This is a genomic window from Lysinibacillus sp. FJAT-14222, assembly GCF_001278875.1.
Classification (GTDB): domain Bacteria; phylum Bacillota; class Bacilli; order Bacillales_A; family Planococcaceae; genus Lysinibacillus; species Lysinibacillus agricola.
This window is the reverse complement of sequence record NZ_LIYL01000059.1, coordinates 231,015-271,937: the sequence shown is the minus strand read 5'-3', so window position 1 is coordinate 271,937 and position 40,923 is coordinate 231,015. Positions and strand designations below refer to the sequence as shown.

The window sequence follows — 40,923 nt, the reverse complement described above, 5'->3', positions numbered from 1 at the left end:
ATGGAACAGAAGATAAATCAAAGATGTTGTACACAGGACATGGCAACACCATCTGTGGAGAGCTTTGTAACGCTTCTATTAAGTATATAAGAACCCAACTGTTTTAGCTGTGGGAGTAGTCAGTCTATAACACTTATTCTATCATTCCTAAAAATGGAACTTCAATCATTTATTCGCGCCAAATTTCGACGTCCACACCGCCACTTTATTGGTTACATTGTTCTCGAGATTGTTGATTGCTATGCATTGTTTACGATTGTTGACGCAGTGACTGACATTTTACTGGTGAGAATATTCATTTCCAGTTAGGCTTTGCAATTCGTTTAACAAAAGCAATCTAAACAACTAAAAATTTGTTGATTTTTCCTGTTTTTTGTTTTATATTTACAATATCCATGTGCTGTTTAACAGGTAACTGTTAGGCAGCTTTTTGTTTAATTCAAGAATCTGCCAGGCTATTCTTAACTAATTTGCTGTACAATCCCTCGTAAGATTAGGCCCTTTTTTATTGCCCACATGTAATAATTATTGGTACACCAATGCTATAATGATTAACCCACATATCACTTTATATTTTTGATCTCGGCCAACCTCTGGATCCACCTCTTATACCAATCATTGCCGATAACTTAAACTGTTGCAGGCCGTTAATAAACCCCATCCACCTCCATGTCATCAATTTTCTGACTAACATGCTTCTTAAACTACGAATCATGTCATATACTCGTTCAATCACTACATCATAATCTTCCATAATCCATTTAACTTCTACTGCACCGATAGCTGCTTGATTATTTTCATGAAATCCATCATAGAAAGTCTCCATTTCACTTCTCGGCAGCCGCTACTCGATGCGTATTTAGCGATCTAGCATATAGCCATACTCCTTTTTCTGTCTAGAGACATAATGCAGTTGCATATTTAGGCTTTCATCATTTTATCGTTTTGAATTGTTTGCCAGTTAGGTGAATAAAATGTTTACCCTTCAGCTTATTGATTTGTTGTGAATACAGTGGTTTTCATAGACGTTAATTTGTAAAAGGAGCTGTTATGAATGTCTTCAAAAAAAGTATCTATCGGTCTTACACAATTTACAGACTTTACTTTCAAAGGCGTTACTGGTAAAACCTCAATGGTAAGACAAATAAAATATCAAGATGAATACAACCCTGCTTTTGATTACTGGAAACCTTTACGAGATGGTATTCGAAAATTTCATGAGAAAGAATTTAGTAACGATTACCTGCTTGCTCTTGCTAACAAGGTTTCTGAAGCTAAACAAAGAAATTACCTTGAGGCAGTCAAAGCACATTTAAAATTTATTAAAAATAAAGAAATTGAATGGTTTGACCCAGGCAAATCCAATTGGAATAGCGACTATTTAACTGTACGTTCATCACCAGAACTTGGATTAAAGATTGATGGAGTTCCACACTTAATCAAGTTATATTTTAAAGGCAAGGACGAACGAATTGATAAAAATAAATGCCGCTCATCTTTGACACTATTAAATCAATCTGATTTCACCATTGAGCATTCTCCTGATATAAAACCTGCAATTTTAAATGTCCAAAAAGGACGATTAATTTCAGATGAACCCTCTACTGATGATCATCTAATTGCGCTTGAATCTGAAGCAGCGCAATTTATGGTCATCTGGAACAAAATTTAATGAAGATCATTTACTTTGGTTAATTTCTGGTACAGTACTAAGAAAAGAGAATATACTTTTTTAATAAAAAAGTTACTAGGGATATCATAAAAGAAGGCTACTCTTTAACGAGTGGCCATTTTTGTAAACTAGCTGTAGCGTCTATAACACATCGTCGTTTTTTATGTTATAATTTACATATATTACATATCGGGGTGATATTATGGAAAACAATAAATTAATTTGTAAGGCTTGTGGTAATGATTCATTTTCTGAGGGTAAACTCGATGGTTATGCCGCTTTAAAACCAGTTGACAAAGTTTTTTCTAATGGTTCTGCACTTATTTTTACTCTGTGTCAAAATTGTGGAGAAGTAGCTTCAATTAAAGCTGAAAAACCCCATAAGTTCACTAAATCCATCTAGTTTTGTTCAGGGTCACTAGACTGTAAGTGACCCTTTTTAATCGTTTCCTCCAAAAAATAAACAACCCTGCCATTAGCTCCGCTTCATGTAGTAGATCGCCTTGAGACAGATGTTAAAATTATCAAAAAAGCTTTATCTTCTTAAGCAACGTAGAATTCCATTACAAAATTAAATAGAGATCCCTACAATGAATTAAAAGCATGAACATCTAAATTCTGTAAACATTCATGCTTTTTTGCAAGGCTTCTTTCGTTGTATAGCATTATTCTGTACTATCCTTTAAAAATGAAATAGCAAAATCACGAAAACTGTTTACGACAAATGAACTTTTTCTCTTTTTATTCCAAGCAATTCCTACCGTTTGAAAGCAATCAGGATTTGAAATTTTTAATATCTTTACATTGTCTAAATACTGATCTAAAAATGAATATTTGAAAATAAAAGAGATGCCCTTTCCTTCGTTCACCAGTTGTAAAATAATCGATAAATCTTCACCTTCAAAAGCAATATTCGGCTTAAAACCTGCACTTTCAAATAATTGATTTTCTGTCGCACGGAAATTTTGCCCTGTTTCTGACAAAATAAACATTTCATCCTTTGTCTCAATCAATGAAATACTTTCTTTAGCAGCTAACGGATGATTTTTCGGGACTACTAAAAAGACTTCTTCTGTAAATAACGGAACCCACTCTATTCTTTCGTCTTTTATAGGATTGATGACAATCATTAAGTCAATTTCACCACAAATTAATTTTTGGAGCGCTAATTTATCTGGTAATAAATACTGTCGGATTTTAACATTCGGGCGCTTTTTATAAAAATCATAAAATAATTTTGGCAATAGTTTTGAATTCATTACATTAATCGCTACACTATCTTCTCTAATATTAGCCAGTTCTTGAATTTCTGTTTTCGCCTCTTGTAAATCATCTAAAGCCTTTCCCACCTTTTCATAAAAAATTCGTCCATATTCATTCAAACGAATAGATTTCCCTTTTCGATCAAAGAGTGGTACTCCTATATCATCCTCTAAACGGGCTATCGTTTTACTTAATGAAGATTGCGAAACCTCTAATTCCAATGCGGCCTGCGACATATGTTCCAAGCGCGCTACTACTATGAAATATTCTAATTGTGTTATTTGCATTATTACTCACCTTCTTATGCTTATTACTATAAAGGAATAAGTTAATGCATTCAAAAATATTGAATTCGTTTTTTAAGGAAAGCTATACTACACATGTAAAGAAGACTGACAAATATGGGGAGGCAATAATATGAATGGTAAAGATTTTGAAGGTCGAGTTGTCTTAATCACTGGAGCAGCAACAGGTATAGGTCGTGCTACAGCACTAGCGTTTGCACGTCGTGGTGCGAAAGTTGCTATTGGTGATGTGGATGACCGTGCACAAGAAACTGTAGCGCTCATTCAACAACAAGGCGGAGAAGCCGTATTCTTTCAAACAGATGTAACAAGCCCAGAGCAATTGAAATTACTTGTCAAACAAACTGTAGAAAAATTTGGTGGATTACATCATGCATTCAACAATGCAGGCGTTTTAAATAAACCAACAAAATTCGTAGATATTGAAGAAGACACATTTGATAAAGTAATGGCCGTTGACGTTAAAGGCGTATTCTTTGCAGTGAAACATGAACTGGAATACATGATTGCTAATGGTGGCGGTACAATTGTCAACACAGCTTCAGTAGCTGGTGTCATTGCTGATCCAAATATGGCACCATACGTAACAGCGAAACACGCCGTAACTGGTTTAACAAAAGCAGCTGCCATTGACCACGCTCAAGACGGTATTCGAGTAAATGCTGTGGCACCAGGCTTAACAGAAACACCAATGACTCAAATGTGGAAAGATAATCCTGAAGTTTGGAATGAAGTTGTGTCTAACGTTCCAATGGGTCGAGCTGCTAAACCAGAAGAAATTGCGGAAGTCGTTGTATTCCTTTCTTCAGACGCAGCAAGCTTCTGTAACGGCTACGTTTATGTAGCTGATGGCGGACAAGTTGCTCACTAATATTCAGAAATAATTTCCAAGTCAATTTTTAAAACATTTATCTCAAAACATTGGAAGAACGAACATAGACCAAGATTGAATATCTTGGTCTTATTTTTATTTCCTACGCTATTGCAAAATCGTAATGTACCTTACTACACGACATTTCTATGAATTATCATTGTGAAACCATTTTTAATTAGGGTTTTTAAAAATGCCAATCTCATCAGTAGAAAATGTTATTTTTATGTTAAAAGTATCTTTTTTATCAATAACATTACTTTCAGATTCTATAACTTCCTACCCACTATTTGCTATTATTAACCTGTAAAATCGCCATTCCAGATGCAGGGGGGCACAATGAAAAGCATTATCTATTTTCATTCTTTACTACAATACTTAAAATATCTCTTAATATACCAATAACAACGTCTGGTTTATCAAAATGTATCACATGTCCAGCATCTTCAACGATAATATGTTGATTATTAGTTGACAAGTTTGCAAGCTCTTCCTGAAGTCTCATCCAAGCAGCCATTGATTCCTTTGTATGAAAAGGCTGCAAACCTCCTGTCACGACAATCAATGGGGTATTTCCAAAAGATTTAGAAGTACGAACTTGCTCAAAACTTTCTTCAATCTCATCAAGAGATCCTTCTATAGTAAATTGATTATAATACGCTTCCTGAACTTCTTTTGTAAATAAGGGAGGCAATATTTTATTTTGATCCTCATGAGATGAATCTAAGAGAACTATTCCTGCGACTTCCTCTGGATACGTACTTGCAAATAATCTTACATTTATTCCCCCTAATGAGTGACCAACTAATACATACGGAGGCTTTACACCTGCTTTATTAAGTAATATACGTAAGTTATCGACATTTTGTCTACTATGTCGAGGTCTGTCATCCAATTCACTTTTCCCGATTCCTGCTCTATCATAAATGAACATTCTTGAGAACTTTGACACCTCATCTTTAATCGAATTCCAGTTTTCTAAAGTAGCTCCATACCCAGAATCGAAAACTAAAGTTGGACCTTCGTGATGCTCCCCTAACAATTCATAGTATAATTCAATGCCACCTATATCTAATTTTTTTCCTGCTTCATTTTCAATAAATTCACTCATATTTAATCCCCCATTTTTATCAAGATTTTATTATAAACACCATAGAGTTAATAAAACTTTTTAAAATAAATAGTTGGAATAAACTTCCTTGTTGCCAGATCACCAGTACTCCCAAATAAGACAATCAATTGCCTATTACTCTGTGTCATCATCTTTCATTTAAAATTTCTCTCCTCATTTAGAGGCAGCTTCTTCAAACATGAATTCAAGTTTTTGTGCTAATTTATCAATTTCTTGTTAAATCAGTTCGTATGTTACTTCAACAGGGTGAGTAAAAGCAAAAGATACTAATATTTATGTGAAAACAATTTCTATTATTAATCTTTTATTTCCATCATCATTCTCCTTTACTTTTTCTTGTTTATGTTAGTACCATATCATTTACTATGAAGATTTCAAAATCAGATTTTTCAATCAATTGTACAATTTTCGAAAAAACAGTTAAGTATCAAATAATGTACCGTTCAATGCTGCTATATATCGATTGGCCGATGCTGCAACTCTGTCCTTTGCTTCTGTTTTTATAACTCATATAAACTAGAAAATTAAAGGTTCTGGCGTGTTGATTAAGAAAATATAGGGCTGCCCGATAAAAGGATTTTTTACAAACTCAGTTTAATTTCACAAAAAAAACCAGGCTCAAATTTAATTGAGGACCCGGTCAGTATTATCGTTTAACTTTTAAACCTAGTAATTCAGCAAAGCCAATTGCTTGTTCACTGGAAATCACACAACCGCTTAAATTTTTTAATGTTACATTTAATCGTTCAAATGTACATGTGCTTATATCTACATTATTTAGAGGCGTATCGCTAAAATCAACTTCATCAATGTTACATTTTTCAAATTTCATTTTCTTAAATTGGCAGTCGTAATAGCTTGTACTACGTAATGACGACTGTTCAAAACAAACCTGTTTTAATCTTGTTTCTCCAAAGTTACATAAATTCATCACACAATCTTCAAAAGAAACGTTTCCTAAATTGGCCTCTGAAAAATCAACACCTACTAGTTTACAGTTTTTAAATGTAACTCGATGTATAATTCCCTCGTTAAATTTTGAGTTAGATAAGTCACAGTTTTCAAAGATTACATCGGTCATATCAATCTTGTTAAAGTTCGAGTTAATCAAAGATACTTTCTGAAACATAACTTTAGATAAAATCAAACGTTCAATACTATCATTTTCTCTACTTGTATTTGAAATTAGTTGATTTGATAAATAAGGTTCCTCATCATAAAAAACATCTTCAAAAGTTCCTTTAACCAAATCATTTGGAATAAGCGGGAGTTCAATTTTAAATTTTGTAGTCATTCGATTTGTCCTTTCTCATTTTTATTTCGCTACTTATTTTACCCCTCCCCATTCTTTATCTATAGTTTTACATATTTAAATATTAACTACAACTAACTACTCGACGTGTCATTTTATAAAGAAAATTCTCCTAACACTTGAAGCAATTAAGTCAAATATTTGAACGTATGTTCGCTTTCTATTATAATTGATTTTATCTTAAATAAAAAGGAGTTTTGTCTTTATGAGTCAAAGAGTTGCTTACTACGATGTTGCACCTGATGGAATGAAAATTATGATGGATATGGAGAAATACACGAAGACGTCGACAATTCATCGAACGATTAGGGAGCTTATTAAAATTAGAGTTTCTCAAATTAATGGGTGCGCCTACTGTATAAATTTGCATACAGCTGATGCTCGTAAGATGGGTGAAACTGAGCAGCGTATTTATTGTTTAAATGCTTGGAATGAATGCTCTTTTTATACACCAGAAGAGAAAGTTGCTCTAGAACTAAGCGAACATATTACGCTAATTCCTACTAAAAGAGTTCCTGAAGATCTCTATAAAAGAGTACGTGAACACTATGACGAGAAACAATATGTTGACCTTGTACTAATCATCAATCAAATTAACAGCTGGAATAGGATTTCGATTGCAATGGGAAATACAGTGACTGAATAGTAATTACTTATAAACGAACATTTTGAGGTGTTCGTTTTTCTCTTTTATTGCGGAATTATTTATAGTTTTCCCAATTTAAATTACCACAACCCGGAGATTGTGGTAGAAAATTTTATGCTTCTTCTCTTATTATTTATTACGTCTTGAGGAAGTGTTTTCGTTGTGTTGTTTTTCTTTAATTGAATTGTCCATTTGTTCTTTTGTAAGATCATTTTCTTCACGCACATCTAAATCATCAGGGCTTAAATCTGACCCAAATTCTACTTGATCTACTTCACTTTTATTTCGTTTTTCTTTTGTCATAATTATCACCTCCGATATATAAATTATCCATTTTGGCGTAATTTATACTTATAAGAATAGATGCTAAATCTTACACTATTTCCTCGGTAATAAGCTATTCTGATATCACTTTAAAGTAATTATTTAACAATGCGGAGTGTATCATTACAATTTATGAGTGACTTTTCATTATTCCACAACTATATTTATAAAGTACTTTGAATAAAAGGAGAAATAAGTTTATGGCTGAAAAGTATGTGCATCACATATGTATACAAACTAATACATATGCTGAATCTTTAAATTTTTACACGGAAGTATTGGGATTTGAACTAGTACAAGAGTCAACAAACTTCCACGAAAGACATTTTAATACTTGGTTAAAACTCGGAGCATTTTATATTGAACTCCAAACCGAGAAATTTAATAAAGAACTTGATGCATGCAATTCAAATGCTCAGGGGATTGTACATTTCTGTTTATGGGTTGACAATCTTAGCCAAGAGGTAGAACGATTAAAGGATATGAATGTTAATTTTATTTGCAAAAAGGATGAAATTATTTATAAAGTTGAAAATGGCCATCTCTGTAAGTTAAAAGCGCCTGAAGGAACCATTATAGAAATCCGTGATAATAAAGGAATATAAAACACGAAAATATGCCAGGTACTCATTATTAAGTGAAACTATAATCAGTGGTGGTTTTCTTCATCCCCCACTGATTAGCCCTCACCAATCGGGCTTTTACAGGCAGTTAATCTCCCACCTAACTTCTTTGCATTCGCTTCATTTCGAGGTGGGAGTCTTCCACTAGACGCTTCACTTTCGGTACATATAAATTACTGCCCGTTAATGCGGGATCAAAATGGTTAGATGTAGCTATCCTAAGTTTTTCTCTACTTATAATCCCCTCGTTTTTTGTCCAAGCTAAAACTAAACCACTTTACTCCTCAAAATTACACAAGAATTTCAAAAGTAGGGATCAAAAAATGAAGAAAAAAATTACGTTAATAGTTAGTTTAACAGCTGTACTATTGCTTTCTGGATGTTGGGATGTCTCTGAACCACAAAGAATGTACTATATTGACGGGATTGGTATCGATTATAAAGATGGTCAATATGAAATATATATGCAAATCATCAACTTTGCTAGTGTTGCTAAATCTGAAACGCCTAATCCTCAAGCGACACAGGCAGAGGTTGGATTTGCTAAAGGAAAAACGATGGAAGAGGCATTTTTTAAATTATACCGCTCCATTGACCAAAAAGTTTTCTGGGGACATATGACTTTTCTTCTTTTCTCAGAGGATGCCTTGAAACATGAGAATGCAATCCCCATTATTGACAGTTTTTTACGCCATCGGGAAACAAGATATCAAATATTGACTTATTCTACACAGGAACCTATTAAAGATATTCTTTTAGTCACACCGATATTAAATAAATCGTTAACAGCTTCAAAACTTAGCAATCCATTGCATACAAAAGATTTAGAAACATATGTAGAGCCCGTTGATTTACGAAAACTAGTTATCGACTTAAATGAGCCGAGTCATGAAGTTAATATTCCATTCGTTACAATCAACAAAAACTGGGAGACAACCAACGAGCCAACAGTGGAAACTGCCTTAACAGGTGTCGGAGTACTTTCAAAGGATGGATTTAAAGGCTTTATAAATAATGAGGCGGCAAGAGGTATCCAATGGATGACTCCCAAAAAAACTCGTGGAGAAGTAACCTTTAAATTAGACAGTAGTAAAGAAAGAGATTACTTAACAGTAGATTTAGAAAAATTAAGTTTAGACGTTAAACCCATTGTTAAAAACAATGAAGTAAAATTTGAAATTGATGTAAAATTTAATGCGATAATCAATGGTTTCAAAGGAAAAGTATCCTCTGACGAAATAAGAAAAGGTATTATTAAGTCAGTTAAAAAAGATATAAAATCAACATATGAAGAGGGCTTAAAGTTAGATGTTGATATTTACCGCTTATCAGAGCAGCTATATCGAAAAAACGTAAAGGTATGGAAAAAAATAGAGAAAGATGGTAAGGTTCCATTGACAGCAGATTCAATTAGTAAATTAGATGTTACCGTAAATAAAATTAATCCTGGTCGAAAATCATTTGCTGAAACAATTAAAGAATAGCTATTCAAAGAAAATCCCTCAATATTTACTATTTGAGGGATTTTAGCTTTATTCCTTTTTCTTATTGTATGATGAATTTTATTTTCTAGAGAAAATATCTTTTATAGCACCTATTAGCGCGTATGGAAGTAACGTAATGGCAAAGAATGCAGTGAACAAATTAAATTCGGGTGTGTTATATGGGGTAAACCATTCTATAAAGAGCTTGTGCCACCATTTTGTGTTGTCTTCATCTCATACAACTATCTTGTTTTCCGATTGTGTCAACTATCCAACGGTAATATTCATTTCACTAAAGTAAATCCTCAATAATAACTTTGATTTTCCCTACTATGTGTTATAATGCTTTTAATGGCTAAACCATTAAAAGGGCAAGACCAATTCTGAGCTGTAGCGTTGTCATACGCTGCAGCTTTTTATGTTATCATTTTTTCATAAATACTAGGATAAATTCCAATGAATGCATTTGTAATTGCTGCCTCAGCTGAATCTAAAATCAAAAAATTAGTAACACAAATCTGAGAACTTGAAAGAGACATAATACATAGAAAGAATGTTCCTGCTTTGATAAGAGTATTTGCTTGAATAAGAAAAAGACCACATTCAAAATGAATTGAAACCTGGCCATATAAGCTTTGTATATAAAATTCTTATCTCCATTGAATTTATTATTTTTACCATACCTTCTACTTGAAAAATTCTTTACTTTCTTGAATAGCTTTATTTACCTCAGTGTATTCCCCGTCCCCCAAAGAAAATGGAATTATGCTGAAATCAATATAAACTGTTCCCCCATCGTTAGTACAAATATTCTTTTTATATGTACTTTTGCATGCAAATTCCCTAAAATGGTAATGTAAAGGGAGTGAATAACATTAAACAGCTTAATCGGACGACGAACCACTATCACTGCAACTAGACGTATCATTATAACTAGAAGCACCATCTGAACAATTGTGTGAATCTTGTACGGAAGCAAATGTACCTGTTGAACTATAATCAGTAGTATGAGTACTCGCATGATTAGAACGATTTCTTGCTGAATCATCATTATTATGCGATTCCTTTTTCACGGAATTGATTACCACCATAAAAATGATTAATCCCATCATTACAATAAAGAACCCCATTCTTCCTCTCCCCCCTTCGGATACTAATTTAATTTTATCATTACGTACGTCAATTCACCATTTTTACCCACTTCCGTTAATTAGATGACGCTGATTTTCGTTGGGCGAGGTCGCTTAAATTCATTAAGTAGATTTACATTGGGATTTCCAGTAGCTATATTTAAAATTCGTTCGTCACAACTTTAAATCCTAATGTTTCAGCTTCTTGACGGTCAAAACCTTCATCTAAATGCATACACCAAAACTTTGAACGTAAATCTCGACTGACTAACTCACTAAGTTTTCGTAATGACAAATGCACATTGCCTTCATAATCCGCTTTACAAGTATCGACATAAACATAATCATAGACCTGACTCGATTCATTTGGATTTAGTAAAGATAATTTTAGGCTATTTGTATCTCCTGTATAATAAATAAGTTTGTCATCAATATATAATTCAATTGAATAAGAAGGGATCTCCTCAACATGACTAGATTTTTCAAATAGTACTTTACAGAAATTTAGATTGTACTGTGTATCTGATTGAAATTTTTTTGTTATGCAATGAAGTTCTGGGATAACACCATTGATAGCCAACAGTTCCTCTATTTTCACATCATGAACGGAATAAACAGAAACAGTAGGTTTTGCGAATTCTCCATGACAATAATAGCTATAAAAAATAAAATCAGCTAGGCTTCCTACATGGTCCGCATGAGTATGAGTTACCAATACATGGATGTGCTCAATACCTTCTAATATATTATTTTCTTTAATACGGTGAAAAATATTGCTACCACAATCAATAAGTAACATCTGATTACCTACTTTATAATATGCTGAATTATTACCTAATTTTGTATTAAATGCACTTCCTGAGCCAATAAATTTCAACATAAAGCAATCTCTCCATTTCCTTTATTTAGTAAACATCATTGTAGGTTAACTCCTTCTATCCCTACCCTTTGATTTATAATTTCATTCTGTTCATGAAACATTTTCTTGCTAAGAGAATTATTGACAACAATGCGTTTATGTAGTATTTTCTGTCTTTAATTTGGGATATTCACCAAATAAAAAATATTCTCTTAGATTTTCTTATACTATAAATATAAATTCGATTCAAATGGAAAGGATACTATAGTGTCAAATTATCTTATACTCTATGACGAAACAACTGGCTATGACTCCGCACTAAGAGCCTATATTCATTCACTTCATCAAAAGCATCCTGAAACTGGCTATTTCTATCTACCTAAAAAAAATGATGAGCTTGCTATTTTTATTCCGAGCATTTCGTAAATTGCACGATTTTAAATGCACCTGGCAATGCTAATATTTTATTGACACATTTATTATCAACTATTAAGCCAGTTCAAGATAATGAACATAATGATCAACAGCCAGATGTTTTTGTGCTATTTAGACCTGATACGATTCAAATGTATTTCCTAGAACATTTTTTGCAAGAAGCAGACTTTAACCTTCATTTATTTATGTTGGAATCTAACTATACGTCAAGTAGCTTAGCCATCAATCATCAAAGATTTATTTCAAACATGGATTTCCAAAAAGTGATATTATAACTACTTTAAACCTCAAGTATTGTAGTACATGCCTACTATACTTGAGGTTTTCTGCAAAAAGAGCCATGCCTTATTAGATGTGACAGAGAGATCTGCTCAAAACGATATGAGTTAGATCCCTATTACGCTTGAAAATCTAGCTCTGATTAAACTTCTCTTTAATATTGTTTGGTAACTCATCCACATTCATTACTTCGGGATCACCAGTGTATCCTTCTAAACTTCTTGGAACACGGATGATTGTCCCTTTTTCAAATGGTTTTTCTACAAAAAAAGTGATAACCTTTTCGTTTCCATCTTTATCATACCCATCTACTACATATACGTAATTACTATTGCCTTCTGGAGTTTGTGCTTCCTCGTTAATTTGAACATAGAAATCTTTTTCAATCAATGCACCCTTTTCACCACAACCAACTAACAAAATAGTGAATAACAAAGTTATCGTTATGAATTTCATTTTTTTCATTTCTATTACCTCCTCATTTTCTAACGAAATCGTATCGCTACAAAAAAAGTATAGATAAATTCTCCACTACTTTAAATTTCGGAACATGACAGTTAGCTGACAAAATTGTCATCTTGAAAAACTATGTCTGAACTGAGGTTAATATAATTCATCTCATACTCCCTGTCATTCCCCTGAATGTTTCCAAGATTTTTTGACGTTCAGCTGCAAAATCAATAGCTTGTCCAGCCTCTGTATCAATGTTGTCTTTTTGGCGGTGATGGAACCATTCTGGGACAACTTCTTGACGCGGTTTTTGACTGGACAGATTAGAATGTAGTTGTTGTTTTTGAGCTTTAAAGCGAAGTCGGTCCGCTTCTACCTCCTCAATTGTTTGAAACTTCTTGTGGATCCAATCGTGTAAAATCTTTTCAACGTAATTCCAACGAAGTACATTGTTTTCTACTGCTAGTTTCATAGCATGAATAACGAGCTCTTCTGAAAGATCATCAATCCAATTTCCGATTTTGTATGCTACATGAGAAGATAGAGAGCCAAAGCCATTTTGCTCGTAAAACTGGAATGCCGTTTGTGTTTTTGGAAAATTCTCTACTGAGGAATTGCTCTCATCATCATTATTATTTTTATTTAGTAAATTATTATTTAGTAACTTATTAATTAGTAGTGACGGGTTTTCCGTTAGCGGTTTCTCCGTTGATGGATTAACCGTTATCGGATTTTCAGTAAACGGTGCAGCTTGTGGTGTTTCGAACACTAAGAGTTCCATTTTGCCAAACTTTCCAAGGTTTGTTCTGCCCTGCTCCTTGTGAATAAAGCCTGCTTTCGTTAGTTCCTTAATAATGCTGGCAGTTGTATCACGACCACATTTGCTACGAGTGGCTAAATCAGAAATACAAAATGACCAATCATCTGGCAGTGACAACATGTAAGCAAGCAAACCTTTTGCTCTCCAGCTTAAACTAATGTCATTCAAAAATCCTTTGTCTAACACAACATAACTCGCCTTTTTTTGAACTCTAAATATTGCCATAATGCCCTCCTTTTTTAAGTTCTTTGAATTAAATGGACAATTGCAATCACATCCCATAGCAATTCTTCATTCATTAACTTATATACAGGTCTTGACAACAATAAGGGACAAAGTTTTCATATTTTGTTTGAAAAGCAAAAAAATTAGGACATGCTATAATGGCATGTCCTAAACTAGTGATTTACTTTGTCTTACAGCATTTTATAACTAATAGTTGTTCCTTTATTACGATCTCAACGTTTTATTTATATAACTCTTTATAAACGATTACTTTTAGTGCCATAATTTCATCGTCTGTTAATTTACCTTCCATTTCTTGAATGACCTGTTCCTTCGTCATTGAACCGTTTTGTACTTTTACTCTTATATTATTAAGCTCCGAGATACCAACTTTTTGAATTAATACTTTTGTAGCTTCCTCTTTTGTTGTAAACGGCAATTTGCTGCTGTCTGCTGTTTTAGCCTCTTCCACAAATGTTTTTAGTTCAGGGTCACTTTCAATCGTATTCTTTATCTCGTCTATTTGTCCACTGTCCTCTAATTCTGTTGATAACGTCTCAACGATCTTATCGGATGCAAACTTCGTACCATAATGATAAACCCCATAACCAATAGCACCGAGGATAATTACAAAGATTAGTAGGAATTTAATGAATCTCATATTCTCACACTCCTTAATTCTAAAGTTTATAATACTATATAGTGTGGATGGATGAGAAATGATAACCTTGCATACGGAAAATACGAAGTTACTGCTGGTAGAGTGGCAAAACTGTTGGATAAAATTTTAAATGGTACTCTCCCGGTTGAAATTTTTAACCGGGAGCTTTTTGTTTATTTTATATACTTCAAATACTTTTTCACAAAATCTACAATGTAATGCACTTCTTCTTCTGTAATATTGAATAAATTGCTAACTTTTTGTAATTTTCCTGGAGATTTTAATTGTTCCAGCACTTGATCGACCCTCATGTATTTACATTTACGAGGGTTTACACAATTTCTAATTTGCTTGTAGCGAAGATAGGCATAGCGAGCAAAAGCATTTAGCATCTCCCGCTCCTGCTCATCCCGTTGTAATTTTTTTGCGGCTTCATCAATCACTTCAGAATCAAATATCCTTGTACCATCTGTTAATTGCATAGTACCACCTCTCAGTTACATAAAGTTGATGTCAAACATAGCCTGGCATTAGACTTAAGACGGTCTCCATTGCATCTAGTCATAGCTATTAGATGCATAAGAAAAGGCCACACCTAGTTAGATGTGACTCTTTTTGTAATTTTCTTTTAAAAGCATATAATAAGCCTTTTCCAAACCTTATAGAATAATCAATAGCCATACACCCTCTGATTGATAAAAATACGTCGAATAATATTTTGTTTCAAAACGTTTAGCGAAATTTCATCTATACTTGCATCTTGCAATTAACTAAAATGGAAATACAATGATTTTCTTAATTAATAACAAAGGAGAAAGAAGCAGAGGAACAATCAATTTTATGTGAACTGGAGCGGTCATCATGTTAAACTGACTTGGCTACCAAAGAAAAAAATTGACGATTACAGCGAAGTAACAAGTGTACATGGAGTTTGTTTCTATAAAGGAAATGTTTTGTTGGTCCATGTAAATGGCAGAGGTTTTAATGAAGAGGCATTGCATAGAAAGGCATTTGAAGAAGGTTATGTAAAGGGACATATCAAGTATATCGGAGCAATTGAAGTCAATCATGAAGACAATCCTTTATTTAATGCTGGTGGTAAGTACCCTTTAATCGGTTATCAAATGTTTTATCGCATGGAAATTCAAGAGTGTCTCCCATTTCTTCGAGAGTATGAAACGATTTCACGCATTTGGGTTGAGCCGGAAGTAGTACCTTATATAATCAATGACCATGAGATTTCACAATTAGTATGACAAGAAGCTTTATGTAGCAAACCTTCTTACCCTATAGACTAGCAACTCATTTACATGTTCAGCTTTTATTTTCAGTTAGGAGGCAGATGCATGAGGTATTTAATAGGCATTCTCGGTGTTTTAATTATTTTATTTGGCAGTTTGTTGATGAGCATCACAAGTGATACCTTTTTAGAAAGAAATATTCTTTATAAACTTTTTGGAGCAATCATATTTTTTGTAGGACTTAGAGTTTTACAGAAGCAAATTCATCAAAATAAACACTAAAATAAGTAGGATATGCATGAAGTTATTTATTTAGCTAATGCTACAACAAAATAAAAATCCATTAAGATAGTTTTTGTATGAAGAGGTAAACTCCTGGTCGAAATTTTTGACCAGGAGCCATTTTTAACGTACTTCTAACATTTTTGTTAGAGCGGAAGAACTTCGCTCCTTTTAATCCCATCTATCAATCTTAATGACTCTAGTAGAATTATTTGTTGTTACTTTAACCGTTAGATTCCAATCATGATCTTTCGAATATCCCACACCACAAGCTGTTGCATTATTGGCACCTTCAATTGGTGTACTAGCAGTATAGGCTTCTAACGTTTTTCTGATTTGTCTTAATTCCGATTTAAGCGTTTCATTGAAGAATCCTCTGCCTTTCCCTTCCGAAGAGTCCTTTACTCCATCCAATATAAAGAAAATGTGACTTCCAGAATGAGGGACCGACTCTTCACCCCATAAATTTGGTGAAGTTGTAATACCATTTACCCTTACAAAATTATTTACTTGAACACTCCATGAATCATCACTAGCGTATGAATGGCTACTGATATTCGGCTGTTGCCCTTTAACATAATCAAATTCGAATACATCAGTTACAAAACCTTCCCCACCAGCAACTCCAACATATGAGAATGTTTTTCCGTTTACTTCTAGTTCCATTTTGAATGGCGTGCTTCCTTGTCCTCTTTCACAATAGTTATGAACATAAAATCTATAATGTCCGACTGGGGCATTTTCACTCCATCTGATATTTTCAACAGGGGAAGGGTTTCTATGCCTCCCTCCATTCATATCGATATCTAACCAGCCACCAAATCTGTCACTTTTATCTCCATAGTAGACGTGTTCCCCTTTTGGTGTTATACAATGTAAATCTAAGTCTGTGTAGCCTTCCCATATTAATGAAGCTCGTATTTCATTATTTTCATATCTTCCGCCCGCACTTTCTACTCTTCTTTTAATTTCGCCATCTATTCCTCCGTGATAATACCAACTAAAAGAATTGTTCCAATGTAAAATATTTGGCGCTGTTTCATCGGACGCAGTAACTAATGCCATTAAACGGCTAGGATTATCAATCAATACTTCAATATTTTCGGCTGTTGGTAGTGTTGTTCGTTGGAATTTATCCCATGTCATTACTGTACTCGGAAGAGATACTTTTGATGTGGCTTTTTTCTTAGGAATAATACTTGAAAATACGCCCTTTTTTTGTTCAACAACTTTAGGCTCAGAATGATTTTCCCACAAAAATGACGGAATCTCTTCAAAAGTAGCATATCTTCTTAGCAAAGAATTGGCGATTCCTAATTTTTCAACAATTTTTTCTGCTTCTACAATAGCATTTTGTGTTGGCGCAGCTTGTGAGCGCATGTAATTCGCTGGATTCATCTTCTCAGCAAAACGGCGAGCAACCGATTCAACTGACATACCTGAAGCTATGTCATCTAATAATGTACCGATCATAGAACTTCTTACATGACAGAATCCAGCTGGAGCTGTCGCAACAGCTAACCAAACAATATTTGTTTTCTGATTATTATTACCTACACTATTACGTTTTTCATGCAATGTTTTAAACCATTCTGCAACCCCTAATACTCTATCTGAGCGGTATAATGCTTCTGATTGTAATAGAACTACTGCTTGTTCAGCTGTCTCGATAGAATAATCAAGTAATGCATTGGTTAGCATCTTGAATTCTTCTAACTTCTCAGCCATCACTTGTCCCGCAGTTTGTAATCTAAAGCTATTCACAATTTCTCCAGGGACTTTAACGGATAGATGATTCCACTCTCCTGTACGAGGATAACCTAATATTGGTGAGTCTGAAATAAACACACCAATGACTTTTGAGTTTAAAACTACTGATTTCATTGCAGAAACAGCAGCTTTAAAAAATGGAGGAGTGACATCCTCATCCCACATAGCTGATGCAATAATGCCATTTTCATCAATCGTTACAAGACCACCAAATCGCTCAATGAAATGTATACAAGCGCTACAAGTATAATGTTGTTTAGCTTCTACTGGTAAATTTTCTAAATACAAATCAAATAGACCTTGAGCATTTGTTTTAAATAATTTGTTACTACTACTAATCGCTTCATCAAAATAGCTTTTTAAATTTTTTTCGAATTCAGGATATCTATCATTATCATTAATATACACTTTATTTGTCATTTCTATATTCTCTTTCACTCTCCAACATCTCCTTAGTATTTTAAATTTGTGAAATCACTTTATGTGGTTCTTGACGAAAAATATTTGTTTAAATATATGTCAAAAACACACCTTAATTCATTAAATTTCCTATATATGTAATTTTTTCTATTATACTATATATCAGAAATACTATGAATATTTAAATACACAAAGTCTAGGCACTTGATTTATACGAGGTAGTTATCTCTTAAACAATGAGGCATGCGAATTCAAAAAAGGTGTGTAAATATGCGCTTTTAAAAAAGAGAAAGTAAACTTTACACGAACGAACTATTTTATTACAATTATGGAAATTTATCTTCCCATAAAAGAAAGAGAATAAACATGAAGAATAGATTGGAAGAAATACGAAAAAAAAATGGTATAAAACAAGAGGAACTTGCTGCTGCATTAGAAGTATCAAGACAAACAATTGGATCCCTTGAAAATGGAAGATATAATCCATCTATTATTTTGGCATTTAAAATTGCACGGTACTTCGGAATGACTATAGAGGAAATCTTTATTTATGAGGAGGAATCGAATAATGAAAAATAAATTATTATGGTCAATAATCATTGTTGGTATGTTACTTTTAATTTCGGCTATCATTTTAGGTGTTGTTGGTGCAGAAATTTTAAACATACCTTTTATTAGAATGGATTTAGTACCAATAGGAGTTGGATTTTGTGGAGTCATGTTATTAGGTACTGGCATCACTCAATTGGTAGATGAAAAGAATAAGACAAAAGAACAACTCGTTGAGGAACATGATGAACGAAATATAACAATTAGTTAAAATGCGAAATCCAAAGCATTTGATTTGATGATTAATTTATTTGCCTTTGGTCTTCTAGCATTGGCGATGTTTGGTTATATGAATGAGGTTTCTTTTTTCAGTCTAATAGCACTTTATTTTACCTGCTATGTTTACTACTTATATCGCCTTAAAATAAATAAGGAGAGCATGTAGAGATGTCCAGACGTGACTCATACAAAATTCTAAAAGTGCAAATTGTCCCTTATAGCTTTTATTTTTAAATCTAATTCACAGGCATTTCACTATACAAACATAGCTACCAAATCATATTAATAGTAGTGTAAAGCTAACTTAGCTTTGCACCTCCTAGTTTGTGGTTTAGGGTCACTTTGGTTCGAGTGACCCTTATTTACTTCTCTTTCATTATTATCCGAATTCCCCTCATTTTTTTGTGCCTATACTGGAGAAAACTCCCGAGGGAAGAGTCTTCTTCATCGTATAAAATTTTCGATACCTTTCGGGAATGGTTAAGCCTTTTTTTGCATCATCCCAAGCTATGGAGCTTATCTTCCAACCATAGGGCGTGCGAATAAACTGTATCGTTTTCATGCCCATTGTATCAAATGCTTCACCAGACAACACACCTGTTTTTCATAAAGGCTGAAGCGACGAGCGATATTTCCGAAAATTTCTGTGATTTCGTACACTTCTTCTTCCTTGAAATTCATCAAGTTACCTTCGCTTAATAGTTTCTCACGGGATTCGATGAACTGTGTAAGATTGTAAATAATAGGAGCGCTATCTGTATTTTAAATGATCATGGCCTCTGGAATAAATAATTCGGAGAGGGCGTGCACATTCAGTTTATATCCATTTTCATTGGTAAACGCATCAAAAAAGGAGGCGGATAATCGATCTAGAATTTCTTTTGTTTCTGATGATTCCCACTGTTTTTTGATGTGGTTTTCCGTTTCATCAAACACTAAAAGCTTAAGCTCTTCCGAGTCATTGGTCATCTGGATCAATCTCTCAAACCGAAATCCTAGTTTTTCTAGCAGATTGGTGGAAGCCTGATTCTCTTGAGTCGTGATTGCCACAATGCGAGTTAGTCCTAATGTGTCTTTTCCATATGACATTACTGCGGAGGCTGCTTCATAGGCATAACCTTTTGACCAATACTTTGGTCGAAAGGCAAATCCAATATCCACATCTTCCAAGGAATCTCTTTTTACCAGACCGCAAATTCCAATCGGGGCACGACCCTCCTTTCGTTCCACCAAATAGAGGCAGAAACCGAGTTGTTCATACATGCGAACAGGTCCATTCAAAATATAGGTCCTTGCATCATCCAGCGTTTTCACACTGAAATCACCTATGAACTTCAACCAGGAAGGATCGTTCAAAAGCTCCAGGATAAACGCCACATCATCAGTTGTTTGTAGGCGAAGGACAAGTCGATCAGTCTCAAGAATTTTCAATAAAATTCACCAACCTTTAGTATTTTTTAAATTAACTAATTATATCAGATGAAACTTTATCCAATCTGTAATAAAGGATGGTGCTTATTCTTTTTGTTTAAAGATTCTAATTTTAGTTGGCGTATAATTTTAATAGCTCATGTATTGGTAAACTATTAGTATTATCAATCTTAATAAAATATGGTAATTGCCACTTTTGTGTTACAATAGCTTGTTTGCTAGTGGGAGTATCCCAACAAGGATAAACTCTAATTGCCATTTTCCCCTTTGTATTGGCGGTTTTAAGGATGTTTTGTTTTAAAAGAACTTCTTTTGGAAAAACGAATTGGCCAAAATCGCCATTACTATTAAATGTGTTTATTACCAATAGATCAGTTGCATTGTCATATGAAAATGCTTGGTTTTTATTAGCTTCATCCTTTTCCCAAAATGCAACAAATTGTCCTATCTTGTTAGGTGTTATTTTTGCGACTCTAAATCTAACCGATGTAGAATTTAACTGAAATAACCCAGCCCCATAATCTGAATTTTGAGTTTCTTCTTGAATGTTTTCTATAATTAAATGATTAGGTTCATAAAGTAATTCATTTACATATGTTAACGTCTTATTAAATTTATTCATAGTTTTACTCCTTACCATACACTACGATATACCAGTATACTATCTGCAGACTTGTCACCGTAATTGCTTATTAAAATTTCATTTGTCTCTTCATTTTGATTTACTGTTCTTAATTTAGCTTAAGTCCACTTCTATTATCGTGTTAATTGAACAGAACGAGCATTGTACGTATTCCGATGCCTGTTTCTTTATATGTGTCATTCGAAATTGCTAACACCAATTGTTTTGACAATCATGGATTCTTCATCACACAAGACAAGAATATCTGTTCTTATTTTATCATCACGAGAGAGGTTTGACTATCGCCAACCGACATTCATCCCAAATTCCATTCAATGACGCAAATGATGAAATAATGATTTGATTTTACACAGTTCAAGGAGGAAATGCTGATGAATATCAGAAACCATAACTCCAATTTCCCAACTGATTCTCCTGAAATTTATGCAGCTAAACTGACCTATATTGGTGCATCTATTTCTACATTAGGAGATAGTTTACAAGCAATTGCAGCCGGTCTTGCATTGGAAGTATTGAAAAAATATCAAACAACCATTAAACAATTCGAAGCTTTTTTTAAAATGTAGTGTTACAACCATGAAATTGAAAGAACAAACAATTAATAAAAACCCCCTTGAAATTAGACATGTATTTTACATAGTCTACTTCAAGAGGATCTTTGCACTGTTGAATCAACTTCCCAAACCCTTCGTAGTCATTCCACCGCTATTCATGCGCAGCTCAAATAATTCCCTTTTGTCTTGAAAGTCTTACCTAAATGATACTTTTTTCTTATCTTTCCGTACAATTAAAAACATATATAGGCTAAATAACAAAATGATTGAGATTGTTACTGCTAAAGAATATGTATCTTGAATCTTAAAAAAGAAAGAATTCATGGAATTTAATAACCCAAGCGATACTAAGAATACCCAATAGTTATTTTTTCTTTTCGAGTGATCTTCGTTACCTTGTAATTTATTTAGATAACTAGCAGAAAGCCAAATAAAGAAAGGTAAGAAAAATACAATTGAAAACGTTAGTATAGCCCAGCCGCTAAATGGCATAGCACAAACACCTCCCTGAACAATCCTTATTTGTTATACGATTGAAATTTGTAATGGTTTCAATTTTATTATTCTAAAAAAATTAAATAACATTCAGGCTACTAATGCATTTATGATATTTCCAGTATTTATCAATTGCCTACATACTTTCCTAAATCACTCATACTACTACTTCCGTATGGTTGCCCTCTTATAGTTTTTGTATCAGGCGTGCTGATTTGGAAAATGCTATAGCGTTTTTACAAGTTGTAGCTTGTGATTTAAAACAACTCAATTCCTATTTTGGATATTTATCAACTTTCATCAGGAGCTTTTTTTCATTTCATTTAATAAAAATAAAACTAAGGCAGGAACTGTAAAAAGTAAAAAGGGTAAAAGGAATTTAAAATGTCCTGACATAAATAAACATAATGTAGACAACGTTAATGCAACTGTCGAAAAAATCAAAATTCTTTCGTTCAAATATCCACTTTTCACCTTTCTTTTTCTCAAAATAGAACGACTTAACATCAAGGTTTTCAGTAAGTAATAGTCATAATCAATTATGCCCCGGCATCATTGCGTCCGGAAAGGAGTTAAAGATTCAGGGCCCTTCACCTCAACATTGTTTATTTATCTACACTTTCTTTTGTTTACTAAATTCCATAGCAAGAGAAAAATTCATCTTGTCCCGTTTCTATGCATTACTTAGTTCTAAATTCTTCCTGTCACTGCAAATAACACTCTTAAATCCTCAAAAGAGTTCAGGAAATATTAATTCACTTTGTTTGATGAAGAATAATTGGATCCATTTGCCTAAATTACCTCACTTAAAAGTTCAAAAAACGCTCAAGAGTTCTGAGCGTTCTTTCCATTCAATTTCATTTACTTAAAAAATAAAATAAAACCGCAACAACAATATTTGGTAAAGCAATGTATAAGGAATTTAACGTAATTTTATTGCGTTCGTCCCTATGTTCTGATGTTTCGGTAGCAATGTTTGCCCTCATCCTATCCCCACTAACCATGGAACCTGAAAAAATCATTGAAATTCCAATGAAGACACAGCCGACCGTTCCTGAAACTAAATAAACCTGTTCCATCCCCCAAAAAATCATTGCTATTAAAACACTGAATAATGATAATAAAACGCCAATTAATAAATACCTCAACTCTAACCCCTCCCCTCCTTATTTTACGTTCAATCACACTATTTTGTTTCAAATTTAAGTTAAACTTTTTTGTATGATATCCATAATTTTAACCCGTGTTTTACGATATGCAGATACCCCTATTTTACCTAAAGAAATCAATAAATTTCTTCAATATTACTGCTGTAAAAATTGAGCGAATGAAAAACGCTATACAATCATCCTTTGTCGATGAGAGTATTGCGATTTTTTTATTAGTCTTCAGGCTGTCATTGTTATTTAGCAAAGATTTCTTCAATTTGGTCAAGCATAATATCAGCTGCAAGGATGCCGCCTGAGAATGAATCTGTATAGTAGATTCGAGATTTATCGGCCATAAAGAGAAACCTCTTGTTTCGTTTTATTCATCACCAAAAAGTTGGAGATGATATTATGTATATAAGTTGATTAGAGCAGAGGCTGACGACTCCTTAAGGTCAGATCACAACGTCACAGATGAGACCCTGGAGCGCATCGAACGCACCCCAGGAAGCTCTACGCGAAAGCGAAGCGGCAGCGGCAATTTTTTATCTGTGCGAAAGCGAAGCGACAGCTACAATTTTTTATCTGTGCGAAAGCGAAGCGACAGCAACAACAAATGTTTTCTGTAGCGAAAGCGAAGCGGCAGCTACAATTTTTTATCTGTGCGAAAGCGAAGCGACAGCAACAAAGCGCCCAGTCGGAATGGAAATCAACCTCACGGTGATGAGCCACTTTTATAATCTGCTTGTATTAACTTGCCAACTATGTAATTTATCAGAATTCTATAACTTTAATATTCCATCATTGGAGGTAAAGCAAAATGGCAATAGAAGACCAACTAATACAGGTAACAAAAGAAACGCTTGTTGATTTAGTCAATCTTCGGTACGAAAAACTTAAAAATGAAGATAAACTAAACGATGAGATTGAGGAGTTTTTAAACGAGGTTATTCCGATGCAAGGTGTACTTACTTTACCACCAAGTGATGAAGATATGGACATAGACGTATACGAATACAATGATAATAGCGGATTTGGTACAGAAATAAGATATTTATGGTTTGACGATGAAGAGAGTCAGTTAGTACTTTTTTGTGAAGCTAAAACAGACACAGAAAAATCCAAGCTTACCGAATTTTATATCGACACAATTGATGCATAAGTAAAACAATAAATTTGATGAACCGTTCATAAATAAAGGGGTTTTTTCTTCTAAAAATATAAATAAGCCTATTCAAGACGACAGGGAAAGTCATGAGTAGGCTTATTTTTCAAAGCTGTTGATAGTAATATATTTATATATTCCCTAAATACTCTACAGATAACTCTTGCTCTTTAATATCATTATCCAAGGAGACCTTATATGCTTTACTATTAGGCTTTGAACTAACTATTTTATGGATTTCTTGATTGATAAAATGAACTGCTACTCCATCATCTATGGCAAGTCCAGATGAGAGCTTATTAGCTTTAACCAAATTATGATAAGCTGGTCTTCGATAGATTTCTCCATCATAATGAGGACAATTACTTCCTGGAAGAAACCCTAAACATGTTATCGGCTCTAAATCTCCTCCAAATGAATCTGTTATTCCTTCCTCGAACCAACAGATTGAACCAGCACTAATGCCTGTTAAAAGGATTCCCTCATGCCAAGCAGTCTTAAAAATACTATCTAACGACCATTCTCTCCATAAAGCTAAAAGGTTTTTAGTATTTCCTCTCACCAACATAAATAATATCCTTTTCAAAAATAAAACTTTCTAAATCACGAGTAGGTGGAGAAAAAAAGATTTCCGTTCCGACTGGGGGCGTCCGATGAGAAAAGCAAAGCTCAGTTTACATTAGGAACCGAGCAATTAACTATTTTAAGCTTTCTAATCCTTACTTTTTTTATCTTCATTATTTAATTTTTGAATCTCAAGTAGCTCAGAAATCGTTACAAATTTATATCCCTGATTTTCAAGTTCTGGTAAGATTTTTTCCAATGCTCTCACGGTTTGCTCACGATTTCCACCACCGTCATGAAATAACACTACACTACCTGGCTTAGCACCTTTCAACACCGTGTTGATAATTTTCTTTTCCCCTATCTTTTTCCAATCAAATGTATCTAAATGCCATGACCACATCACAACTTTATACCCTTCTTTTACAATTGCATCAATCATGGCATCCGTATATTGACCTTCAACTGGTCTAAATAATACAGGAGAATATCCCGTAATACCATATATTGTTGCATGTGTTTGTTTTATTTCTTTCATTAAATTGGAAACATTTGTTCTAAAAGGATGCGTATATGTGTGAATGGCTAGTTCGTGTCCTTCTTCGTGGACACGTAAAGCAAGCTCTGGGTTTTTTTCTGCGTTTTCACCCACAATAAAGAATGTGGCCTTGGCATTGTATTTGGATAATATATCTAAAATGTCAGGTGTGTACTTTTTATGAGGACCATCATCAAAGGTTAAGGCAATAACTTTTTCATCCGTTTTTATATCCCACAAAATTTGTCCTGCTTCTTCGTAATATTTTCTGCCTTTGTCTGCAAACGATTTTTCATTTACAAAAAATACAAATATTCCTAAAATGCATAGTGCGATTAATAGATAATATTTCCTCAAGTTTTCACCTCCTGCAAATAATTATTTCTAATCATTATTATTTGAGGTTTAAACTAAAAGATGCTTTATTTTTTTGTATTTTTATCTGTATGAAAAACCAATTACAATCCAAAATGAATGTAAAACACAGAAAGCAATAAAAAACAGCACATTCTTATTCCAAATGTTATATTATTAGGTAGGAGTGTGATTATTTTTGATAATAAAGGTAAAAAAAGAAGATTTTGATCTAAATTGTTCCAACCTTAGTCAAAGATGCTTTGAACCACTAATTAGAAATTATAAGGTAAAAGTGTCCAAAGAATCTAACAGCAGTACTGTCCAAGTTAAAGAACGCTTTTATGAGGAACTTACTGAAGGCCAAAGAGCATTATTTATGTTTTATGTTTATTATAACCATGTTAGTAAATCCCTTATCGAATTTTATTGGTGGAGTGCTTATTTCATGGCTCAGCCTAAAAATTGGGCAGCGCTCAAAGCATGTTTTAGGTATTTTAATGATGAATCTTTTCTTTTACTCCTTGAGAAAATTGAACAGGAGCTGAAACGCCATAATCACCCTATTACATTAGAAAATTTTACAATCACTCGAGATGAATTAAATCAAAACAAAGACCTCCAAGCATCATTTGAATCGCTATATGTTATTTTCGAGAGTATTTATCCAACTACTATAAAAAAAGTAAATAATCTCATTGAAAAGAATTTACAAGAGTTTATACAAATAGAAAATTAAATACTCCCCTTCAATAAATACAATCAACTACGACATCTTCAATTTTTTTGAATATTTGTTTATTCCATGATAATATTTATAATATTAAATTCACTTAAGGGGTACTTTTATGGCAACTATAGAAAACTTTGTTAATCTTGATATAAGAATTGGTACAGTGACCCAAGCCGAAGAACTTCCGAAAGCAAGGATTCCTGCCATTAAAATGAAAATTGACTTTGGGGAAGATCTTGGCATCAAGCAATCCTCTGCTCAAATTACTAAACGCTATACGCCAGAAGGTATTGTTGGTAAGCAAGTAGTAGCTATTGTAAATTTCCCACCTCGTCGTGTGGCAGGCTTTAAGTCTGAAGTTTTAGTTATTGGCGGGGTTCCTGTAGAAGGAGATGTGATTCTATTAACCCCTGACCAATCTGTACCAAATGGAACTAAAATTAGTTAAGATGAGCCTCTTTACGAAGAGGCTTTTTGTGATTGTTGATTTAATATTTCTCCTAAAATTTAATTTTTTTAGGAATCTATTTCGCAGGCACAAGACTAACTAAAATAGCATCTACATCATAAATATAGTAGTGTAAAGCTAATTAGACTTACACCTCCTGGCTTGATACTAAGGGTCACTAATGTGGCCCTTTTATTATTTTTACTGGCGTTGTTTCATATTATAGTCAATGATATAATTTTTGATACACAAAGATAATATCAACAAATCCCCTCAATTGGGAGGAAAATGAAAAATGGAATTTTATCTAAACTGGTGCTATATCGTTAAAATCTTCAATTAAAAAATAGAAAGGAGCGTGATAAACAAGGAGAAAAAGGAGAGATTACTATGAAAAACAGACAAGCAACTACTAATGACTATGAAGCTATTTTAAATCTTTGGGATAGATCCGTATCCGCAACTCATGATTTTCTAAGTTTAAAAGATAAGGAAGACATTAAAAAGGAAATCCCTATGTATTTCCCACATCTTGATGTGAGACTTTGGTTTGTGGAAAATGTTTTGATAGGTTTTTCAGGCACTAATAGACAGCATTTAGAAATGCTATTTTTAGATCCGGCTGAAACTGGAAAAGGATACGGGAAACAAATCATGCAACAACTTATTAAGGAATTTAATGTACGGTCTGTTGATGTCAATAAAGACAATGAAAATGCAAAGATGTTTTATTTGAAAAATGGTTTTACTATTGTCAGTGAAGAGCCAACAGATAGTTCTGGTCGCCAATATCCAATTTTACATCTAGAGTTAAAATAATTTAGCAGAGGCCACCTCTCTACTTTGTTCATAAAAAAAGGGAGATTTAAAATGGAAATATTTTTTGCACTGATACCTCTTTTCGTTATATTTATGTTTTACATTGTTCCAGCTGCCTTTATCATTTGGTTTTTAATTAAATTCATTAACATACAGCAGGAGCAAACTGAAATACTTAGAAGCATATCAGATAAGTTAAATCGAAATAGTTAAATATGTAATTAGACTGAAGTTAAGCTTATGCATTTGACTTCAGTCTTTTTAGTAGAAATGAACTCCCCCTAAAAGAATCCAGAAAAATAAGGACTTGTCTTAATTATTGTAGGTTTCAAACTCAATTAAGATTATGAGAGAGTGTTAGGCAAAAAAAGAGCACTAACAAAACATACGCATTCGTCCGTCAATGCCTTCCGATTTCCGTGACATCCGCTGAAAGAAGTTAAAATGATGCTTATTTCTTCACTTTTGAAAGTGTCATGCCATCACCGATTGGAATAATAACCGACTCTAATTGAGGGTGGTTTGCTACTGCTACATTGAATTTCTTCATCAATTCCGTATAGCGCTTTGGTTTGGCATTTGGATCTGCAACACTACCAGCAGCAAGGACGTTATCAGTAACGATGATAGCATCGGAATTTGCTAGCTTCACACAATAATTTAAATAGTTTTCATAATTATCCTTATCAGCATCGATAAAGAAAAAATCGAATCGCTCGTTACCCTGCACAAGCTTCTCAAGGCTTTGCAATGCAGGTCCCGTCATATACGTCACTTGTTCACCAAAACCTGCCTTCGATAAATTCCCGTAAGCTAGTTGCGTATATTTTTCCTCTAATTCTAGAGAAGTTAATTTTCCCTCACGTCCGAACCCTCTAGCTAAACAAATTCCACTATATCCACCGAGAGCCCCTATTTCAAGAATATTTTTAGCTCCTGTCATCGAGACAAGCATTGTTAAAAGTTTTCCAGAAGAAGCAGAAACAGAAATGGCGGGCATTCCGTTTTCTTCAATGGACGAAATAACCTCCTCTAAAATAGTATCTTGCTTATGAAACACGGAATCAATATAATGATTAATTATTTTCATTCAGGTTATTCCCTTCCTCATCATGATCTAAAGATTTTTCATTTTCTTCTTGATTGTCGGATGCATCCGTCGTTTCACTTTCATGTATTTCAAATAATTGAATGAATTCATTGATAACCATATCAATGGCTTTTAATTCGCCCACTAACATTGGCTGAATAGATTGAAACTCTGGTTGCTCTAATTGTTGCTTAATCGTTGCACGTTTTAAATTCATCATCTCTAAAAAAGCAATAGCTCTTCCACGTCGGAAAGTTTTAGCTCCGCGTTGATGAGAGCCGTCTCTTCCTCTGTGACGTCCTCCTCGATGATGTCCCTCTTCTCTAAATTCCTTAAATTTTTCACTTCTCATTTTCATTCTCCTCTCATCGTATACATTTGTATACACTTAATTACATCTTTATTGTATACAAATGTATACAAATTGTCAATTAATCTACTTATTCATTTCCTATTTCTTGTCTCCATACTTTAACAACAGTACATATCAAGTGTTTTAAGGAATTTTGTAATATGTACTTTCCTTTGTTCTTCCATTAAACTGTAAATAACAGCCATCACCATAAAACGGTAATTAATAGTTGTGTGACTTTTAGGAGTTAAGAATTTAATCGTATTGATGTATAGAACTTCATGTTCAAAAGAAGGAGCGATAAAATGAAAAGGCCATTTTTAAAACTTGGTCTATTACTTGTTTTTGGCATAGTGTTTTTAACTGGGGTGCAATCATTTTTTAATCAACAGGAAATTAAATTGGCAACTGAAAGATGTCTAGAAGCAGGTGGAGAACCAATTGTAGAAAGAGATCTTCTTGCATTAAATTACTCCTTTTCATGCCACATCAAATAATTGATTTAGATTTATGAGCGATATCATTGCCATAATGTAGAAAAAAAATGAAAATGGCTATTCCAAAGCACCAGGAAAAGATTTCAATGTTAATTGAAATAAAAGATAAAATGCCTAAGCTTATTAGTGATATTGCAAGGGACTATGAACAGATGTACGATATCACATTTACAAAGGATGTACATCTGATTGTAGGTTTATATGGAAGTAATGCTTTTACTTACCGACAAATCATACCAGAAATTGCATTTTGCTTAGAGAAACTTTCCCTTCAAGATCGCCATTTACAAATTATTATTGCTCATGAGTTTGGGCATGCTTTACACCATTTATTATCCGAAAAAAGAGGTATTGATTGGGCGATGGTAGACTGGGAGAGCCTATTCACTTGGCTTTTATAGGAAGGCATTGCAACGTATTTTTCTACAAAGATGGTAAGTGCGAGGAAAGATGAATACTTTGCATTTCAAGAAGACTTAGAATGGATAACATTTGCTACAAATAATAAACAAATAATTATTGAAGAGTTTTTAAGCGATTTAACTTCACTTGATGCAAGAGCAGTGTATCTTGAATGGTTCTCTATTAATGGAGGTAAACGATTTGGTATTAATCGCTTAGCTTATTTTATCGCATACGAATTCATACAAAGCTGCCTTCAAGAACTAACAGAATTAGATGTTATTACATTATGGCGAAACGTAAACTATCAAGATATTATTTTTCAACAATTAACCAAAATGGCAAACAAAAATGTATGATTCAACTATTTTTAATACAAAAGAGTACGCAGATATTTGTTTAGGAAATCAGTACGCAATACCGACACGCGATTTCAGGTATTCCTTGCTCTGAATTTGTTGATAGGCAAACGCTGCCGTATCTGCTACAGATATCTCTCCCTCACCTTCAGGTAAAAAGTCTCGTTCGATACGATAGATCCCCGTGTATTCACCATCAGGCAAGTATGTAGGGCAGACAATGGTCCAATCGCATTCAGATTGCTTCAATAATTCATAGACCTTTTGATGCTCCTCTGCCGCAAAGGTTGTTTTTCTTTTTGTTTCGCTCGATTGGTAACGTAATATACTTGGTGACAGACGACTTTGCAGAATGCCAGCTGTTCCAACAGTTATAATTCTTTTCACATTCACTTTTTCCATTGCGTCAAGAATCAGTGGCATACTTTTAGTTAATGTATTTGTACCGTCTGTGTTTAATGCACTAATCACAATATCTACATTCGCCATGACATTTTCTATATCTTGTTTTTCCATAACATTACCCTGAAAAATATGTAAATTTTCATGACCTATTTTTATCTTATTTGGATTACGAACTAACGCTGTAATGTGATGTTTATCTTGTAACGCAAGAGAAACGATGTGGCTTCCAACACGCCCCGTTGCGCCTAAAACTAAAATTCTCAGAATAATCACCTCTTTGTGTTGATTATAGCACACGAATTTTTCAACTTATGTATCCAAAAAATATCCTTCCCAGAGAAAAATAAAAGGAACACTGCTCAAAGAGAGTGCTCCCTGTTCGGTCGTACTTATTCTATATAGGAAGTCGCGATAACTTGAGCTAAAGTAGTACCACCATCGATATTATCATACTGGAACTGACCTAGTGGTAATCCCCAAATATCTATGAAATCACCTTCTAAAATGTCAGTTGTTTGATATCCAAGTGCATAAATAGCATTGAAATCCATATCATCTAAAATAATTGTTGTAACTGGCGTACCATCATCTAACTTATGTTCTTCGATTTGGATAACGTCCCCAGTAAAATTAATGATTTTCTCTAAATATGGTTCTACATTTTTATTTAAATGCTTCGAAGTTACCTTTTTATCTGTAAGCTTTTTTACTTTTGCAACAGCCTCTTTAGTTGTAGCAGGGAATAGTTCAGGGTTTGTTGAGATAAAGTTATAGGAAATCTTATTTAATGTAAGAATATCTTCAGTCAAAATAGGAAGATCTTCTAAATAACGTTTCGCATTATTAACTGTCACAGCAGGTACAGCTGCCTCTTTCTCTGACTCTTCCGTTTTCGCTTCTTCCTTGTTTTCTTCATCATTTTCTTTTTTATTTTCGGATGAGACCTTTTCTGAATCACTAGCCGGTAAGTTTTTCTTCCCTTCATTATATGTAGATCCACATGCAGCTGTAATTAGTGCTAATAACATTAAAACAGCCATTAAAACTCGCTTTTTCATTACTAAATCCTCCCAAAAATTCTTTTGACATACTAAATATATCAAGAATAGGGAATGTATTATATAATAATTTTTCAATAATTTGCTAGGTATTATAGTATTTATTATCTATTTATCTATTTTGTACATCCATCAATAGACTGTTTTCTATCTAACCTTATTACTAAATATCAATAGGCCGGACATCTACGATAAACAACTGAAGGTTATTATTTTTCGCAATAATGTTGACGATATTTTGAATTTCGCTTTCTGTACTTTTATCAAATTGATCTAAATTATGTAATCGTATGGTCATTACTTGATTGTTTGGAGATTCAATTAAATAGCCTATCGTACTATCTGGATAATAGCCTGCTGCTCGTAACGCTACTATAATCTTTTGTGTAAAATTTGCATTTTGTAATTTTCCACCAATTTCTTCAGAATAATTTATGTCGGGATATTTTTCAATGGGTCGTTCTAATGAAGGCTGATTATACTTAATCAAGGCAGCAGTTATTAATACCAAGGAAAATAAAATAAAAAAGCCTTTTATTAATCCTCTCATATTCCCTCTCCATTTCATCTTTTTAATACAATACGCTTGTCGTTTTAAATAATGAATTAATCATACTTTTCCCGTATATAATAAATGTTTTATACGACATCATAGCAAATATGAGTACGAACGTGAGTACGAAAATTGTCATTGCACAGAGGAAAAATGCTTCTTTAAAGAAGAAACCATCATTGTAAAGGTTGCGCATGTAATTTCTCAAGACGCTTAGAACCAGGTACATTAGTAGATATTTTCTTAACAGGTGGCGGTAGTTTCTTAGGTATTACTTTCTTAAACTTTGATCCAAAAAATTGATGCAATCAGAAAAGCTGCATAATTTAGATCATCCCTTTTTACGAAAATGCATATAGTTCGTTCCATACAAAAAGGTCTATGAACAAAGCAATAATTATAATTTTAATTTTTATTTAAAAACTAACCTACTTATAATATGCCAGGCTAACATTTCAATGACTAGCCTGGCATATTTTTGGATCATCACCTTAACGTGTGGTTGATTTCCGTTCTGACTTATATATATGGCATACGTTTAATTAATGTCATCCACAACTTTTGGTGATGAGCCATATTTTTGTGATATGAGAGAGAAAATAGTATATTATTAGCTGCGAACTTACATAGAACGTTTATTCGTTTATAATTACTTTCACAACTGGTTCTAATTTTCCTACATAAGCATCTCCAAGATAATCTACATCTACTACTACAGCTCGTGGCTCGAAACGTTGAATGCTCTCAATAAGGCGTGCAGTATTACGCCTTTTTGCAAGCTGAAAAGGTGGAAGAGTATCTAGTCTAAAACCAAAATCCCTGTATAAAGGGCAAGATATTACGAAAGTAGATAATATATAAGCTACATTTTGTAATATTTCTTCAACGCCTGTAGCATTAAAATCAATATTGCTTGTGGCGGTTACTTGATGTGTCATCCTATCAACCTTTCTTCTACGATACACGCAAAGATGTAAGTAAATCTTCTTTATAAAATATGAGCTTTTCTTTGAAAAAAGAGCACTTTGTTATTTATGCTAAATGCCCATAAGTTATGAACGAAGCACACATTCTCTATGGTATGTATATGTTGCAATGTTTCTCTAGATAATTGCACAGCATTGCGTAGTTGAGGTTCCACATTCATCCCGCTTCTTTTCACTATTATCTTATTAGCGCGTAGTAGATTACATACAACCAACTAAAACAACCATGTATGATTGCCCATAATATTGAATGATTTACACTCCACGAAATCGTAATGGCTAATACCGCGCCAAAACTAATACCGTTTTTTACTACTGTTTTGTTTTCCACTTTTTTCACCTTCTTTGTTCCTTTATTTTCTGGTGTGTGCCGCCTCATCATCATTCCTCCTCATCATGAAATCAATTAATAAGAAATGTGTACCTTCATTTCCCCTACCTTGTTGCCAACATATAATGACAAAAATTAATGTCCACCCTACGAACTGGGGCAAACTACTGGTCCTTGAACTTATTTTTAACTCCAAGCATTTATGTAGAATAAAGGCTCTTCACCATAATGTGGGGTTGGTTTTTGCTCCGACTGGGCGCTTTCCTGGTGGCGTCCGATGAGCCACCCTAGCCTCTACCTTTGCAATTAAGTGGTTTTCGACAATTTAACTAGGACATCATAATAGATAGGATTGATAATAAAAACACATTTTGATTTCTCTCAACAATACAAAATGTTTTCAATGTGGCTGCCATCGGTTTTAGATGTATCGCTGCAGCGTCTATTTAACAAGTTATTGTTGGGGATACTTTATTTATGACAATCATCCATGCAGTCTTTTTGAACACTTGATTCCTAATCACAGGTGGTTATATTGAAGTATTCCTTATTTATAGATTGTTGTTATCTATGAGCAAAAGTTGATTTGCTATGTTAATAAAAATCACAATGAACACGCCACTCATTTAGCTCTGGATTAAAAAAGAAATAGAAATTTCCATTATCGACGATATTGAAATAAGCCTTCTCGTCTGAGGCAATCTGTAATACAAACGGAAACTCCTCACCGTAATCATGACCACTTTGGCAAAAAGCTGGATAGCCACCTATTTTATGAATTGCGTATATTTCCTCTACGATATCATCGAAGTACTCAAACTCCTCCTCGTTTTCTAGCCTCAAAATTTCATCTTCCACTTCAGAAGGAATACCTCCCCCATCCCATGCTGGATAATCATTGTCAATAAGCCTTGGGATAAGCGGAAATGCCCGAATATGCTCATGCTGCCAAGTTTGCTGGATCAACCCTTCGAGTGAAGTATATGCTCTTATTTCAAAAAAACGGCTAAGATCTTCTTCTATGAGGTGATCAAATATTTTTTCATTGATAAATAACGTTAGCAGCTCAATATGTTGCAATGATGCTGGTACAAAAGGCAGATCCTTCAAAAATAATGCAGCAAGGGGCTGAAATCCTTCTGGCCACTGTTCCTCTGGTAATGACCATCCTACATAGCCAATCCAGCTTTCAAGCAGACCATGTGTAGGTCGTACTCCACCTGTTTCAAAGATTGTTGCCTGTCTCACTAGTTGCGCCTTAATGTCATCGATTTTCATCATCTGAACCCTCACTACGACAAAAACAATCTACGACATGATCATTAACCATCCCTGTTGCCTGCATAAATGCATAGCAAATGGTATTACCAACAAATTTAAAGCCGTCCTTTTTCAATTGCTTGCTCATTCGTTCACTAATCTCTGTAGTCGCAGGTACATCAGCTATTGACGACCATTCATTGATGATCGGCTGATGATCCACAAAACGCCAAATATAATCAGAGAAGGAATCGTATTTCTCCTGTATACGTAGAAAAGCTTGAGCATTCGTTACAACACTAGCAATTTTTAGTTTATTACGAACAATGCGAGAATCCTGACTAAGTTCCTGTAGCTTGTCCTCTGTATAAAGAATGATTTTCGAAGCATCGAATTGGTCGAACGCAGCCCGGTAGCCCTCTCTTTTTTGTAGGATTGTCCACCAACTAAGTCCAGCCTGTGCCCCTTCTAGACAAAGCATCTCAAATAAATGCTGATCATCATAGACAGGAATACCCCATTCCTTGTCATGATACTCAACATATAAAGGTTCATCTTGCTTGACCCATTCACATCTTTTCATTAAATATATCCTCCATTTTTTATGTATTATTTAATCCCTGTAATACAAAGCCATCCTTTTTGTGTGTTTTCCTGTATATGAACGGTTTGAAATCCAACACTTTCAAGTAACTTTTTTATTTCAGGTTTTGTTTTATAAGCTTTCATATGATAATTAATTTTATAGAGCTCTGAAATTATGATAAATTTCCCACCATTCTTCAACACTCTAAATACTTCCTTCACATCATTTGCTAAGTCTGACCAAAAATAATGCGTTTGGAGCGCTGTAATCGTATCGAAAAACTTATCTGTGTACGGAATGCTTGAAACACTTGCTTGCTTTACTATCACTTTTCCATTCGCTACATCCTTTCGATTTGTTTTTATGGAGTCTTTGATAGCCTGCTCAGAAAAGTCTATACCATAGATTTTACCACTTGGATTGATTTTCGATAAGGTTTGGAGTGTTTTTCCACCTCCACATCCAATATCTAATACTATATCGCCATCATATACGGCACCATTTTTCATTAACCATGTATTCATTCCACTATGAGCAAAATTCATTATTCGTAACATCAATGAACCTACGATTCCTCTTGGTTTCTTAGCCTGCTCAATTAATCGTTGTAAAAGCGTCATTTTAAGTTCTCTCCTTCTGATTTTCACCTTCAAAAATTTGCTGCGAACTAAGAATTAAGATGTCTTGTGTAGCTAACTTTGTTAAGGCTACTTCCCTACTTTTATCTGTTGCGCCTGCGACTGCATCCTTCACAACAGTAACAGCAAAATTTCTAGATAATGCCCCTTCCACAGTTGCAGTGACACAGCCCTCTATAAACAGACCCATTACTATTAATCCACTTATTCCATTATTGTCTAAGTATTCAATTAAGCTAGGATTACTAAATGCATCCGCTTTCTTTTTCGAAAAATACGCACCCTCGGCTCTTAATAGTCGTTCGTCCAATTCAGCACCATTACTTCCTTTTAACGCAGTGAATTTTCGTAAAAGATTTGAAAGTAATTGCGTTCGCTCAAATTCATTCCTAATATAGAGGATAGGGACATTTGACTTTTCAGCGCTTTTTATCAGCTCATTAATGCTATTTAAAGTTGGCTCAATTTGATCCTCTGCTATAGGCATTCGGGATTGATCACTAAGGTAATCATTTTGAATATCAAGTATCATTAACGCTTGCTTCAAAGTACTAACCTCCCTGTATTTTTATATCTTATCAGATGTGTTGATTAACCGTTTTTATCCACTTTAATTGTTTAGAAGACGCGGATTTCAGCTGTCGCTTCGCTTTCGTACGGAAAACATTCGCTCCGTGCAGAGTCTCGTCTGTCTCGCTTTTCCCGCGGAAAGCTTTGCTCTGCGACGACAGGAGCACTCGCAACAAAAAATCCTTTTACAGCACAATAATAAACCTATATTTTCCTAATCAACACGCCTGATATTTTTACGTTCTAATTAATAAAAAGTTTCAATTTTTACCATTTCATAAAAAAGGGGACTCAATATGATTAAACAAGCCGTCATGGAAGATATACAAACAGCAGCATTATTAGCACTACAACTTTGGCCAAATCATACGTTAGAAGAATTTAGCGAGGAGATGGCGCAACTGATTCATGCTGAAAACGCCGCGATTTTCCTTGCCTATGAGGATGATGAAGCAGTCGGTTTTGCACAATGTCAACTCCGAACAGATTATGTTGAAGGTACCGACTCAAGCCCAGTCGGCTATTTAGAAGGACTCTTCGTAAAAGAACAATATCGACAGAAAGGCTTTGCCAAGCTACTTATCGAGAGTTGTGAGCAGTGGGCTAAAGGTAAAGGATGTATAGAATTTGCGAGTGATTGTGAATTGCAAAATCTAGAAAGTTTAGCAGTCCATCTTAAGCTAGGTTTCACAGAGGCTAACCGTATTATTTGCTTTACGAAAAAGTTATAAATAGAAAGTTTCATGAAAAGAAAAATCACAAGAGCATTTGTAAAATACATAGCTCTTGTGATTTTTTAAAAAATATAGAGGATAAAGTTACTTAATAGGAACGTCACCTTGTCAGTTCAAAATTTCTATAACAAACGATATGTAATGTGATCAAAGTCAAATTTCTGATCCTTCGACATTTTTTAATTTAAATATGTATTGTTTGTAATACTTCTTTCGCGCTCGTCTATCACAAGATGGATAATAAATGCAAGTTGTTGCTCAATTCGCATATTGTTAAGATACAGGATATCTGCAATTGCATTTCTTTGAGTCTCTTCTAATCCCACTTTTTCCAGCATTAACATAATTTCTTCCTTCGAAAGCCCAAACATACTTTTTCACCTCTAATTCATCCATAATTTATTATTTCACAATCAGAATCCTCATTTCTAAAACAACAAACTAATACTACGATTCATGAACCATTTTTACTAATTATAGGATGTAGCATGAAAATTAATCAATCTAAAATCCACTTTAATTTAGTAAAATTTTAATCTCTCCAAAAAATTATTGTAATTTTTTTTATAATTTTTGATGAAGTTACTAGAACAATTCTTGTCATTTATTAATTCTATTATAAAAATAATGAGCCCTTTTGTCGAATTTTAGCATTCTGCATAAAAGCGTTTAAATCGCAAAAGAAACCGTTTACATATGAATATGCTGAGAATTGTAATGAACAGTGACAAATGACAGTAAATCTTTTTTAATATGTATCCACCTTAATTATACATTCACCTCGTTATTACAGTGCTTTTATTTCATAAAAAAAGTAATTTCAAAATTATTGAAACTACTTATCCTACTTTTATATTCGGTTATTACACTGTTTTATTAATATTGTTTTTTTGGAGAATTGCTTTTATTTGTTGTAATAATTTATTATTTAGTTTTTGATTATTGACTGTTTCTGCTTGATTTAACAAGCTTACAATGTGCTTTGTCTTGTCGCTAGTAGTAGCTAGTAAATAAACAATTTTCGACGATGCGTCACTCTTCCACATAGTCTCGTCAGTATACCCTTGGATAAATAACTGACTCTTCTCCTGCACAATAGCTGGTATCTTTACAGCCGTTAGATCTGTGTTCAACATCTCAAGTAAAGATTGATTGGACATCGCTAAAAACGTACGATCCGCTTTATCAATCACACAGTGCTTAATGCGTCCCATTGACTTATCAGACCAAACTATCGCATATGGGCTTTCTTTGCAATTCTTAAATTCACTATTCGCAACTTCAAAAATAGCATCAATACAAGTAATGGCATTTCCGATAATGTGTTCAAAAGTACAATTTTCAGTAAACAGTCGAGCATTATTTATATAAATGTGATGACTTTCGAGCTCTCGAATTGTTGTGTTATAGAGCGTAATCTTGGCGTGATCATTGCCATAAATACCACCCGACTGTCCAAATTGAAGCATGGACTGATTAAGCTTTAGCCCGCTTGCATCAATAACAAAGTGAAACTGCTGATGTTCCTGGATATCACATTCGGCCATTGAGACATCCGCTTCATTGACAATCGTGACTCCGGTTGCCTCCCCTTTTGTTATGCTACATTTATAAAACTCTGCTTTACTATTTTCAATTAATAGCTGCGACTTCATATGCCGATGGATCTTACAATCATACAATGTTGCCCCAGATTTCTCTCCAAGAAAAATGCCATTCCCTTGTCCTTCTGAAAAAATAGAATCTGTCACCAATAACTCACTTTGATGAACAGCCAAATGCGTGTCCTTATGTTGCTTGATTTCACAGCCATCCATCGTTAGTTTCGAGCTATCGAATACTTGGATACCTAAACCTTGCCCTTGATGAATAAGTGTATTGGTCATCGAAATTGAACTGGAGGTTGCAACAATTTGTGCCTTCTGATGTCCATGAATTTCACAATCCACAATATCCATTTTCACATCGCGTATTGCAAAAATGCCATTCGTTTGACCTTCCAACAGCATACAATTTGTCAATGCGATTTCACTGTTTTTCACAATGATTTGAGCCTTAACATGATGCTGGATTGTCGTATCCACAAGTATAACGCTCGAGCCATTTTCAATACGTAAGCCAAAATGATTGATGGGGGACGCTAAAATATCAACATTTTTCATCATTAGACTTCCGAAGCTAACGGTCACTTGGGCTTGCACCATTTGCTGCTCAATTATACAGTTTTCAAGCTGTAAGTCTCCTTTTACATAAATACCTTGCCCTTGTGTAAAGCGCAGATTTCGCATATTCACATGTGTTTGATAGCGAATAAACACGCCACCTTTAATTGTCACATTGCCCACCCCATAAAGTGTAAGCCTTTTGGTAATCTCGAAGCTTTCTTCATATATCCCTTCTCGAATTTCAATAAAATCTCCCTGCTCTGCCTCTTGAATCGCCTGCCCAATGCTTTGGTATCGGTGCATTATACTTCTCTTTACAACAAGTGTCGCCATCTCCACACTCCTTATCGAAGCTTTTTCATGAACTCATGAAATAAATCATCGGTTTTATTCTATTTATATCCCCATTGAACTTCCTATTATTCAATTTTGTACAAATAATTTACAACCGTTATTGTGCAAGCAGACAATTGCTAATAAATAAAGAATGTTTTCTTTTAGTTCAAGCTGGTACAGATTTCAATCCACACTCCCCTTACAGAGAGTGACAATCGTGCTTCATTTTTATCTGGACCACGTTACCAATTTCAATCCACACTCTCCATACAGAGAGTGACGTTATGCCCTCCACAAGTGACATGATTATGCCTAGTATTTCAATCCACACTCTCCATACAAAGAGTGACTGGCAGCACAGCACCAAGACCAAAAGAAAAATTAATTTCAATCCACACTCTCCATACAGAGAGTGACGCACACCCAAGAATTTTATGGTTCGTACCTGGTCCAATTTCAATCCACACTCTCCATACAGAGAGTGACTATACCTAATTATGTAACGCCTACAGGGTTTAAGATTTCAATCCACACTCTCCATACAGAGAGTGACTGGGATGTTAATTTAAAACCTTCCAATATAAAAAAATTTCAATCCACACTCTCCATACAGAGAGTAACATTTTCTCCCATATACTTCTTCCTTTCTAGTTGCATTTCAATCCACCCATACAGAG

The 40,923-nt window shown here is 34.0% G+C and carries 50 protein-coding genes, 3 pseudogenes and 1 CRISPR repeat array; of the genes and pseudogenes, 21 read left to right on the top strand and 32 right to left on the bottom strand.

Features of this window, described 5'->3' with window-relative positions; translation table 11 throughout:
• Positions 1-568: 568 nt before the first annotated feature.
• Positions 569-826, bottom strand: coding sequence for a hypothetical protein (locus AN161_RS25030; protein ID WP_053597021.1), 258 nt, complete (start codon positions 824-826; stop codon positions 569-571).
• A 228-nt stretch (positions 827-1,054) separates the two neighbouring features.
• On the opposite strand from AN161_RS25030, the gene AN161_RS25025 reads away from it, so the two are divergent.
• Positions 1,055-1,672, top strand: coding sequence for a hypothetical protein (locus AN161_RS25025; protein WP_053597020.1), 618 nt, complete (start codon positions 1,055-1,057; stop codon positions 1,670-1,672).
• 202 nt (positions 1,673-1,874) lie between these two features.
• Positions 1,875-2,075: a hypothetical protein gene (locus tag AN161_RS25020; RefSeq protein ID WP_053597019.1), complete on the top strand. Its 201-nt coding sequence runs from the start codon at positions 1,875-1,877 to the stop codon at positions 2,073-2,075.
• Between the two features lie 262 nt (positions 2,076-2,337).
• Here the strand turns inward: AN161_RS25020 and AN161_RS25015 are convergent, their stop codons facing one another.
• Positions 2,338-3,222 carry a LysR family transcriptional regulator gene (locus tag AN161_RS25015; RefSeq protein ID WP_053597018.1) on the bottom strand — a complete coding sequence of 295 codons (885 nt, stop codon included), beginning with the start codon at positions 3,220-3,222 and terminating at the stop codon, positions 2,338-2,340.
• Positions 3,223-3,352: 130 nt separating this feature from the next.
• Here AN161_RS25015 and AN161_RS25010 point away from each other — a divergent pair, with 130 nt between their 5' ends.
• Complete coding sequence (locus AN161_RS25010; RefSeq protein ID WP_053597017.1) at positions 3,353-4,111, top strand: glucose 1-dehydrogenase; 759 nt, start codon at positions 3,353-3,355, stop codon at positions 4,109-4,111.
• Positions 4,112-4,460: 349 nt separating this feature from the next.
• Here AN161_RS25010 and AN161_RS25005 read toward each other — a convergent pair whose 3' ends face one another.
• Positions 4,461-5,222, bottom strand: a complete 762-nt coding sequence (locus AN161_RS25005; protein ID WP_053597016.1) for an alpha/beta hydrolase — start codon at positions 5,220-5,222, stop codon at positions 4,461-4,463.
• Between the two features lie 667 nt (positions 5,223-5,889).
• On the bottom strand, positions 5,890-6,537 hold the full coding sequence (locus AN161_RS25000) for a pentapeptide repeat-containing protein (RefSeq protein ID WP_053597015.1): 648 nt from the start codon (positions 6,535-6,537) through the stop codon (positions 5,890-5,892).
• A 223-nt stretch (positions 6,538-6,760) separates the two neighbouring features.
• Between AN161_RS25000 and AN161_RS24995 the strand changes: the two genes are divergently transcribed.
• On the top strand, positions 6,761-7,201 hold the full coding sequence (locus AN161_RS24995; protein ID WP_053597014.1) for a carboxymuconolactone decarboxylase family protein: 441 nt from the start codon (positions 6,761-6,763) through the stop codon (positions 7,199-7,201).
• A 129-nt stretch (positions 7,202-7,330) separates the two neighbouring features.
• Here the strand turns inward: AN161_RS24995 and AN161_RS30260 are convergent, their stop codons facing one another.
• Positions 7,331-7,504, bottom strand: a complete 174-nt coding sequence (locus AN161_RS30260) for a hypothetical protein (RefSeq protein WP_198926940.1) — start codon at positions 7,502-7,504, stop codon at positions 7,331-7,333.
• Positions 7,505-7,725: 221 nt separating this feature from the next.
• Between AN161_RS30260 and AN161_RS24990 the strand changes: the two genes are divergently transcribed.
• Positions 7,726-8,130: a VOC family protein gene (locus tag AN161_RS24990; protein ID WP_053597013.1), complete on the top strand. Its 405-nt coding sequence runs from the start codon at positions 7,726-7,728 to the stop codon at positions 8,128-8,130.
• Positions 8,131-8,471: 341 nt separating this feature from the next.
• Complete coding sequence (locus AN161_RS24985) at positions 8,472-9,632, top strand: Ger(x)C family spore germination protein (RefSeq protein WP_053597012.1); 1,161 nt, start codon at positions 8,472-8,474, stop codon at positions 9,630-9,632.
• 78 nt (positions 9,633-9,710) lie between these two features.
• Here the strand turns inward: AN161_RS24985 and AN161_RS27940 are convergent.
• The 3 genes and pseudogenes from AN161_RS27940 to AN161_RS24975 all read right to left on the bottom strand — a co-directional run.
• Positions 9,711-9,839 (bottom strand): annotated as a pseudogene (locus tag AN161_RS27940) (YfzA family protein); the annotation flags it as partial.
• 677 nt (positions 9,840-10,516) lie between these two features.
• On the bottom strand, positions 10,517-10,762 hold the full coding sequence (locus tag AN161_RS29190; RefSeq protein WP_143115064.1) for a hypothetical protein: 246 nt from the start codon (positions 10,760-10,762) through the stop codon (positions 10,517-10,519).
• A 160-nt stretch (positions 10,763-10,922) separates the two neighbouring features.
• Entirely contained in the window at positions 10,923-11,642 is a 720-nt protein-coding gene (locus AN161_RS24975; RefSeq protein ID WP_053597010.1) for an MBL fold metallo-hydrolase, read from the bottom strand.
• Between the two features lie 246 nt (positions 11,643-11,888).
• Between AN161_RS24975 and AN161_RS30005 the strand changes: the two genes are divergently transcribed.
• A complete protein-coding gene (locus AN161_RS30005; RefSeq protein ID WP_158003105.1) occupies positions 11,889-12,047 on the top strand; it encodes a hypothetical protein in 159 nt (52 codons plus the stop codon).
• 420 nt (positions 12,048-12,467) lie between these two features.
• Here the strand turns inward: AN161_RS30005 and AN161_RS24970 are convergent, their stop codons facing one another.
• From AN161_RS24970 to AN161_RS24955, 4 genes are all read right to left on the bottom strand, one after another.
• Entirely contained in the window at positions 12,468-12,800 is a 333-nt protein-coding gene (locus tag AN161_RS24970) for a DUF1093 domain-containing protein (RefSeq protein ID WP_053597009.1), read from the bottom strand.
• Between the two features lie 148 nt (positions 12,801-12,948).
• Positions 12,949-13,830, bottom strand: a complete 882-nt coding sequence (locus AN161_RS24965; RefSeq protein ID WP_053597008.1) for a DnaD domain protein — start codon at positions 13,828-13,830, stop codon at positions 12,949-12,951.
• 241 nt (positions 13,831-14,071) lie between these two features.
• Positions 14,072-14,491, bottom strand: a complete 420-nt coding sequence (locus AN161_RS24960) for a hypothetical protein (RefSeq protein ID WP_053597007.1) — start codon at positions 14,489-14,491, stop codon at positions 14,072-14,074.
• A gap of 173 nt (positions 14,492-14,664) precedes the next feature.
• Entirely contained in the window at positions 14,665-14,973 is a 309-nt protein-coding gene (locus AN161_RS24955) for a hypothetical protein (protein ID WP_053597006.1), read from the bottom strand.
• A gap of 360 nt (positions 14,974-15,333) precedes the next feature.
• Here AN161_RS24955 and AN161_RS24950 point away from each other — a divergent pair, with 360 nt between their 5' ends.
• Together AN161_RS24950 and AN161_RS30000 are read left to right on the top strand one after the other, a co-directional pair.
• Positions 15,334-15,747: a DNA mismatch repair protein MutT gene (locus tag AN161_RS24950; protein ID WP_053597005.1), complete on the top strand. Its 414-nt coding sequence runs from the start codon at positions 15,334-15,336 to the stop codon at positions 15,745-15,747.
• 90 nt (positions 15,748-15,837) lie between these two features.
• On the top strand, positions 15,838-16,014 hold the full coding sequence (locus AN161_RS30000) for a hypothetical protein (protein ID WP_158003104.1): 177 nt from the start codon (positions 15,838-15,840) through the stop codon (positions 16,012-16,014).
• Positions 16,015-16,185: 171 nt separating this feature from the next.
• Here AN161_RS30000 and AN161_RS24945 read toward each other — a convergent pair whose 3' ends face one another.
• Entirely contained in the window at positions 16,186-18,222 is a 2,037-nt protein-coding gene (locus AN161_RS24945; protein WP_241774645.1) for a hypothetical protein, read from the bottom strand.
• Positions 18,223-18,570: 348 nt separating this feature from the next.
• On the opposite strand from AN161_RS24945, the gene AN161_RS24940 reads away from it, so the two are divergent.
• Positions 18,571-18,783 (top strand): helix-turn-helix transcriptional regulator, encoded by a 213-nt coding sequence (locus tag AN161_RS24940; protein WP_053597004.1) that lies wholly within the window; start codon positions 18,571-18,573, stop codon positions 18,781-18,783.
• On the top strand, positions 18,773-19,024 hold the full coding sequence (locus tag AN161_RS24935) for a hypothetical protein (protein ID WP_053597003.1): 252 nt from the start codon (positions 18,773-18,775) through the stop codon (positions 19,022-19,024). The genes AN161_RS24940 and AN161_RS24935 overlap by 11 nt, the downstream gene beginning before the upstream one ends.
• A gap of 947 nt (positions 19,025-19,971) precedes the next feature.
• Here AN161_RS24935 and AN161_RS24925 read toward each other — a convergent pair.
• A pseudogene (locus tag AN161_RS24925) lies at positions 19,972-20,463 on the bottom strand (GNAT family N-acetyltransferase); the annotation flags it as partial.
• 112 nt (positions 20,464-20,575) lie between these two features.
• On the bottom strand, positions 20,576-21,085 hold the full coding sequence (locus tag AN161_RS24920) for a MepB family protein (protein WP_053597002.1): 510 nt from the start codon (positions 21,083-21,085) through the stop codon (positions 20,576-20,578).
• A 392-nt stretch (positions 21,086-21,477) separates the two neighbouring features.
• Here AN161_RS24920 and AN161_RS24915 point away from each other — a divergent pair, with 392 nt between their 5' ends.
• Entirely contained in the window at positions 21,478-21,672 is a 195-nt protein-coding gene (locus tag AN161_RS24915) for a hypothetical protein (protein WP_241774644.1), read from the top strand.
• Positions 21,673-21,855: 183 nt separating this feature from the next.
• On the opposite strand, the gene AN161_RS24910 is transcribed toward AN161_RS24915, so the two are convergent.
• Positions 21,856-22,152, bottom strand: a complete 297-nt coding sequence (locus AN161_RS24910) for a hypothetical protein (protein ID WP_053597001.1) — start codon at positions 22,150-22,152, stop codon at positions 21,856-21,858.
• An 860-nt stretch (positions 22,153-23,012) separates the two neighbouring features.
• Positions 23,013-23,303, bottom strand: a complete 291-nt coding sequence (locus AN161_RS24905; protein WP_053597000.1) for a DUF5316 domain-containing protein — start codon at positions 23,301-23,303, stop codon at positions 23,013-23,015.
• Positions 23,304-23,777: 474 nt separating this feature from the next.
• Here AN161_RS24905 and AN161_RS29185 point away from each other — a divergent pair, with 474 nt between their 5' ends.
• Positions 23,778-24,173 (top strand): hypothetical protein, encoded by a 396-nt coding sequence (locus AN161_RS29185; protein ID WP_143115062.1) that lies wholly within the window; start codon positions 23,778-23,780, stop codon positions 24,171-24,173.
• Positions 24,124-24,465 carry a hypothetical protein gene (locus tag AN161_RS24900; protein ID WP_053596999.1) on the top strand — a complete coding sequence of 114 codons (342 nt, stop codon included), beginning with the start codon at positions 24,124-24,126 and terminating at the stop codon, positions 24,463-24,465. Before AN161_RS29185 ends, AN161_RS24900 begins: the two co-directional genes overlap by 50 nt.
• 133 nt (positions 24,466-24,598) lie before the next feature.
• Here the strand turns inward: AN161_RS24900 and AN161_RS24895 are convergent.
• Both AN161_RS24895 and AN161_RS24890 read right to left on the bottom strand, forming a co-directional pair.
• Positions 24,599-25,091: pseudogene (locus AN161_RS24895) on the bottom strand (peptidase E); the annotation flags it as partial.
• A gap of 89 nt (positions 25,092-25,180) precedes the next feature.
• Complete coding sequence (locus AN161_RS24890; protein ID WP_053596997.1) at positions 25,181-25,927, bottom strand: polysaccharide deacetylase family protein; 747 nt, start codon at positions 25,925-25,927, stop codon at positions 25,181-25,183.
• Positions 25,928-26,123: 196 nt separating this feature from the next.
• Here AN161_RS24890 and AN161_RS24885 point away from each other — a divergent pair, with 196 nt between their 5' ends.
• The 3 genes from AN161_RS24885 to AN161_RS24875 all read left to right on the top strand — a co-directional run bounded on the left by AN161_RS24885 (position 26,124) and on the right by AN161_RS24875 (position 27,924).
• On the top strand, positions 26,124-26,663 hold the full coding sequence (locus AN161_RS24885) for a hypothetical protein (protein ID WP_053596996.1): 540 nt from the start codon (positions 26,124-26,126) through the stop codon (positions 26,661-26,663).
• 109 nt (positions 26,664-26,772) lie between these two features.
• Positions 26,773-27,105 carry a chaperone CsaA gene (csaA, locus tag AN161_RS24880; protein ID WP_053596995.1) on the top strand — a complete coding sequence of 111 codons (333 nt, stop codon included), beginning with the start codon at positions 26,773-26,775 and terminating at the stop codon, positions 27,103-27,105.
• 390 nt (positions 27,106-27,495) lie between these two features.
• On the top strand, positions 27,496-27,924 hold the full coding sequence (locus tag AN161_RS24875; RefSeq protein ID WP_053596994.1) for a GNAT family N-acetyltransferase: 429 nt from the start codon (positions 27,496-27,498) through the stop codon (positions 27,922-27,924).
• 451 nt (positions 27,925-28,375) lie between these two features.
• On the opposite strand, the gene AN161_RS24870 is transcribed toward AN161_RS24875, so the two are convergent.
• Complete coding sequence (locus AN161_RS24870) at positions 28,376-29,014, bottom strand: O-methyltransferase (protein WP_053596993.1); 639 nt, start codon at positions 29,012-29,014, stop codon at positions 28,376-28,378.
• Complete coding sequence (locus tag AN161_RS24865; RefSeq protein WP_053596992.1) at positions 29,001-29,366, bottom strand: hypothetical protein; 366 nt, start codon at positions 29,364-29,366, stop codon at positions 29,001-29,003. The genes AN161_RS24870 and AN161_RS24865 overlap by 14 nt, the downstream gene beginning before the upstream one ends.
• 305 nt (positions 29,367-29,671) lie before the next feature.
• On the opposite strand from AN161_RS24865, the gene AN161_RS24860 reads away from it, so the two are divergent.
• Genes AN161_RS24860 through AN161_RS24850 form a run of 3 tightly spaced genes read left to right on the top strand, consistent with a single transcriptional unit; the run spans position 29,672 to position 30,624 of the window.
• Positions 29,672-29,863, top strand: a complete 192-nt coding sequence (locus tag AN161_RS24860; RefSeq protein ID WP_053596991.1) for a hypothetical protein — start codon at positions 29,672-29,674, stop codon at positions 29,861-29,863.
• Positions 29,864-29,910: 47 nt separating this feature from the next.
• Positions 29,911-30,264, top strand: coding sequence for a hypothetical protein (locus AN161_RS24855; protein ID WP_158003103.1), 354 nt, complete (start codon positions 29,911-29,913; stop codon positions 30,262-30,264).
• A gap of 30 nt (positions 30,265-30,294) precedes the next feature.
• A complete protein-coding gene (locus AN161_RS24850) occupies positions 30,295-30,624 on the top strand; it encodes a hypothetical protein (protein WP_053596989.1) in 330 nt (109 codons plus the stop codon).
• A gap of 48 nt (positions 30,625-30,672) precedes the next feature.
• Here the strand turns inward: AN161_RS24850 and AN161_RS24845 are convergent, their stop codons facing one another.
• The 9 genes from AN161_RS24845 to AN161_RS24805 form a co-directional block, all read right to left on the bottom strand.
• Positions 30,673-31,293: an SDR family oxidoreductase gene (locus AN161_RS24845; RefSeq protein ID WP_053597035.1), complete on the bottom strand. Its 621-nt coding sequence runs from the start codon at positions 31,291-31,293 to the stop codon at positions 30,673-30,675.
• Between the two features lie 125 nt (positions 31,294-31,418).
• A complete protein-coding gene (locus AN161_RS24840) occupies positions 31,419-32,087 on the bottom strand; it encodes a hypothetical protein (RefSeq protein WP_053596988.1) in 669 nt (222 codons plus the stop codon).
• 163 nt (positions 32,088-32,250) lie between these two features.
• Positions 32,251-32,637, bottom strand: a complete 387-nt coding sequence (locus tag AN161_RS24835) for a hypothetical protein (protein WP_053596987.1) — start codon at positions 32,635-32,637, stop codon at positions 32,251-32,253.
• 638 nt (positions 32,638-33,275) lie between these two features.
• On the bottom strand, positions 33,276-33,578 hold the full coding sequence (locus tag AN161_RS24830) for a hypothetical protein (RefSeq protein ID WP_053596986.1): 303 nt from the start codon (positions 33,576-33,578) through the stop codon (positions 33,276-33,278).
• 226 nt (positions 33,579-33,804) lie between these two features.
• Positions 33,805-34,005 (bottom strand): hypothetical protein, encoded by a 201-nt coding sequence (locus AN161_RS24825; protein WP_053596985.1) that lies wholly within the window; start codon positions 34,003-34,005, stop codon positions 33,805-33,807.
• A 546-nt stretch (positions 34,006-34,551) separates the two neighbouring features.
• Positions 34,552-35,238 carry a DUF1963 domain-containing protein gene (locus AN161_RS24820; RefSeq protein WP_241774643.1) on the bottom strand — a complete coding sequence of 229 codons (687 nt, stop codon included), beginning with the start codon at positions 35,236-35,238 and terminating at the stop codon, positions 34,552-34,554.
• The gene (locus AN161_RS24815; protein WP_053596983.1) at positions 35,222-35,800 is read right to left on the bottom strand and encodes a DNA-3-methyladenine glycosylase I; all 579 of its coding nucleotides are present in this window, start codon (positions 35,798-35,800) and stop codon (positions 35,222-35,224) included. The genes AN161_RS24820 and AN161_RS24815 overlap by 17 nt, the downstream gene beginning before the upstream one ends.
• A gap of 26 nt (positions 35,801-35,826) precedes the next feature.
• Positions 35,827-36,423, bottom strand: coding sequence for a class I SAM-dependent methyltransferase (locus AN161_RS24810; RefSeq protein WP_053596982.1), 597 nt, complete (start codon positions 36,421-36,423; stop codon positions 35,827-35,829).
• Position 36,424: 1 nt separating this feature from the next.
• Positions 36,425-36,988 (bottom strand): isochorismatase family cysteine hydrolase, encoded by a 564-nt coding sequence (locus tag AN161_RS24805; RefSeq protein ID WP_053596981.1) that lies wholly within the window; start codon positions 36,986-36,988, stop codon positions 36,425-36,427.
• A 319-nt stretch (positions 36,989-37,307) separates the two neighbouring features.
• Here AN161_RS24805 and aac(6') point away from each other — a divergent pair, with 319 nt between their 5' ends.
• The gene (aac(6'), locus tag AN161_RS24800; RefSeq protein WP_053596980.1) at positions 37,308-37,742 is read left to right on the top strand and encodes an aminoglycoside 6'-N-acetyltransferase; all 435 of its coding nucleotides are present in this window, start codon (positions 37,308-37,310) and stop codon (positions 37,740-37,742) included.
• Positions 37,743-37,924: 182 nt separating this feature from the next.
• Here the strand turns inward: aac(6') and AN161_RS24795 are convergent, their stop codons facing one another.
• Both AN161_RS24795 and AN161_RS24790 read right to left on the bottom strand, forming a co-directional pair.
• Positions 37,925-38,116, bottom strand: a complete 192-nt coding sequence (locus AN161_RS24795; RefSeq protein ID WP_053596979.1) for a hypothetical protein — start codon at positions 38,114-38,116, stop codon at positions 37,925-37,927.
• A 492-nt stretch (positions 38,117-38,608) separates the two neighbouring features.
• A complete protein-coding gene (locus AN161_RS24790) occupies positions 38,609-40,243 on the bottom strand; it encodes a right-handed parallel beta-helix repeat-containing protein (RefSeq protein WP_075807352.1) in 1,635 nt (544 codons plus the stop codon).
• Positions 40,244-40,426: 183 nt separating this feature from the next.
• A CRISPR array of direct repeats spans positions 40,427-40,923; the repeat unit is 27 nt; unit sequence ATTTCAATCCACACTCTCCATACAGAG.

Coding starts and splice junctions, on each gene's coding strand:
- AN161_RS25030 (WP_053597021.1), bottom strand. CDS start 826: ATGGAGACTTTCTATGATGGATTTCATGAAAATAATCAAGCAGCTATC.
- AN161_RS25025 (WP_053597020.1), top strand. CDS start 1,055: ATGTCTTCAAAAAAAGTATCTATCGGTCTTACACAATTTACAGACTTT.
- AN161_RS25020 (WP_053597019.1), top strand. CDS start 1,875: ATGGAAAACAATAAATTAATTTGTAAGGCTTGTGGTAATGATTCATTT.
- AN161_RS25015 (WP_053597018.1), bottom strand. CDS start 3,222: ATGCAAATAACACAATTAGAATATTTCATAGTAGTAGCGCGCTTGGAA.
- AN161_RS25010 (WP_053597017.1), top strand. CDS start 3,353: ATGAATGGTAAAGATTTTGAAGGTCGAGTTGTCTTAATCACTGGAGCA.
- AN161_RS25005 (WP_053597016.1), bottom strand. CDS start 5,222: ATGAGTGAATTTATTGAAAATGAAGCAGGAAAAAAATTAGATATAGGT.
- AN161_RS25000 (WP_053597015.1), bottom strand. CDS start 6,537: ATGACTACAAAATTTAAAATTGAACTCCCGCTTATTCCAAATGATTTG.
- AN161_RS24995 (WP_053597014.1), top strand. CDS start 6,761: ATGAGTCAAAGAGTTGCTTACTACGATGTTGCACCTGATGGAATGAAA.
- AN161_RS30260 (WP_198926940.1), bottom strand. CDS start 7,504: ATGACAAAAGAAAAACGAAATAAAAGTGAAGTAGATCAAGTAGAATTT.
- AN161_RS24990 (WP_053597013.1), top strand. CDS start 7,726: ATGGCTGAAAAGTATGTGCATCACATATGTATACAAACTAATACATAT.
- AN161_RS24985 (WP_053597012.1), top strand. CDS start 8,472: ATGAAGAAAAAAATTACGTTAATAGTTAGTTTAACAGCTGTACTATTG.
- AN161_RS29190 (WP_143115064.1), bottom strand. CDS start 10,762: ATGGGGTTCTTTATTGTAATGATGGGATTAATCATTTTTATGGTGGTA.
- AN161_RS24975 (WP_053597010.1), bottom strand. CDS start 11,642: ATGTTGAAATTTATTGGCTCAGGAAGTGCATTTAATACAAAATTAGGT.
- AN161_RS24970 (WP_053597009.1), bottom strand. CDS start 12,800: ATGAAAAAAATGAAATTCATAACGATAACTTTGTTATTCACTATTTTG.
- AN161_RS24965 (WP_053597008.1), bottom strand. CDS start 13,830: ATGGCAATATTTAGAGTTCAAAAAAAGGCGAGTTATGTTGTGTTAGAC.
- AN161_RS24960 (WP_053597007.1), bottom strand. CDS start 14,491: ATGAGATTCATTAAATTCCTACTAATCTTTGTAATTATCCTCGGTGCT.
- AN161_RS24955 (WP_053597006.1), bottom strand. CDS start 14,973: ATGCAATTAACAGATGGTACAAGGATATTTGATTCTGAAGTGATTGAT.
- AN161_RS30000 (WP_158003104.1), top strand. CDS start 15,838: ATGAGGTATTTAATAGGCATTCTCGGTGTTTTAATTATTTTATTTGGC.
- AN161_RS24940 (WP_053597004.1), top strand. CDS start 18,571: ATGAAGAATAGATTGGAAGAAATACGAAAAAAAAATGGTATAAAACAA.
- AN161_RS24935 (WP_053597003.1), top strand. CDS start 18,773: ATGAAAAATAAATTATTATGGTCAATAATCATTGTTGGTATGTTACTT.
- AN161_RS24920 (WP_053597002.1), bottom strand. CDS start 21,085: ATGAATAAATTTAATAAGACGTTAACATATGTAAATGAATTACTTTAT.
- AN161_RS24915 (WP_241774644.1), top strand. CDS start 21,478: ATGAATATCAGAAACCATAACTCCAATTTCCCAACTGATTCTCCTGAA.
- AN161_RS24910 (WP_053597001.1), bottom strand. CDS start 22,152: ATGCCATTTAGCGGCTGGGCTATACTAACGTTTTCAATTGTATTTTTC.
- AN161_RS29185 (WP_143115062.1), top strand. CDS start 23,778: ATGAGACCCTGGAGCGCATCGAACGCACCCCAGGAAGCTCTACGCGAA.
- AN161_RS24900 (WP_053596999.1), top strand. CDS start 24,124: ATGGCAATAGAAGACCAACTAATACAGGTAACAAAAGAAACGCTTGTT.
- csaA (WP_053596995.1), top strand. CDS start 26,773: ATGGCAACTATAGAAAACTTTGTTAATCTTGATATAAGAATTGGTACA.
- AN161_RS24875 (WP_053596994.1), top strand. CDS start 27,496: ATGAAAAACAGACAAGCAACTACTAATGACTATGAAGCTATTTTAAAT.
- AN161_RS24870 (WP_053596993.1), bottom strand. CDS start 29,014: ATGAAAATAATTAATCATTATATTGATTCCGTGTTTCATAAGCAAGAT.
- AN161_RS24865 (WP_053596992.1), bottom strand. CDS start 29,366: ATGAGAAGTGAAAAATTTAAGGAATTTAGAGAAGAGGGACATCATCGA.
- AN161_RS24860 (WP_053596991.1), top strand. CDS start 29,672: ATGAAAAGGCCATTTTTAAAACTTGGTCTATTACTTGTTTTTGGCATA.
- AN161_RS24855 (WP_158003103.1), top strand. CDS start 29,911: ATGAAAATGGCTATTCCAAAGCACCAGGAAAAGATTTCAATGTTAATT.
- AN161_RS24850 (WP_053596989.1), top strand. CDS start 30,295: ATGGTAAGTGCGAGGAAAGATGAATACTTTGCATTTCAAGAAGACTTA.
- AN161_RS24840 (WP_053596988.1), bottom strand. CDS start 32,087: ATGAAAAAGCGAGTTTTAATGGCTGTTTTAATGTTATTAGCACTAATT.
- AN161_RS24835 (WP_053596987.1), bottom strand. CDS start 32,637: ATGAGAGGATTAATAAAAGGCTTTTTTATTTTATTTTCCTTGGTATTA.
- AN161_RS24830 (WP_053596986.1), bottom strand. CDS start 33,578: ATGACACATCAAGTAACCGCCACAAGCAATATTGATTTTAATGCTACA.
- AN161_RS24825 (WP_053596985.1), bottom strand. CDS start 34,005: ATGAGGCGGCACACACCAGAAAATAAAGGAACAAAGAAGGTGAAAAAA.
- AN161_RS24820 (WP_241774643.1), bottom strand. CDS start 35,238: ATGATGAAAATCGATGACATTAAGGCGCAACTAGTGAGACAGGCAACA.
- AN161_RS24815 (WP_053596983.1), bottom strand. CDS start 35,800: ATGAAAAGATGTGAATGGGTCAAGCAAGATGAACCTTTATATGTTGAG.
- AN161_RS24810 (WP_053596982.1), bottom strand. CDS start 36,423: ATGACGCTTTTACAACGATTAATTGAGCAGGCTAAGAAACCAAGAGGA.
- AN161_RS24795 (WP_053596979.1), bottom strand. CDS start 38,116: ATGTTTGGGCTTTCGAAGGAAGAAATTATGTTAATGCTGGAAAAAGTG.
- AN161_RS24790 (WP_075807352.1), bottom strand. CDS start 40,243: ATGGCGACACTTGTTGTAAAGAGAAGTATAATGCACCGATACCAAAGC.